42 protein-coding genes and 1 pseudogene (2 of these 43 cut by a window edge) are annotated in these 57,671 nt (G+C 51.8%); 7 read left to right on the top strand and 36 right to left on the bottom strand.

The window, feature by feature from the left end:
- From DWZ56_RS10445 to ftsH, 15 genes and pseudogenes are all read right to left on the bottom strand, one after another.
- Positions 1-865: the 5' portion of an ATP-binding protein gene (locus DWZ56_RS10445; RefSeq protein WP_118556582.1), read on the bottom strand. 353 nt of this gene lie to the left of the window's left edge; the window shows 865 of its 1,218 coding nt (coding positions 1-865); its start codon is at positions 863-865; its stop codon lies off the left edge, out of view.
- Positions 866-1,869: 1,004 nt separating this feature from the next.
- Positions 1,870-2,457, bottom strand: a pseudogene (locus DWZ56_RS23615) (rhomboid family intramembrane serine protease); the annotation flags it as partial.
- Positions 2,454-4,244 carry an aspartate--tRNA ligase gene (aspS, locus tag DWZ56_RS10435; RefSeq protein ID WP_118556580.1) on the bottom strand — a complete coding sequence of 597 codons (1,791 nt, stop codon included), beginning with the start codon at positions 4,242-4,244 and terminating at the stop codon, positions 2,454-2,456. The gene aspS and the pseudogene DWZ56_RS23615, both read right to left, overlap by 4 nt.
- Positions 4,245-4,293: 49 nt before the next feature.
- Positions 4,294-5,547 carry a histidine--tRNA ligase gene (gene hisS, locus DWZ56_RS10430; RefSeq protein WP_118556579.1) on the bottom strand — a complete coding sequence of 418 codons (1,254 nt, stop codon included), beginning with the start codon at positions 5,545-5,547 and terminating at the stop codon, positions 4,294-4,296.
- Between the two features lie 119 nt (positions 5,548-5,666).
- Positions 5,667-7,115: a coproporphyrinogen dehydrogenase HemZ gene (gene hemZ, locus DWZ56_RS10425; protein ID WP_118556578.1), complete on the bottom strand. Its 1,449-nt coding sequence runs from the start codon at positions 7,113-7,115 to the stop codon at positions 5,667-5,669.
- Positions 7,116-7,275: 160 nt separating this feature from the next.
- Positions 7,276-7,917 carry an MBL fold metallo-hydrolase gene (locus DWZ56_RS10420; protein WP_330424857.1) on the bottom strand — a complete coding sequence of 214 codons (642 nt, stop codon included), beginning with the start codon at positions 7,915-7,917 and terminating at the stop codon, positions 7,276-7,278.
- Positions 7,918-7,953: 36 nt separating this feature from the next.
- Positions 7,954-10,245, bottom strand: coding sequence for a RelA/SpoT family protein (locus DWZ56_RS10415; RefSeq protein WP_118556577.1), 2,292 nt, complete (start codon positions 10,243-10,245; stop codon positions 7,954-7,956).
- Positions 10,246-10,437: 192 nt separating this feature from the next.
- Positions 10,438-11,412, bottom strand: a complete 975-nt coding sequence (pfkA, locus tag DWZ56_RS10410; protein WP_118556576.1) for a 6-phosphofructokinase — start codon at positions 11,410-11,412, stop codon at positions 10,438-10,440.
- 53 nt (positions 11,413-11,465) lie between these two features.
- Positions 11,466-14,933, bottom strand: coding sequence for a DNA polymerase III subunit alpha (locus DWZ56_RS10405; RefSeq protein WP_118556575.1), 3,468 nt, complete (start codon positions 14,931-14,933; stop codon positions 11,466-11,468).
- Between the two features lie 137 nt (positions 14,934-15,070).
- Positions 15,071-15,328 carry an HPr family phosphocarrier protein gene (locus tag DWZ56_RS10400; RefSeq protein WP_118556574.1) on the bottom strand — a complete coding sequence of 86 codons (258 nt, stop codon included), beginning with the start codon at positions 15,326-15,328 and terminating at the stop codon, positions 15,071-15,073.
- Positions 15,328-16,287 (bottom strand): DNA-binding protein WhiA, encoded by a 960-nt coding sequence (gene whiA / locus DWZ56_RS10395; RefSeq protein WP_118556573.1) that lies wholly within the window; start codon positions 16,285-16,287, stop codon positions 15,328-15,330. Before whiA ends, DWZ56_RS10400 begins: the two co-directional genes overlap by 1 nt.
- Before the next feature lie 13 nt (positions 16,288-16,300).
- On the bottom strand, positions 16,301-17,212 hold the full coding sequence (murB, locus tag DWZ56_RS10390; RefSeq protein ID WP_118556572.1) for a UDP-N-acetylmuramate dehydrogenase: 912 nt from the start codon (positions 17,210-17,212) through the stop codon (positions 16,301-16,303).
- Entirely contained in the window at positions 17,212-18,150 is a 939-nt protein-coding gene (hprK, locus tag DWZ56_RS10385) for an HPr(Ser) kinase/phosphatase (protein ID WP_118556571.1), read from the bottom strand. The genes murB and hprK overlap by 1 nt, the downstream gene beginning before the upstream one ends.
- A 146-nt stretch (positions 18,151-18,296) precedes the next feature.
- A complete protein-coding gene (gene uvrC, locus DWZ56_RS10380) occupies positions 18,297-20,162 on the bottom strand; it encodes an excinuclease ABC subunit UvrC (protein ID WP_118556671.1) in 1,866 nt (621 codons plus the stop codon).
- A gap of 64 nt (positions 20,163-20,226) precedes the next feature.
- Positions 20,227-22,203 carry an ATP-dependent zinc metalloprotease FtsH gene (gene ftsH / locus DWZ56_RS10375; protein ID WP_118556570.1) on the bottom strand — a complete coding sequence of 659 codons (1,977 nt, stop codon included), beginning with the start codon at positions 22,201-22,203 and terminating at the stop codon, positions 20,227-20,229.
- Positions 22,204-22,595: 392 nt separating this feature from the next.
- On the opposite strand from ftsH, the gene DWZ56_RS10370 reads away from it, so the two are divergent.
- Positions 22,596-24,218, top strand: a complete 1,623-nt coding sequence (locus tag DWZ56_RS10370) for a CTP synthase (protein ID WP_118556569.1) — start codon at positions 22,596-22,598, stop codon at positions 24,216-24,218.
- Here DWZ56_RS10370 and DWZ56_RS10365 read toward each other — a convergent pair.
- Positions 24,210-25,208 (bottom strand): WYL domain-containing protein, encoded by a 999-nt coding sequence (locus DWZ56_RS10365; RefSeq protein ID WP_118556568.1) that lies wholly within the window; start codon positions 25,206-25,208, stop codon positions 24,210-24,212. The two genes, DWZ56_RS10370 and DWZ56_RS10365, sit on opposite strands and share 9 nt — an antisense overlap.
- A gap of 2 nt (positions 25,209-25,210) precedes the next feature.
- A complete protein-coding gene (locus DWZ56_RS10360; RefSeq protein ID WP_118556567.1) occupies positions 25,211-26,464 on the bottom strand; it encodes a WYL domain-containing protein in 1,254 nt (417 codons plus the stop codon).
- A gap of 466 nt (positions 26,465-26,930) precedes the next feature.
- On the opposite strand from DWZ56_RS10360, the gene DWZ56_RS10355 reads away from it, so the two are divergent.
- From DWZ56_RS10355 to DWZ56_RS10340, 4 genes are all read left to right on the top strand, one after another.
- Positions 26,931-28,163, top strand: a complete 1,233-nt coding sequence (locus tag DWZ56_RS10355; protein ID WP_118556566.1) for an RtcB family protein — start codon at positions 26,931-26,933, stop codon at positions 28,161-28,163.
- A 675-nt stretch (positions 28,164-28,838) separates the two neighbouring features.
- A complete protein-coding gene (locus DWZ56_RS10345; protein WP_118556670.1) occupies positions 28,839-29,936 on the top strand; it encodes a slipin family protein in 1,098 nt (365 codons plus the stop codon).
- Positions 29,937-30,113: 177 nt separating this feature from the next.
- Positions 30,114-30,287 carry a hypothetical protein gene (locus DWZ56_RS22910; RefSeq protein WP_176927771.1) on the top strand — a complete coding sequence of 58 codons (174 nt, stop codon included), beginning with the start codon at positions 30,114-30,116 and terminating at the stop codon, positions 30,285-30,287.
- 72 nt (positions 30,288-30,359) lie between these two features.
- Positions 30,360-30,614, top strand: a complete 255-nt coding sequence (locus DWZ56_RS10340) for a spore coat protein (RefSeq protein ID WP_118556564.1) — start codon at positions 30,360-30,362, stop codon at positions 30,612-30,614.
- Positions 30,615-30,707: 93 nt separating this feature from the next.
- On the opposite strand, the gene DWZ56_RS10335 is transcribed toward DWZ56_RS10340, so the two are convergent.
- The 18 genes from DWZ56_RS10335 to DWZ56_RS10245 all read right to left on the bottom strand — a co-directional run bounded on the left by DWZ56_RS10335 (position 30,708) and on the right by DWZ56_RS10245 (position 55,196).
- The gene (locus tag DWZ56_RS10335; RefSeq protein ID WP_118556563.1) at positions 30,708-32,549 is read right to left on the bottom strand and encodes an ABC transporter ATP-binding protein; all 1,842 of its coding nucleotides are present in this window, start codon (positions 32,547-32,549) and stop codon (positions 30,708-30,710) included.
- 22 nt (positions 32,550-32,571) lie between these two features.
- Positions 32,572-34,335: an ABC transporter ATP-binding protein gene (locus DWZ56_RS10330; protein ID WP_158584531.1), complete on the bottom strand. Its 1,764-nt coding sequence runs from the start codon at positions 34,333-34,335 to the stop codon at positions 32,572-32,574.
- A gap of 395 nt (positions 34,336-34,730) precedes the next feature.
- A complete protein-coding gene (locus DWZ56_RS10325; protein ID WP_118556561.1) occupies positions 34,731-35,780 on the bottom strand; it encodes a uroporphyrinogen decarboxylase family protein in 1,050 nt (349 codons plus the stop codon).
- A gap of 99 nt (positions 35,781-35,879) precedes the next feature.
- Positions 35,880-37,106, bottom strand: coding sequence for an MFS transporter (locus DWZ56_RS10320; protein WP_118556560.1), 1,227 nt, complete (start codon positions 37,104-37,106; stop codon positions 35,880-35,882).
- The gene (locus tag DWZ56_RS10315) at positions 37,103-38,548 is read right to left on the bottom strand and encodes an amidohydrolase (protein ID WP_118556559.1); all 1,446 of its coding nucleotides are present in this window, start codon (positions 38,546-38,548) and stop codon (positions 37,103-37,105) included. Before DWZ56_RS10315 ends, DWZ56_RS10320 begins: the two co-directional genes overlap by 4 nt.
- On the bottom strand, positions 38,529-39,536 hold the full coding sequence (locus DWZ56_RS10310) for a carbohydrate kinase family protein (protein ID WP_118556558.1): 1,008 nt from the start codon (positions 39,534-39,536) through the stop codon (positions 38,529-38,531). Before DWZ56_RS10310 ends, DWZ56_RS10315 begins: the two co-directional genes overlap by 20 nt.
- A 20-nt stretch (positions 39,537-39,556) precedes the next feature.
- Positions 39,557-40,396, bottom strand: coding sequence for a class II fructose-bisphosphate aldolase (locus tag DWZ56_RS10305; protein ID WP_118556557.1), 840 nt, complete (start codon positions 40,394-40,396; stop codon positions 39,557-39,559).
- A 70-nt stretch (positions 40,397-40,466) separates the two neighbouring features.
- Positions 40,467-41,837, bottom strand: coding sequence for an L-fucose/L-arabinose isomerase family protein (locus DWZ56_RS10300; RefSeq protein ID WP_118556556.1), 1,371 nt, complete (start codon positions 41,835-41,837; stop codon positions 40,467-40,469).
- A gap of 17 nt (positions 41,838-41,854) precedes the next feature.
- On the bottom strand, positions 41,855-42,835 hold the full coding sequence (locus tag DWZ56_RS10295; protein WP_158584530.1) for an aldo/keto reductase: 981 nt from the start codon (positions 42,833-42,835) through the stop codon (positions 41,855-41,857).
- Between the two features lie 115 nt (positions 42,836-42,950).
- Positions 42,951-45,257 (bottom strand): glycoside hydrolase family 2 TIM barrel-domain containing protein, encoded by a 2,307-nt coding sequence (locus DWZ56_RS10290; protein WP_158584529.1) that lies wholly within the window; start codon positions 45,255-45,257, stop codon positions 42,951-42,953.
- Between the two features lies 1 nt (position 45,258).
- The gene (locus tag DWZ56_RS10285; protein ID WP_158584528.1) at positions 45,259-46,266 is read right to left on the bottom strand and encodes an aldose epimerase family protein; all 1,008 of its coding nucleotides are present in this window, start codon (positions 46,264-46,266) and stop codon (positions 45,259-45,261) included.
- A gap of 70 nt (positions 46,267-46,336) precedes the next feature.
- Positions 46,337-47,941 carry an extracellular solute-binding protein gene (locus DWZ56_RS10280; RefSeq protein WP_118556552.1) on the bottom strand — a complete coding sequence of 535 codons (1,605 nt, stop codon included), beginning with the start codon at positions 47,939-47,941 and terminating at the stop codon, positions 46,337-46,339.
- Between the two features lie 311 nt (positions 47,942-48,252).
- Positions 48,253-49,134 (bottom strand): carbohydrate ABC transporter permease, encoded by an 882-nt coding sequence (locus tag DWZ56_RS10275; protein ID WP_199679574.1) that lies wholly within the window; start codon positions 49,132-49,134, stop codon positions 48,253-48,255.
- 12 nt (positions 49,135-49,146) lie between these two features.
- Complete coding sequence (locus tag DWZ56_RS10270) at positions 49,147-50,136, bottom strand: ABC transporter permease (RefSeq protein WP_199679573.1); 990 nt, start codon at positions 50,134-50,136, stop codon at positions 49,147-49,149.
- A 297-nt stretch (positions 50,137-50,433) separates the two neighbouring features.
- Positions 50,434-52,722, bottom strand: coding sequence for an AraC family transcriptional regulator (locus DWZ56_RS10260; protein ID WP_158584527.1), 2,289 nt, complete (start codon positions 52,720-52,722; stop codon positions 50,434-50,436).
- A gap of 112 nt (positions 52,723-52,834) precedes the next feature.
- A complete protein-coding gene (locus tag DWZ56_RS10255) occupies positions 52,835-53,656 on the bottom strand; it encodes a carbohydrate ABC transporter permease (RefSeq protein WP_118556549.1) in 822 nt (273 codons plus the stop codon).
- The gene (locus DWZ56_RS10250) at positions 53,653-54,525 is read right to left on the bottom strand and encodes a carbohydrate ABC transporter permease (protein ID WP_118556667.1); all 873 of its coding nucleotides are present in this window, start codon (positions 54,523-54,525) and stop codon (positions 53,653-53,655) included. Before DWZ56_RS10250 ends, DWZ56_RS10255 begins: the two co-directional genes overlap by 4 nt.
- 74 nt (positions 54,526-54,599) lie before the next feature.
- Positions 54,600-55,196: an extracellular solute-binding protein gene (locus DWZ56_RS10245; RefSeq protein ID WP_118556548.1), complete on the bottom strand. Its 597-nt coding sequence runs from the start codon at positions 55,194-55,196 to the stop codon at positions 54,600-54,602.
- 44 nt (positions 55,197-55,240) lie between these two features.
- Here DWZ56_RS10245 and DWZ56_RS10240 point away from each other — a divergent pair, with 44 nt between their 5' ends.
- Both DWZ56_RS10240 and DWZ56_RS10235 read left to right on the top strand, forming a co-directional pair.
- Complete coding sequence (locus DWZ56_RS10240) at positions 55,241-56,095, top strand: AraC family transcriptional regulator (protein WP_330424860.1); 855 nt, start codon at positions 55,241-55,243, stop codon at positions 56,093-56,095.
- Between the two features lie 98 nt (positions 56,096-56,193).
- Positions 56,194-57,171: a uroporphyrinogen decarboxylase family protein gene (locus tag DWZ56_RS10235; protein ID WP_118556546.1), complete on the top strand. Its 978-nt coding sequence runs from the start codon at positions 56,194-56,196 to the stop codon at positions 57,169-57,171.
- A 120-nt stretch (positions 57,172-57,291) separates the two neighbouring features.
- Here the strand turns inward: DWZ56_RS10235 and DWZ56_RS10230 are convergent, their stop codons facing one another.
- Positions 57,292-57,671: the 3' portion of an ABC transporter permease subunit gene (locus DWZ56_RS10230; protein ID WP_118556545.1), read on the bottom strand. 418 nt of this gene lie beyond the right edge of the window; only the last 380 of its 798 coding nucleotides appear in the window; the start codon falls outside the window, past its right edge; its stop codon occupies positions 57,292-57,294.

Raw genomic sequence — 57,671 nt, 5'->3', positions numbered from 1 at the left:
ATTTACGGTTTGTCCGGAGAAGTTCTTTGCCGACGATGTCGAACCGTTCTGCCTCATAAAAAACAAATGCTTCCGTCAATGCATCAATATAGTCATCAACGGTATTAGGAGAAACTTTTCTGCCGCTTGAAATCAGATAATCCGTAACACTTTTGATCGACACAGGACTTCCAATCACACTTGCCAGGTATTTTGCAATGGATTTCAGGAGTGCGATATCATTGATTTTGCGTTTCCCGGCATCCGAATCTTTTCTGCTCTGCCGTTCTTCGATATCACGGACAATAACGGTATTATAGATTCCTTCCAAATAGGTATCTGCCTTTTCTATCCGTCTGTCCATCGCTGCCACATAAGGCAGACCGCCTACTTTTATATATTCAGCAAAAGCGGAGTCAGAGGACATGCCTGTAAATTCACAGAATTCCCGGAATGATAAAGGCAGCATCTTAATCTCAACATATCTGCCGGTCAGCAGAGTTGCCAAGTCTCCCGAAAGCATATAAGAGTTTGAACCAGTGAGGTAAATGTCTGCATAATCTTTTATATAAAGACTGTCCACAACCTTTTCATAGGACAAAACCCGCTGGATTTCATCCAGAAAAATATAATTTTTCTTCTCCGGGTCAATCCGTTCTTTCAAATAGGCGTATAGCTTTTTATAATCCAGCAGTTCTTCATATTCCAATTCTTCAAAGTTCACAGCGATAATCTGACTTTCCTCTACACCGTCCGCCTTCAGGTAATCCTGAAATTGCAGCATGAGCGTAGATTTTCCACACCTCCGGATACCAGTAATAACTTTTATAACCTGCTCATCTCTCCAGGCAGCAAGCTGGCTTAGATATTCTTTTCTCTGAATCATGGCAACACCTCCTGTACAATTATTCCCATTATAGCATATATTAATTCAATACGCATTAGTTATTCCAATATGGGAATATTTCTATTAACTAAAACGGCGTAACCTCATTTTAAGGTTACGCCATATTCTTTCAAAAATAATATCCCTGCCCTCTATAACTTCCTCTGCGCCAGCTGTGCAAAGCGCGTCCGGTTTCCGCTGGAAGCAACATAGGAGAAACACTGTCTGGCTCCCGCCAGATCGCCCTCCTGCTTTCTGGTGCATCCCAGCCAGTACTGATAGGCCACCTGATCCCTGGGACATTTGACCGCCAGCTGTATCTTCGCCAGCTGCACTTTCTGAAGCTTCAGATCGCCCTCCATATATGCCCGGTAATAGAGGGCATACGCCTTCTGTACCTCATAGGCCGCCTTTGTCTTGCCTGTGAGCACCACCCTGTCCGGAAGCTCCATAAAGGTCTTTAAATGGAAATCATAGGCGTTCGTACCGCCCTTTTCAAAGTCGATCTGGAGCACGCGGTACCAATAGGAGATCTTAAGCGCCGGAGAAAGAGAGTCTTCTCTGATCTTTTCCAGTATGGTCTCCGCTTCCCGAAAATCTCCCAGTTCAATATCGGCTGCGCAGATGTTAAGCAGATTCGCCTGCATCTCCTGCGGTGTGCGAAACCCGCTGCGGCCGGCAAATACCATCAGCTCGCGGAAGGCAGCCGGGTCGCACTCATCTGTCAGCAGTTTCACGATACGCTCGCCCCGGTATTTCTCAATATTTTTCCGCATCAGCATGTAAATGGCGGCCGACATGACCAGAAAAACCAGCCAGCCGGTCAGAAAGGAAGCGGCCATCAGCACCAGGGCTGCTCCCTGGAAAATCCGCATTCTGGATACGGTCCGCTGCTCCTCTGCGAGGATTTCCCTGGCCCGGGGGCTTAGATAACCGGCGCCCTCCTGTGCAACCCGCTCCTTCAGCGCCCGCTCTTCCTCCCTGCGCCGCAGATTTTCCCGCATATGGCTGCGGGGATACAGGATAAATCCCAGAATCAGTCCCAGAACAAGTCCGCTGACATGGGCCACATTGCTGACGCCGATACTCGTAAAACCGTGGTATAAGGAAAGCGCTGCCAGGAAAATCAGCTGCCGGCTGGTCAGATCCTCCAGCCTGCCGCGGTTCATCGCCACAATGCAGATCAAGCCTCCCACAACGCCAAATATGGCGCCGGAAGCGCCGGCAGAAACCACATTGCGCCCCACTTCAGCATAATAAAACACAGAAACCAGGCTGGAACCGATCCCTGCCAGCAAATAAAACAGCAGATAGTTGATATGTCCCAGCGCGCGTTCCAGATTGTCTCCCAAAAATACCAGCACCAGCATGTTATTAAACAGATGGGATATGCCAAAATGCATAAACACGCTGGTCAGAAGCCGGTAATATTCATGTCCTTCCAGGATGGCGGGCGGATAGACCGCCCCCATCTGCACCATATAGTCCGCATTCAGGCTGGAACCGCCCAATTCCAGCACGATAAAGTAAGCCACGTTTAAAACTACGATCGCCCAGTTCACCCATGCAATGGGTCTTGTTCTATTTCTCATACGCCCTGTTCCGCTACAGAGATTTCCAGTTCCTCCAGCTGCTTTTCATCCACCCGGCCGGGCGCCTCCGTCATCAGGCAGGAGGCATCCTTTACCTTCGGGAAGGCGATCACTTCACGGATGCTCTCTGCGCCGGTCATCAGCATTACCAGGCGGTCCAGGCCGTAGGCCAGCCCTGCATGGGGCGGCACTCCATACTGGAAGGCATCCAGCAGAAATCCAAACTGTTCGTGTGCCCTCTCCTTCGTAAATCCAAGCACCTCAAACATCTTTTCCTGTATCTCTTCCTGGTGGATTCTGACGGACCCTCCGCCGATTTCACAGCCGTTCAGCACAATATCGTATGCCTTGGCGCGCACCGCTCCGGGATCGGTGTCGATCATAGGCAGGTCCTCTTCCATGGGCATTGTAAAAGGATGGTGCATGGCCATATATCTGCCCTCTTCCTCCGAGTACTCCAGCAGAGGGAATTCCGTGATCCATACAAATTCAAAACGTTCTTTATCCAGCAGCCCCATATTTTTAGCCAGTTCCAGGCGCAGGCTGCCCAGCACGTCAAATACCACTTTATTTCTGTCCGCCGCAAACAGCAGCAGATCTCCCGGCTCGCCTTCCATAGCGGCCACAATTGCGTCCAGCTCTTCCGGCTTCATGAATTTCGCAAAGGAGGATTTATAGGTGCCATCCTCGTTGACCGCTAGGTAGGCCAGTCCCTTTGCACCATATCCCTTAGCAAATTCCACCAGCGCATCGATCTTCTTGCGCGGCATCGCGCCCTGTCCCTTGGCATTGATGCCTCTGACGGAGCCGCCGTTGTCCACCGCATTTTTAAAGACCGCGAATTCGCAGCCGCGCACCGCATCCGTCACATTCTTCAGCTCCATGCCAAAACGAAGGTCCGGCTTATCCGAACCGAAACGGTCCATGGCCTCCGCATAAGGCATACGGCGGATCGGCAGCTTGACATCCACATCGCAGATCTCCTTAAACAGCGCCTTAAGCAGCCTTTCATTCACATCGATCACATCGTCTATATCCACAAAGGACAGCTCCATATCCATCTGAGTGAATTCGGGCTGTCTGTCCGCGCGCAGATCCTCATCGCGGAAACATCTTGCGATCTGGAAGTAGCGGTCATAGCCGGAACACATCAACAGCTGCTTAAACAGCTGCGGGGATTGGGGCAGCGCATAAAAAGAGCCGGGATGCACGCGGCTGGGCACCAGATAGTCCCTGGCACCCTCCGGAGTGCTCTTCGTCAGCATCGGCGTCTCGATTTCCAGAAATCCCTCATTGGCCATGAAATTCCTGGCCATCACGGCCACACGGCTCTTCACCATGAGCTTCCTCTGTATATCGGGCCTGCGAAGGTCCAGATAACGGTATTTCAGCCGCAGCTCTTCCTTCGTCTGGCTGTTCTCCTCAATCGGGAACGGAGGTGTCTGTGATTCGGACAGAATCCGCACACTCTTTACGCGGATCTCAATATCTCCGGTGGCCAGATTCTCATTCACCGCTCCGGAGCGGGCCTCCACACGGCCGACCGCTGCGATCACGTACTCGCTGCGCAGCTGCTCCGCCTTTGCGAAGCCTTCGCTTCCCACATCATTCTCATCAAAAATCAGCTGCAAAAGACCGGAGCGGTCTCTCAAATCGATAAAAATCAAGCTCCCCAGATTTCTTCTTTTCTGCACCCAGCCCATGACGGTAACCGTCTCTCCGATATTTCTGCTGGATACCTCCGTACATCTATGTGTTCTGTGAAGCCCCTTCATGGACTCTGCCATAATCTGTTCCTCCTGGTAATTTTTTGTTCCGTCTATCCCATCTGCCGCTTTAATCCCGGTTAAAAAATTCCTTAAACTCGGTGCAGCCCTCCTGGGTCAGCTTATCTTTCTGAAACTTCTTATTTTTATTCATCCACGCGATCAGCACCTGGCTGCCGTTTTCGCGCTCCGCGCGGGCCTCCTTCAATATCTCACAGAGCTTTTCATCGGAGGTTCCCTTCTCGATCAAATATGCTTTCTTCTGCGCGCTTTTCGGAACCTCAAATCCCCGGTCCAGGAGAATCGTGATGATGCGCTCAAAACCGATGGAAAAACCGCAGGCCGGCGTATTCAGGCCGGTGAATTTCCCGATCATCTCATCATAACGGCCGCCGCCGCCCACACTGCTGTTAAATTCCGCCATCTCTATCTCAAAGATCGTGCCGGTATAGTAAGACATTCCCCTGACAAGGGTCGGGTCAAAGCAGATCTCAAATTCCGCCGCCTTTGTGGCCTCCACACTCCGGATAATGTTTTTCAGGCTGTCGGAAACCTCCTTCGGCAGACAGTCCGCCAGCTTTTCGCCTAAGAAGCCGATGCCGTCTTCCTGCTTTTCCAGTTTTCTGAACAGATCCAGGTATTTATCCACACTTTCCCTGGCAAATCCGGATTCCACCAGTTCATTTTCCACACCGTCCAGGCCGATCTTGTCCATCTTATCCAGGATAATAAATACCTGATCAAAGTTCTCCTCCGCAAAACCGCTGTAGGCCGCCATCGCCTTTAAGATGCGGCGCTCGTTGATCCTGATCTTAAAATTTTTAAAATCCAGCCTGCCAAGCAGCGTGGTCGTAGCCTGGATCAGCTCGATTTCCGCCAGATAAGTCGGATCCCCCAATATATCGATATCGCACTGCACGAACTGGCGGAACCTCCCCTTCTGTGGCCTGTCCGCGCGCCACACACTGCCGATCTGCAGTGCCTTAAAAGGGGACGGCAGCTCATTGGCATGGTTTGCATAAAAGCGGGACAGCGGCACGGTCAAATCATATCTCAATCCGCTGTCCACCAGATCGGCCTCCGCCTGCGCCGCATCCAGATTCAGCTTCTCGCCGCGCTTTAATATCTTAAAGATCAGCTTTTCATTATCTCCGCCCTGCTTGCTGCACAGATTGCCAATATGCTCCACACAGGGGGTCTCAATCGGTGAAAAACCGAAGCCCTTATAAGTTTCCTTAATCAGTCCGGTGACATAATCCCTGATCTGCATTTCCGCAGGCAGGATATCCTTCATGCCGGTAACCGGCTTTTTCGTTAATGCCATTCTTATTTCCTCCAGAGTTTAATGCGATCAGCCACCCAGCCGGTGACATTCTATATACATTTTAATAGACCGCACAGATTTTGCAAGTGCATTTTTTATTTTATACTCTTTTGCCGGTGTCAGAGCGCCCTTTCTCCATCAAACAGCCGTCTCTTCCTCTCAATCATCTCGTCAATCCTCTGCAGATACTGATTCACATCCTTCACATTGTCCGCGCGCTCGATACGGCCGCCCGGATAAACCGCCTTTGTGATGGAGCCCGCGCCCAAAGCGACTATGGACTGTTTCTCCTCCATGATCAGGATATTGTATATGCCCGCCTTTCCCGGCAGCGCGTAGCCCACATTTTCAAGATTGCCGGCCATATTTTTCTGCCGGTACAGGTAGTACGGGGACATGCCCAGCTCTCTGGCCGCATTCTCGGTAATCTTCATTTGTTCCTGATTATTGACCATATCCATATGTTCATACTGTTCCCAGAGCAGATTCAGCCGCGATGCCCTCTTGATGGCCAGAGAATGAACCGTGATGTTGTCCGGCTTCAGCTTCTTCAGCTCCTCCATGGTGCGCCGGACATCCTCCGTCCCCTCGCCGGGCAGCCCCAGGATCAGATCCATGTTGATATTGTCAAAGCCCATGGCTCTGGCCATATGGAATACATCGACGATATCCTCTACGGTATGGTGCCGGCCGATGATCTTAAGCGTCTCCTGCTTCATGGTCTGCGGATTGATGGATATCCTGCTGACTCTGTGCCGGCGGACCGCCTCCAGCTTTTCTGCGGTTATGCTGTCGGGTCTCCCCGCTTCCACCGTAAACTCCAGCAGATGTTCCAGGGAAAAGCTCTCTTCAATTCTGCCCAGCAGCCTGTCCAGCTGTCCGGCGGTCAGCGTGGTCGGCGTGCCCCCGCCGATATAGACCGTATTCAGTTTCTTATCGCGGAAAGCCTCTTTCACATAGTCGATTTCCTGAAATACCGCCTCCAGATATTCCTCCATCCGCGGCATCCAGGCGCCCGCCGGGTTGGAGGTGAAAGAACAGTACAGGCAGGTGGTAGGGCAGAACGGAATTCCCACATACAGGCTGTAGCCGTTTTCATAATCCAGCTGTTTCAGCAGCCCCATTTCCCGCTTTGCGATCTCAATGCTTAACGCTGTTTTCTCCGGCCCGGTCAGATAGGTTTCCTGCATATACCGTGCGGTCTCCTCTTCTCTCGCGCCCTGTTCCAGAAGACCCATGGGGATCTTGGTGGGCCTTATGCCGGTCAGAGTGCCCCAGGGAAGCTGCCGGCCGGTATCCTTGGACAGCGCCTCATATAGCAGCCTCTTCAGCTGATTTTTCTGCTGCTGGCGCTCTGCCGGCACGCCGGAGGCATACTGCTCCGTCTTATCCCGGCTGTTGTCGGAATAAGAGACAGTGATGCGCTGGCCGCTTTCTGTCAGATCCGCCTCCACAATCCGATCCGCCGGCTCTTCTTTAACCGTGATCTCCTCTCCGGGATAAAATGCCATCAAAAGCCCCCGGATATCATATTCAAAACTGGTGTCATTTAATATTAACCGTATCATGCTCTAAACCTGTCTGCGCCTGCGTTAATGCGCCATCTTAACGGCCGGATACGCAGTATTCATCCGGAACGTTTTTTATTTCATAGGCTGTGATTTCCTATTATATAATTTTCTATGATATAAATAAGGGTGCTTCAAGCACCCTCATACATATACCTCATCAAAAACGGGCCGCCGCCGGATTATAACGTTTTTCCACAGCGATCGTGGTATCCCCCATATGACCGGGATATACCTTCACCTCATCCGGCAGGATCAGAAGCTTGTCCTGGATGGAACGGATCAGCTCAGATATGCTTCCTGTAGGGAAATCGGTTCTTCCATAGGAACCTTCAAACAGCGTATCGCCGGAAAACAGCACCTGCTCTTCCTCTTCGTAATAACAGCAGCTCCCCACCGTATGGCCGGGCGTATGAATCACCCGGAAGCAAAAGCCCGCGAGTTCAATCTGATCCCCGTCCTTCAGCAGATGATCAGCTTTCAGACGTATGGGCGACGAGGCCATGATCGCAGACAGATTCATACTGGCATCCCCCAGCACATTCTGTTCCTCTTCCATCATGTAGACCGGAAGCTTCAGCGCCTGACGCAGCTCGGGTACGGCCAGCACATGGTCAAAATGCCCATGGGTCAGCAGGATCGCTGATGGCTTAATCCCCAGCTCCCCGCATCTGGTCATGATCAGCATGGCATTGTCCCCGGGATCCACAATCAGAGCTTCTTTCGTGTCCCTGTTGACGGCCAGGTAGCAATTCGTTCCAATCTCTCCAACGGTACAACCCGTTATCTCCATCTTCATCATCCGGAATCCCTCCTGCAGCGTTCACACTCCCGGCCGTCAGCCCCTGGTCCTTTCAATGTCCAGCACGCTCTCCACCTGGCGCAGCTTTTCAACCAGACGCCCCAGCTCCTCTTTATCTCTGATATCAAAGGTCATGGTGATGGTGGCTAACCCCTGTTTGCTGGTCCTGACATTCATGGAAGTGATATCGATCTGCCGCTCGGTAAATATCTTGGAAATATCCACGAAGATACCGATGCGGTTATTGGCATATATCTTAATTTCAGTGGAGTATTTTTCATCCGCCACTTTATTTTCCGGCACCTGCCACTCGGCGTCAATCAGCCTGGCCCGCTCTATCTCAGGCAGGTTCATCACATTCACGCAGTCCGTACGGTGAATGGAAATGCCTCTTCCCCGGGTGACAAATCCCACGATCTCATCGCCGGGCACAGGGCTGCAGCATTTGGAAAATCGCACGGCCAGATCGTGTATGCCTTTGACCACAATGCCGCCGTTGGATTTCTGTACGGTCACCTTTTCTTTGCCGTCGGAAGCAGCTTCCAGCACTGCCTCATCGGTGATCTCCTTCTTGTGCTTCTTTTCATACTCCTCAAGGAGCTTGTTGATGACCTGGCCTTCCTTCATGCCGCCGTGGCCGATGGCCGCCAGCACCGCATCCCAGTCCCTGAAGCCGTATTTGCGCAGTACCTTATCCATAAACTCCGGTTTGGAGAGATCGCTGAATACGATCCCCTTTGTTTTGCAGTACTTATCGATCAGCTCTTTGCCCTTTAAGATATTGTCCTCTTTGGACTGGCTCTTAAACCACTGATTGATTTTATTTCTCGCCTGGGAGCTCTTCACCGTCATCAGCCAGTCGCGGCTGGGGCCCTTGGAATTCTGGGAGGTGATGATCTCCACCCGGTCACCGTTTTGTATCACGTAATCGATGGGAACCAGTTTGCCGTTCACACGGGCGCCCACCATCTTGTTGCCCACCGCGCTGTGAATGCTGTAGGCGAAGTCCACCGGTGTTGAACCTCTCGGCAGGTTCTTCACATCACCTGTAGGAGTGAAGCAGTAAACGCTGTCCGAAAACAGGTCCAGGTCGTTCTTCAGGGAATTCATGAATTCCTTGTTATCCATATCCCGCTGCCATTCCAAGATCTGGCGCAGCCAGCTCATCTTTTCCGCTTCGCTTTCCGGGACCTTCTGTCCGTTGGCGCCCTCTTTGTATTTCCAGTGGGCTGCGATGCCGTATTCCGCCGTGCGGTGCATGTCATAGGTACGGATCTGCACCTCGAAAGGCTGGCCGTTGCTGCCGATCAGCGTTGTATGCAGGGACTGATACATATTGGGTTTGGGCATCGCGATATAGTCTTTAAACCGCCCCGGAATCGGCTTATACATCTCATGGATCACCCCCAGGGCCGCGTAGCAGTCCTTCACCGTGTCCACAATGATGCGGATCGCAAACAGATCATAAATTTGATCCAGGGTCTTATCCTGGTTGACCATCTTCTTATAGATGCTGAAGAAGTGCTTCACCCTTCCGCTCACTTCCGCCTTGATACCAGCTTCGCTGATATGGGAGGACACCTCGTCCACAATCTGCTGGACAAAAGCTTCCCTGGCAGTTTTTCGCAGCGCGATATTCTGCTTGAGGTCGTAGTATACGTCCGGCTTTAAATATTTCAGGGAAAGGTCATCCAGCTCGATCTTGATCTTGGAAATGCCCAGGCGCTGGGCGATGGGGGCGTAAATCTCCATCGTTTCCTTGGCGATTTCCTTCTGCTTCTCGGGCCTCATATACTGCAGGGTGCGCATATTGTGAAGCCGGTCCGCCAGTTTGATGATGATCACACGGATATCCTTGGCCATGGCCAGAAACATCTTCCGAAGATTTTCCGCCTGGATCTCCACCTTATCCGCCGACCAGGACAGCCTCGTCAGCTTGGTAACGCCGTCCACGAGGTTGGCCACCTCTTCGCCGAACTCCGCGGTGATTTCCTCATTGGTCATCACGGTGTCCTCCACCACATCATGGAGGATAGCGGCGATGATGCTCTCCTTATCCAGCTCCAGATCCGCCAGTATGATCGCCACGCACAGCGGATGGATGATATAGGGCTCGCCTGACTTTCGCAGTTGGCCTGCATGCGCGTTTCTGGCCACCTCGTAGGCTTTGCTGATCATCGTGGTGTCGTCGGACGGATGATACTTCCTGATTTTTTCTATCAGTAAATCAAACAGATCGTCCGGGTCAGAAAAATCCGCCGGTTTATCCGGTGATGTCTCGCCGATATTTAATTCTTCTTTACTAAAATCATATTTGCTGTCCGGCATGCTTTTCCCACCTGTTCTCTGATTACGGTTCTCTTCACAATGTATGTAATTAACATTATAGTGAGTTATTACAAAAAAATCAATATATAATCCGACGCGGGGACAGTCCTCCGCGGGCGGACAAAACGTACTGCCGTTTTATGCCCCATGGAGTCTGTCCCCACATATAAAGTATTCGCTCTGATTCGCTGTTTATCTCACAAGGTGTCTGCAAATTTCGTACTGGTCTTCCGGTATGTCCTTCACCATAGCCAGCGCTTCATCGATATCAAAATCCACATATTCCCCGTGTTTATAACCGACCACGCGTTTGCTCTTGCCTGCCAGCAAAAGCTCCACCGCCTTGGCGCCCATGATGGATGCGTATACGCGGTCTTTGCAGGTAGGTGTACCGCCTCTCTGCATGTGGCCCAAAATTGTTGCTCTGGTTTCAATTCCTGTGGCGGCTTCAATCCTTCTGGCCATACTGGCCGAATGGCCTATGCCCTCGGCATTGATGATGATATGGTGCTTCTTGCCGCGCTTGCGGTTTTCTATGATCTTATTGATCAGCGCCTGCTCATCATTGTCATACCGCTCGGGAAGCAGCACATCTTCCGCACCGTTGGCAATGCCGCACCAGAGCGCGATGTAGCCGGCGTTTCTGCCCATCACCTCAATAATGCTGCATCTCTCATGGGAAGTGGAGGTATCGCGCACCTTATCGATGGCCTCCATGGCCGTGTTCACAGCCGTATCAAAACCGATCGTATAGTCCGTACATGCGATATCCAGATCGATGGTGCCGGGAAGTCCGATGGTATTGATACCCAGTGCGGCCAGCTTCTGCGCCCCTCTGAAAGAGCCATCACCGCCGATCACCACCAGCCCGTCTATATTATGCTTTTTACAGATTTCCGCGCCCAGCTTCTGCCCTTCTGCCGTGGTAAATTCCTGGCATCTGGCCGTGTACAGGATGGTACCGCCGCGGTTGATGATATCTGATACGCTGGTGGAACACATATCAATAATTTCTTCATTGAGCAAACCGGCATAGCCGCGCATAATTCCCTTTACCTTCAGACCGTTAAAAAGTGCTGTTCTCACAACCGCACGGATCGCCGCATTCATGCCCGGCGCATCTCCGCCGCTTGTCAGCACACCGATGGTTTTTACCTCTTTTGCCATATTCGTCACTCCTCCAACTGATTCAAGCCACATTCCCTATTCTAATCGATATCCTAAAAGTTTTCAATACTCTTTGCTACAACTTTGACATTTTTTTCACCAAAGTTTTTATTCAACATTTCAAGCAGCTGCGGCTGTATCAGTACGCTGTAAGAAGGCGGCATCCGTTTGACCGCATGTTCTCTGCTAAGGTAGATCACAACGGGATCCCGTCCGTCGGAATCCTGTATCAGCCGGCTTAATCTGTTCTGGTTTCTGTCAAAGGCTTCTTTGTCGTCGAACTGAATCCACAGCTCCTTCGGGGCATCGGCAAACGGTATGATTTTTTCACAGATCAGCTTGCCCGCCTCTTCGTTGCTGAAATCCGCTCTGCCGGAAATGAACACCTTGCTGTCCTCTATAAGCAAAGGCCTGTATGTCTCATACTCTCTCGGAAAGAGCATGACCTCCATATTGCCCACCAGATCCTCCAGCGTGAGAAATGCCATCATTCGGTTCTGTTTGGTAGTCTTGACACTGATCGCATTGATCATGCCGCCCACCACATATTTTCTGCCGTCCGTCAGGCCGGAAGCAATGCCCTCCTCCTCGTTTACATAGAAATCAGAGGTTTTGGCCGTAATATTTTTCTTCCACAGCGCCGCGTCATCCTCCAGCGGATGTCCGCTGATGTAGATGCCCAGCACCTCTTTTTCAAAGGCCAGCAGCACCTCCCTGGGAAACTCGCCCACATCCGGGAATTTGATATCGTACTCTTTGGACTCTTCGCCCATGAGGTCGAACAGGCTCATTTGGCCCTCCACAGAGGATTTCTTTTCCTGGGTCTTCTGCTCCAGAAGATCCGCATATATGAGCAGCTTCTGCTGTCTGGTGCCCGGCAGACTGTCCAGCGCGCCTGATTTGATGAAGCTTTCCACCGTCCTCTTGTTCACCTCTCTGGCTGTCAGGCGGTATATGAAATCCCGCAGGCTGGTAAAAGGCCCTCCCTGATTCCGCTCTTCCACCACAGTATCTATGATGTTGCGGCGCACGCTTTTAATCGCCGACAGCCCATAGCGGATTTTACCGCCGGAAACGGAGAAATCCCATTCTCCATCGTTGATGTCCGGAGGCAGGATATCGATGCCCATCTGCTTGCAGGTCAGTATATACTCCGAAACCTTGGCGCTGTTGTCGATGACCGAGGTCATCAGCGCAGCCATAAATTCCACCGGATAATAGTATTTCAGATAAGCGGTCTGGTAGGATACCACGGCGTAAGCTGCCGCGTGGGATTTGTTAAAGGCGTATTTCGCAAAATCAATCATCTCGTCATAGATGATGCTGGCGATCTCCTCCGGTATTCCGTTATTGATACAGCCCTTCACATTCTCTTCGGGATTGCCGTAGATGAAGTTCTTGCGTTCCCGCTCCATCACATCGCCTTTTTTCTTGCTCATAGCGCGCCGCACCAGGTCGCTTCGTCCCAGTGTATAGCCGCCCAGATCCCGCACAATCTGCATTACCTGCTCCTGATAGACGATACAGCCATAGGTCGGGCTAAGGATCGGCTCCAGCTGCGGGCAGTGATAGGTGATGGATTCCGGATTATTCTTGCCTTTCAGATATTTCGGTATGAAATCCATGGGGCCCGGACGGTAAAGGGAGATGCCGGCGATGATGTCTTCCAGGCTCTCCGGCTTGAGCTCTTTCATAAAGCTCTTCATCCCGGAGCTTTCCAGCTGAAACACACCGTCGTTCCTGCCGGTGCTGATGCTGGCCAGCACCGCTTTATCGCTGTAGTCCACATCCTCCAGTTTAAAACCGATCCCCTGTCGGTTCACAAGTTTCACGGCATTTTGGATTACAGTCAGGGTGCGCAGTCCCAGAAAATCCATCTTGAGCAGACCCAGCTCTTCCAGCGTGGTCATCGTGAACTGGGTGGTGATCGTGCCGTCCTGTGCTCTGGATAAAGGCACATACTCCTCCACCGGCTTCTGGCTGATCACAACACCCGCCGCGTGCATGGAGGTATGCCTGGGAAGGCCCTCCAGGCGCAGTGAAGTATCGATCAGCGTTTTTACCGTCTCATCCGTCTCGTACAGGCTCTTTAATTCCCGGTTGGTCTTCAGCGCCTTTTCGATCGTGATATTGAGCTCTGCGGGAATCATCTTGGCGATGGAATCGCAGAGGGAATAAGGCAGGTCCATGACCCGTCCCACATCCCGGATCACGCCCTTGGCGGCCATCGTACCGAAGGTGACGATCTGAACCACCCGGTCCTTGCCGTATTTCTCCACCACGTAATCAATGACCTCCTGCCGCCGTTCGAAGCAGAAATCTATATCGATATCCGGCATGGACACGCGTTCCGGGTTTAAAAACCGCTCAAACAGCAGGCTGTATTTCACCGGATCGATATCGGTGATTTCCAAGCAGTAGGACACGATGCTGCCGGCGGCCGAACCGCGGCCAGGGCCGACCATGATATCTTTTGATTTGGCATATTTGATAAAGTCCGAAACGATCAGGAAATAATCCACATAGCCCATGGTATGGATGACGTCCAGCTCGTAATTCATGCGTTCACGCAGTGTCCCGTCATCCTGCGGATATCTTTTTTCAAAACCTTCCTCACACATCCTGTTGAGATATTCCCAGGAGGTAAAGCCTTCGGGCACGTCAAATTTCGGCAGTTTCGTAACGCCGAACTCGATTTCCACATGGCAGCGCTCTGCGATCTTATGGGTATTCTCGATGGCCTCGGGCGCATAGGGAAATACCTCCCGCATCTCTTCCTCCGACTTGCAGTAGTACTGCCCGCCCTCGTAGCGCATGCGGTTCTCGTCCGAAAGCTTCTTGCCGGTCTGCAGGCATAGGAGGATATCGTGGGGTTCGGCGTCCTGCGCATAGATATAGTGGATATCGTTGGTGGCTACCAGATCAATGCCCAGCTCTTTGGACAGCCGGAGCTGCGCAGCGTTGACCGTCTTCTGATCCGGTATGCCGTGATCCTGGATTTCCAGGAAAAAGTTGTCCCTGCCGAATATCTCCTGATAGCGCAGGGCGGCCTTTTTGCCCTCTTCATAGAAGCCCCTGGCAAGGTAGCGCTGAACCTCGCCGGCCAGGCAGGCGCTTAAGGCGATGATTCCCTCATGATACTCCCGGAGCACCTCGTAATCCACTCTGGGTTTATAATAAAAGCCTTCCACGAAACCCTTGGAGACGATCTTCACCAGGTTCGCGTATCCGGTATTGTTTTCAGCCAGAAGCACCAGATGGTAGTATCTGTCCTCCCCCTGTCCCGCCTCTTTGTTAAAACGGGAACCGTTGGCCACATATACCTCGCATCCGATGATCGGATTAATGCCTTCCTTTCTGGCGGCACGGTAGAAGTCGATCACGCCGTACATGACGCCGTGGTCGGTGATGGCCATACTGTCCATCCCCAGCTCTTTGGCCCTGTGCACCAGCTCCTCTATCTTGCTGGAACCGTCCAGCAGACTGTATTCCGTATGAACATGTAAATGGGTAAATGCCATGTCTTTCCTCACTTTTGTATCACGGCCCATATAGGGGAAATGGGGACAGTCATAATATACCCTGTCCCCATTTCCGGATGCATCCCCGTCAGTAATCTATAAGTTCACCGTCTAATCCCCATATCCTAAGACTTCGGCTATTTGTCGCTGCTTAAGTACTTTTCAATCTGATTTAACGCCTCTTCCTCGTCCGAACCGGATGCGGAAACCGTAACCTGCTCGCCGGATGTCAGCCCAAGGGTCATCATACCCATGATGCTCTTGGCATTCACCCTCTTGTCCTCCGTCTCCACATAGATCGAGCTCTCGAACTGACTTGCCACCTGAACCAATACCGCTACCGGCCTTGCCTCAAGCCCTGTCGGAATTCCAATGGTGATTGTTTTCGTTGCCATTACATATCCTCCCTATCTTTTCTGATACTGTCTGCTAAGTCTTTCAGTTTCCTTAGCCTGTGATTGACTCCGGATTTTCCCACCGGCGGATTCAGCGAATCCCCCAGCTCCAAAAGCGTCGCCTCCGGCGCAGCAAGCCTGGCCAGCGCAACCTCTTCAAGCTGCTCCGGCAATCCGGAAAGTCCAATGGTATCGCGTATAAGATTTATATCATTGATCTGCTCCACAGCAGCTGATATCGTTTTTCCGATGTTCGCGGTTTCACAGTTCACCTTGCGGTTCACCGATCCGCTGATTTCCTTTAGTATGCGCACATTTTCCAATTCCATGAGCGCTACATGAGCCTCCATCACATTTAAAAGCTCTACAATCTTCACGCCTTCTTTTATATATAACACATGGTACTTCTTTCGCACAACGATTTTTGCATCGATGTCAAAAGAAGCGATCAGGGTCCGCAATTGCTCCGCCTTCGTCCTGGAACTCAATACAATTTCCAGATGATATGCCTTGTTGGGGTCGCTCATGGAGCCAGATGCCAGAAAAGCCCCGCGTATAAACGCGCGCTTACAGCAGGAGCTCATCACCAGAAGGCTGCTGACCAGAGTGTCCTGCTCCGCCAGGCTCCCCCGCATGGCATCCATCTTCACAGCCTGCAGGATCCGCCTCACATCCTCCTGCCGGTTCACCGCCAGCACATAGGTGCGGCTCTTTTTCAGGTAGGCATTGCGTCTGACGCATATTTCAGTATTTATACTAAATGTTTTTTTCAGTAATGTAAAGTACTTTCTTGCAACTGCTGCGTTTTCCGTATGAAGTATCAGGCATAAGCCGCCGTTTGCGGTGGCATTGATGTGCCCGCACATGGAAAGCAGTGCCGCAATTTCCGCTATCTGACAATGCCTGGCAGTTCCTGTCTGCCGGGAAAGTTCCTCTTTTACATTACCTGAAAATGACATGTTAACCTCCGTGTTACGAAAAATCCCCCAGGAGCCTCACTTCCATTTCCATGGGGACCTGAAAACGGTCATAAACTCTTTTCTGTATTTCCCTGCACAGCAGATAGATATCCCGAGCGCTGGCCTGATCCTTATTGATCACAAACCCGCAGTGCTTTTCAGAAACGGCGGCTCCTCCGATCTGAAAACCCGCAAGGCCGCAGTCCTGGATCAATTTGCCCGCAAAATATCCTGCCGGCCTCTTAAAGGTGCTGCCGGCGCTGGGGTATTCCAAAGGCTGTTTTTCCTTCCGTCTCCGGTTTAACTCATCCATCCTGTCCTGAATCTGCCGCTTATCGCCCGGCACAAGTCTCACCCGGGCTTTCAGGACCGTATAGCCCCGCTTCATAATCAGGCTGCTGCGGTATCCAAGCTCCATCTGTTCCGCAGGGATCACCATCCGCTCGCCGCTCTCTGTCAGCACCAGCGCGTCCACTAGGACATGGGCCATCTCGCCGCCATAGGCTCCCGCGTTCATCACCGCTGCGCCGCCAAGGCTTCCCGGGATGCCGGAGGCGAATTCCAGGCCGGACAGCCCCTGATCGCAGGCAAAACGCGCCAGCTTTGACAGGAGTATCCCGGCTTCGGCTTCCAGCACGTCTCCATCCCGTCTGCAGTGGGCAAAGCGGCTCCCCAGCTGTATGATCACTCCGTCGTATCCGCTGTCGGAAACCAGCAGATTGCTGCCGTTTCCGACCACAGTATACGAAACCCCCGCACTTTGACAGGTTTTTTCCAGCCGTACCAGAGCGTCTTCATCCTCTGGCGTGACAAACAGTCTTGCCGCTCCGCCGGCCCGAAAAGTTGTATGGTTTTTCATAGGTTCATTTTCGCGTACATTTTCTCTTCCGGCGATCTCTGACAAAATCTGTTCTAATCTTTCCATTATATGATATCCACCGCACCTCTTGCCAAATTGTCCTGAACTCTCTTATACAGCTCCTGGGCCGCATTATAGCCCATCTTTTTCTGACGGTAATTGACGGCCGCCGACTCCACTATGATCGCCAGATTTCTGCCCGGACGGATCGGTATGGAATGACAGATCACCTTATTGCCCAAAAATTCCGTATACTGGTCATCCAGACCCAGACGGTCGTATTCCTTATCGCGGTCCCACTCTTCCAGCTTGATCACCATGTCGATGCTCTGAGTATTTTTTACGCTCTCTACGCCAAAAAGCGTTTTGACATCAATGATTCCGATGCCGCGCAGCTCTATGAAATGCCGGGTGATGCCGGGAGCGCTGCCGATCAAGGTATCATCGCTGACCTTACGGATTTCCACCACGTCATCGCTGACCAGACGGTGGCCGCGCTTGATCAGTTCCAGCGCAGCCTCGCTCTTGCCGATGCCGCTCTCGCCCATAATCAGTACGCCCTCGCCGAATACATCCACGAGCACGCCGTGTATGCTGATGGTAGGAGCTAACTGCACCTTCAGCCAGCGGATCACCTCCGCCATCAGATCTGAGGTGGTCTTATCGGATACCAGCAGCGGCACACCGTATTTGAGCGCCGTGCTGTGCATATCCTCTCCCGGCTGATAGCTGCGGCTGCAGATCAGGCAGGGGATATTGTTGGAAAAGAGTTTCTCATAACAGTCCTTTCTCTGCTCTCTGGTCAGCTGCTTTAAATACTCCTGTTCCACAAAACCGATAATCTGTACGCGGTCGCTGTCAAAGTGATCGTAAAAGCCTGTTAACTGCAGAGCCGGACGGTTGATATCCGGATGAGTTAATATGATCTCTGTGGTGTCGATCGATTCGGTCAGATGGCGCAGCCCGAATTTTTCGATCAATGTTGATACCCTAACACCTGCCATTTCGCTCCTCCATTTCCTCACCGCAGCCGGCACAAAGCCCTCTGTGCATCAGCTCCGGCGGATTTCTTCACATATTCTTCCGGATCCGCAGGCCGCGTTTCCGGATTATTAAATATACTAACACAGGAAAAGCCCGGTGACAAGACTTATTGCTGGGCATGAAAAAATCTGTAAATATTTTCCGCCACGTTTTCATTCATTTCCGGCAGACTTTTTAAATCTTCCACACTGGCCGATTTTATCTCATCAATTGTCTGAAAATGACGCATCAGCGCCTTTCTGCGTACGGGGCCCACCCCCTCTATATCGTCCAGGATGGAATGCACCTGACCTTTGCTTCTCAAGCTTCTGTGATACTCGATGGCGAAACGGTGCGCTTCATCCTGTATCCTGGTGATCAGCCGGAACATCTCGGAATGAGTATCAATCTCCAGCTCCACGTTCTGGTAATACAAGCCTCTCGTTCTATGGTTGTCATCCTTCACCATACCGCAGACCGGAATTGTAAGCGACAGCCGGTCCATGACCTTAAGGGCGATATTGACCTGGCCCCTGCCGCCGTCCATCATAATCAGATCCGGGAACCTGGTGAATCCGCCCATTTTTTCATCCTGACCGTCTTCTCTCATGCGGCGCATCTCCTCGAGGCCGTGCAGGAACCGGCGGCTTAAAACTTCCTCCATGGACGCATAGTCGTTGGCGCCTATCACCGATTTTATGCGAAATTTACGGTAGTCGTTGCGCTTCGGCTTCCCATCTTCAAACACCACCATGGAGCCCACCGATTCAAATCCGCTGATATTGGAAATATCAAATGCCTCCACGCGGCGGACCTGTTTAAGCCCCAGTATCTCTGCGAGGCTGTTCATGGCGCCGACGGTCTTTACATGCTCTTTCTTCAGCTTTTCCCGGTCCTGTGACAGGATCAGGCCGGCGTTTTTCTCGGCCAGCTCCACCAGGCGCGCCTTTTCGCCCTTTTGCGGCACGCGGATTGTCACCTTCTGGCCCCGTTTGGCCTCCAGCCATTTCACGATCAGCTCTTCATCCTCAATGGGCGTCTGCAGAAACAGCTCCTTGGGGATAAAGGGCGTGCCCGAGTAAAACTGCTTGACAAAGCCGGTCAGTATCTGGGACGGGGTATCCCCGTCACCCACCGAGATCTGGAAATGGTCCCTTCCGATCATCTTCCCTTCCCGGACGAAAAATACCTGCACCACCGCATCGCTTCCGTCCACAGCCAGTCCGATCACATCCCGGTCCTCATTGCCGCTGTCGGTAATCTTCTGTTTCTGAGCCACCTTCTGCACGCTGAATAAAAGCTCCCTGTAGCCGGCGGCCGATTCAAAATCCAGCTCCTCTGCAGCCTCATTCATCTGTGCCTCCAGCCGCTTTAAAATAGCGTTGTAATTACCGCTTAAGAAGTCCAGGACCTGGTCCACGTTCTTTCGGTACTCCTCTTTGGAGATATAGCCCTGGCAGGGAGCGTCGCACTGCTTGATGTGATAGTTCAGGCAGGGGCGCTCCTTGCCTATGTTCTCCGGCAGCGCGCGGTGGCAGGTACGGATCTTATAGAGCCTGTGGATCAGGTTGATCGTGTCCTTCACCGCGCCCGCGCTGGTATACGGCCCGAAATACCGGGATTTATCCTTTTTCATATCCCGTGAAAACAGGACCCGCGGAAAGTCTTCCTGCACCGTCACCTTGATATAAGGATAGGTTTTGTCGTCCTTGAGCATGGTGTTATACCGGGGCTGATGTTCTTTGATCAGATTGCATTCCAGCACCAGCGCCTCCAGCTCCGAGTCAGTAATAATATATTCAAACCACGCGATATGGGATACCATTTTCTCTATCTTGGAGGACTTTCCACGGCTGCTCTGAAAATACTGCCGCACACGGTTTTTCAGGCTGATTGCTTTGCCCACATAAATGATCTCATCCTGATCGTTATGCATCAGATAGACACCCGGCTTGCCGGGCAGCTTTTTTAATTCTTCTTCCAGCTGAAACATATTCTCCTCCCATTCACAGAACAGACCCCGCATTTCGGAAAGAGCGGGGTCTGTCTTCATTTATTTACATTGGAAGGGGGCCTTCCTCCCAGTCATCCGGCACAGGGCCCGGATCAGACGTATCCAGAAAGCTCTCGGCACGCCTTGTATCCTCCTGGATTTCATGGAGGATCTTCATGAACTCCTTGCCGGTAATGGTTTCCTTTTCAATCAGAAATGCCGCGATCCGATCCAGCGCAATACGGTTTGCCCGAAGCAGCGCCTTTGCCTTCTCGTAGGACTCTTTCAGCATCTCCATAACCACCCGGTCCACACCGGCGGCAGTCTGATCGGCGCAGTTTAACACGCTGCGGCCTTCCAGATACTGGCTTTCCACAGTTTCAAGCCCCATGAGACCGAATTCCTTGGACATGCCGTACTGAGTCACCATGGCTCTGGCGATGGAAGTCGCCTTCTCTATATCATTGGAAGCGCCGGTGGTGACAGTGTCAAACACGATCTCTTCCGCCGCCCGGCCGGCCAAAAACTGAATCAGCATCGCCCGAAGCTCCGCTTCCGTATTCAGATATTTTTCTTCCTCCGGCACATTCATCACATAACCCAGCGCGCCCATGGTTCTGGGCACAATCGTAATCTTCTGCACAGGCTCCGAGTCCTTCTGCAGCGCGCTGACGAGCGCATGGCCCACCTCATGATAGGAGACGATTTTGCGCTCTTCCTTGCTCATGATGCGGTCCTTCTTTTCCTTGCCAACCAGCACCACCTCCACGGCTTCAAACAGATCCGCCTGGGATACCACCTGGCGGCCGTGCTTTACGGCATTGATCGCAGCCTCATTGATCATGTTGGCCAGATCGGAGCCCACGGCGCCGGAAGTGGCCAGCGCAATCGCTTCCAGATCCACGGATTCATCCAGCAGCACATCCTTGGAATGGACCTTCAGGATATCAATACGCCCTTTTAAATCCGGACGGTCCACGATGATCCGGCGGTCAAAACGGCCCGGACGCAGCAGTGCCTTATCCAGAATCTCCGGCCGGTTGGTGGCGGCCAGAATAAATACGCCCTTGGAAGTGTCAAAACCGTCCATCTCCGAAAGCAGCTGGTTTAAGGTCTGCTCCCGCTCGTCATTGCCCCCGCCGTAACGGCTGTCACGGCTCTTGCCGATGGCGTCGATCTCATCGATGAATATGATGCAGGGCGCCTGCTGCTGCGCCTGTTTGAACAGGTCGCGCACACGGGATGCGCCGACGCCGACAAACATTTCCACAAAATCGGAACCGGACAGTGAAAAGAACGGCACCTTCGCCTCGCCGGCAACCGCCTTGGCAAGCAATGTCTTACCAGTGCCGGGCGGCCCCACAAGGAGCGCTCCCTTTGGCAGCTTGGCGCCGATTCTTCCGTAGCGTCCGGGATTATGCAGAAAATCCACGATTTCAGTCAGAGACTCCTTCGCCTCATCCTGTCCGGCCACATCGCGGAACGTAACGCCGGTTTCCTTCTGCACATAGACCTTGGCATTGGATTTGCCCACGCCCATCATGCCGCCGCCACCGCCTGCTTTTCTTAGGAAAAAACCCATCACCAGCCAGACAAGCAGCACGGGAACCGCATAGATCAGGATAAAATCGATGATGGAGGAGCCGGTTTCGGGTATTTTTCCATCCACAATGATCCCCTCATCCATCAGGCGGGGAACCAGGCTTTCATCCTCCACAATGCCGGTATAATAGGTCATCTTGGGAGCCAGCGGATTCTTGGATTCCTCATCCTTATCCTCCGCCGGTTCAATTACAAATTTATAGGATTGGCGGTCAATCTGCACCGCCGCCACTTTATGCTCATCCAGCATCTTCATAAAATCGCTGTATGTGATCTGTTCCGTCGTCGAGCTGCGAAACCAGCTGCTTAGCATCGACACACTGAACAAAGTCATGAGCGCGGTGATTACCAGTATAATTACGGTCTGGCTGTTCTTCGGGAACTTGCCTCCGCCTCCGTTATTCTGGCCTCCGCCGTTGTTTTGATTCTGTTCATTCATTCGCTTTCTCCCTTATCACAACACGGGCCTGACAAAACGCAGCGCCCGCCATAGTGTTCTTTTTCATTATAGAGATAGTTCGTCAAGAAATCAAGCAGGTTCTCTGTGAAATCTTCATCACAAATATTAATGTTTTATAAATTCATGCGGACAAATTTCTGCAGATTGCCTCTAGTCAGCTAACTATTAATCGTGTATAATATATTAGTTATTTTTTGCAAGCAGATTTATTTATATCTATTTAAATCCCATGAATCTGCCCATACTATTGAAAAGATGCGCACGGATGTGCGCGCAGGCCGTCACCCCGTTGTGCTGTCAGACTAAACGTAAACATGTCAGCCCGCCAGCACACGAAAGGTTGGGGCAAGAAAAAACAGGAGGTAAATACCATGGCTGTGAAATACGTGTTTGTAACCGGCGGCGTTGTATCCGGACTCGGCAAGGGCATCACTGCCGCTTCACTCGGGCGGCTTTTGAAAGCGCGGGGCTATGCCGTCACCATGCAGAAGTTTGACCCGTACATCAATATCGACCCAGGCACCATGAACCCCATCCAGCACGGTGAAGTTTTTGTCACCGACGACGGCGCCGAAACAGATCTGGATCTCGGACATTATGAACGGTTCATCGATGAAAGTCTCAATAAAAATTCTAACGTCACCACCGGTAAAATCTACTGGTCCGTGCTTCAAAAAGAACGCCGCGGCGACTTCGGCGGCGGCACAGTACAGGTAATCCCCCATATTACAAATGAAATTAAAAACCGCTTTTACCGCAATTATTCCGCGGATCAGGCAGATAAAACAGAAATCGCCATCATCGAGGTGGGCGGCACGGTGGGCGATATTGAAAGCCAGCCGTTCCTTGAGGCCATCCGCCAGTTTCAGCACGAGGTGGGCAGGGAAAACGCCATCATGATCCATGTGACTCTGATCCCCTATCTGAAAGCCTCCGGAGAAATGAAAACCAAACCGACCCAGGCCAGCGTTAAACAGCTGCAGGGCATGGGAATCCAGCCCGATATCATCGTATGCCGCTCGGAGTATCCTCTGGATGCCCATATTAAGGATAAGATCGCCCTTTTCTGCAATGTGCCCAGCAGCCACGTGCTTCAGAATCTGGATGTGGACATCCTGTATGAAGCGCCTCTGGCCATGGAAAAGGAGCATCTGGCGGAGGTCGCCTGTGAATGCCTGAATCTGTCCTGCCCCAAACCGGATCTGTCCGAATGGACCGCCATGATCGAAAGATGGAAACAGCCTGAACACGATGTGCACATCGCCCTGGTAGGCAAATACATCCAGCTCCACGATGCCTATATCAGCGTCGTGGAGGCGCTGCGGGCGGCCGGCTGTGCCAACCGCGCTAAGGTTCATATCCACTGGGTGGATTCAGAATCTGTGAATGCCGATAACGCGGGAGAGATTCTGGGCAGCATGCAGGGCATCCTCGTGCCCGGCGGCTTTGGAGACAGGGGGATTGAAGGCAAGATCCAGGCGATCCGCTATGCCAGAGAGCATCGGATCCCGTTTCTCGGCCTGTGCCTGGGCATGCAGCTGTCCATCGTCGAATACGCCAGGGATGTGGTCGGATATGCGGACGCTCACAGCAGTGAGCTGGCGCCCGGCACCTCCCATCCGGTGATTCACCTGATGCCGGACCAGAACGGCATAGAGGATATCGGCGGAACTCTGCGGCTTGGCGCATATCCCTGCGTGCTGGAGAAGGGATCCAGAGCCTATGAGGTCTATGGACAGGAAACCGTCTGCGAGCGTCACAGGCACCGCTATGAGGTGAACAATGATTACCGGAAGGCCCTGACCGATCACGGGATGAGGCTGTCCGGACTGTCCCCAGACGGCAGGATCGTGGAAATGTGTGAGATTCCGGACCATCCGTGGTTTATCGGAACGCAGGGACATCCGGAATTCAAATCACGGCCCAACAGACCCCATCCGCTCTTTGCGGGATTCGTCCAGGCGGCGCTCAAACACTGCGCCCCTTCAGTCTGATGACGGGATGATATCGTGCAGCAGGTGATACTGCCTCTTCACCCGCTCTTTTACCTGGCGCAGGAATGGAGCTGGGCCCAGGACGCGTATGACCGGACCGAAGGACAAAAGCTGGATCAGGAGTTCTGTCTCATCCTGCCTGTCATAATAGATCTCACAGCGGTATACTCCCCGTTCTTCGATATACTCCGTCCGCTTTTCATAGCTGGCGAAATGCAGCATGCAGCGTTCCATGGAATTGCGCTCGCCGGATATCTCGATGAGCACCGGTTCTTCCGCTCTCATCGAGGCGATCAGGGCCTCCGTATCCGGAAGGGTATAAGCCGGCCCCGCGTCCCGGCAGGAGACGATTCTGGCCATGTTCAGGGTTATGGCCTGTGAATAGCCTCCGCCGTTTTCCTTCAGGCGCATCCCCTCCACTCTGAACTTATCGTCTTTGGCGGAATATTGGATGCGGAACGGGAAAAGGCGGATGCTGCGCCGGCGGCCGTCCGCCGGCCGGTAATCCGTTTCGATCAAATGGCGGCTGCGGACTGCTTCGGTCATGGTGCGGAAATTTCTTCTGTATGTGTCTTCACCGTACGGATCGCCGTCCTGACAGCGGTCGAAATAATAGAAATCGCCGGATTTAAAGAGCAGCGGTTCCTCCTTAAGATCCTCTTGCAGCCGGCACACTTCCTCCTCTGAAAAAAACAGGTATATCCTCGGATCCTGCAGGACGGATTTCAGCCAGCTTTTCTGCAGGGCTGTGAGAGGCAGCTTTACGTCGCTGCCGCAGCGGGACAGATAAGAGCCTTTGGGCTCCTCCCGAAGAAGCGCCCACTGGCCGGACATGAGCTTGGGCACTATGTAAAGCGCACTTTCAGAAAAGCCCCAGCGGCCCGCCAGTTCCTCCATCTCTTTTCTGCTGACGGGGCGTTTTCGGGACGCTTCCAGGATACGGCCCACCACCTGATAATAACAGCTGTATGTCTTAGAAAATAAATCCATCTCTATCCTTCCTTAGCAGTGTCTGTGTACATCTGATACATTCTGTCCAGATCGTTCGTCAGCTTATCCGCAACTGCCGGATTGCTCACCTGTATATCCAATATCCTTCCGGTAAAGGTTTTGATCCAGGGCAGCATCTCATTGCAGTCGAAAAAGGTTCCGCTGTACAGGACGGTATGCTCATCTATGCGCAGCACTTCCCCTCCCCTGCCTTCCCGCCGCAGGCGGTCCGTCACATATTCCTCCCTCTTTTCGTCGATGCGCAGCTTCAGACAGATTTCCTCCATGCGCAGGCTGCGTGAACTCCCGGAAAAGGATACTCCCCAGCAGGCTTTTCGGTTCCGGCGCAGCTCCTCCTGCCGTTTTTCATAATCCGGATATTCCTCCAGCCTGACCACCCTGCAGATCGCATCCAGCCGCATGTTGACAAATCGCCGCTTTGCTTCCAAATATATGCAGAGGTAACGGCGGCCGGTCTGCGTGCTGACAAATACGGACAGCGGAACGCCCTCCTGCTGTGTGACCCTGCCGGAACGGGCGCTCCGGTTCTCAAACCGCACTCTGCAGCGCCTGCGCATGGTTTCCAGCAGTTCATTGAGCACGCCGTCCTCCAGCGTGTGGACCAGATAGTGGTGTTTAAAACTGAACAGATCGTTGCCGGTTCTCTCCCGGTCCAAAACGGTGCTGCCGATAAAACCGAAGGCCGATATCTCCTGAAACAGCTTAACCGCGTCCATCAGGTGTTCATAGAGCGGGGAGGATTCAAATGCCTCCGGCTCAGCCAAGCGGTAATACAGGGCTTTTCCCTGTTTCCTGCTCTGCAGGATCTCCTCCTCTTCGTATTCTTTCAGTTTCAAACGCACGGTCTGTTCCTCAAATTCCACCCCGTACTCCTCCAGGATCCGGTCGGTCAGGCCGGTTACCGTTCTTTCTTTGCCGTCCCACAGGATGTCCGTGATAAAAAAATGAAGCATGATGTCGTTATCGGTAAAGCTCTTCGCCTTCCAGGCCGCATAGAGCGGATTTTGGGCGATGTTCTTGCTGTCCACGCTGATGTAGATCTGTTTCCCCTTGGATGTATATTCGGAACGGATGTAATCTCCCAGGAAACATTCGATTCTCCGGCGCTCATTATCATAGGTGCGCAGGCTCTTGCCGGTGAAGTCCTGGCGCACTTTGCAGCCGTAGACAAAGAATTCTCTCATATAGTCTCTGATCTTCTCAAAATTTTTAATCAGTTCCTGAAACTCCGCCATGGATTTCCTCCTTAAAGCTTGTATCAATGTATCCATCTTAACGCACATTACAGAATGGCGCAACTGCGAATGGTCCAGGCTGTTACTGTTCACAGTTACCGAAAACTTCCCGCGTATGAGAGGACAGGGTATGGTCCTCATTGGGACCCGCTCTCGCTCCGTGAAGCGCGCAGCGGTACTAATGCTGTAAAATACACAGCAATAAGTACCGGCGGGCTTCAAGGGATCCCTATGAGAACCATACCCTGTCCTCTCATACGCTGCTTTATCGGCAGCGTGTGAACAGTAATCTGTTCATAGATGCCGTAAAGCTACAGCCGGCTTCTAATGTTCGCAACTTTTTTTAAATGATTCATCCATTATCTTCCTGTATGATATAGCCATAGCAAACAACAAACAAATTAATCCCGGATGGGAAATGAGCTGCCGGATCGCGGCTAATATATTAGGAAAGGAAGTGATTTGTATGTTTGTTATCTCTGATGAATCTACGAAATACCCGATACGGGTCTGGCTGAACGGAAAAGAGGATCTGGAAGAGACCTGTCTGACACAGGCATACCACCTTTCCCGGCTTCCTTTCCTCCATAAGTGGGTCTGCCTGATGCCGGATACCCATGCCGGCATGGGCATGCCCATCGGGGGCGTCATCGCTGCCTGCGATGTCATTATACCTAACGCTGTGGGCGTGGATATCGGCTGTGGCATGGCCTACACCCAGACCAACATCCGTCTGGAGGAAATTGAGGGGATCACCACCGGAAACGGTACCCTGCTGCAGGGCATCATCGGCGATATACTGCGCAATGTCCCTGTGGGGTTTGCCCATCATAAGACGGCGATGCCCTGCTACACGCTGGATAAAGCCTTTGAGGAGTTCGATCTGTATGAAAAGGACGGGGAGCTTTTAGGCCAGCTGGATGCCGGTTATTTCCAGATTGGGACGCTGGGCGGAGGCAATCATTTCATCGAGGTACAGGTGGATGACGAAGGATACCTGGGTATTATGATCCATTCCGGCAGCCGGCACTTCGGCAAGAGCGTATGCGATTATTTCCATACGAAAGCCCGAGAGCTAAACCGCAGATGGTACAGCGATGTGCCTGATGAATACCGTCTGGCTTTTTTACCTACAGACAGCAAAGAGGGCCGGGCTTACTTAAACTGGATGAATCTCTGCCTGGAATTTGCCAGGGAAAACCGTGAAAAGATGATGCTGTCCGTAAAATCCGTCTTTGAAAAGTGGATCGGCAAATATACCGATCTGACTCTGGAATTCTCCGGCGAGATCAACTGCCACCACAATTATGCCGCGCTGGAGCATCACTATGACAGGGATGTCTGGGTACACAGAAAAGGAGCCACCCGGGCGAACAACGGTGAAATCACCGTCATACCGGGCGCCATGGGCTCTTACAGCTATATCGTCATGGGAACGGGCAATAAAGAGAGCTTCTGCTCCTCCTCGCACGGCGCCGGCAGGCGCTTTTCCAGAAAAGGCGCCATGGCCGCCTTCTCCTGCGAGCAGGTGATGCTGGATTTAAACAGCCGGGGCGTGGTGCTCGGGAAGAAAAATAAGCAGGATGTGGCGGAGGAAAGCCGCTTCGCTTACAAAGACATTGATGCGGTGATGGCCTGTCAGAGCGACTTGGTCATACCGGTGAAACGTCTGCGCACAGCGGGCGTTGTGAAAGGATAAAGAACTGCCGGCCGGAATATCTGACGGCCGAATACAGTTTTTTATATATGCGCGGCTGTTCTTCGGGCGTGCTCTCCCTCTGCTAAAACAGAGGGAACACTGCCTGTGCGCCGGGGATTATGCATGGATCAGGTTCGTATGAAACCTTTTCCACGCTTCCTCCGCGGTACCGGCGGCTCTGCCGATGCGGTATTCCAGGCAGCCGGGCGCTCATGATGTGTCGGAGGTTCGAATCCTCCTCTGTCAGAAAAGACAGATAGCTAAGTGGTATAGCAATCATTCTATGATCCATCTCCCCAAAGGAATGGAACCAGCAAAACGCAGAAAGCTTCCTTCTGAAAAGGCAGCCGGTGCACACTCTGCACCGCCTCCCGGTTCCCGCCGCAAGGCGCGGTACCGGGGACGCCTCTGACAGAAGCACGGGAAAATGCCAGCATGATGCTGCGGACGGCCCTTCTAAGCCGCCCAGACCGCCCGGGAACGCGCTTGAAACAAAAAAGCGCGATGCAGCCCTGTCCCGTCCGGTTCCGGCGGCCGTGAACGGCTGATATCCCCGGTATCATCCGCATTTCCTGTGCGAAGCGGACTGCAACATCAATTTTTAAGCCTCCAGTGTGCTGTTTGACTGCATATATATGTGTCGGTACACCGGGAAGAGGCAGTATGGAGGAACATATGAAATACATAATTAAAGAAAATGAATGCGGCTATCTGTGCCGCAACGGAGTATATCAGAAACTGCTGACCGCGGGAAAGTACCGCTATCCCGCAGCTCTTGGCTATGATGTGAAGACCGTTCCCATGACCGGATATGTCAAAACCTGCGACATCCCTGTGGAGCTGCTGATGAAGCATGAAGATTTCGCTTCCAGGGTTATGCGCGTACAGATTCCGGACAACTGCATCGCCCTGCATTTTGTAAACGATACCTATAAGGCGGTTCTGACCGACAGGGAAGCCCTGTGCTGGAATGTATTCGAAAAGAACGAATTCCGCCTGATCGATATCACCGCGCCCTATATGGACGATACGCTGCCCAAGATCTACCGTGATCTGATGCCTTCCAGGCTGTACAAAAAAATCGAGATCGGCGAGGGCGAAACCGGCCTTCTGTATTTCGACAACCGGTTTGAAAAGCAGCTGGCAACCGGCACCTATTATTTCTGGAACTATGCTGCAAAGGTATCCTGTAAAATCTTTAACATGAAGATGCAGCGCCTGGAAATAAACGGGCAGGAGATCCTGACAGCCGATAAGGTGGGGATCCGTTTAAATGTCATCCTCTCCTACCGGATCACCGATCCTCTAAAGCTTGTCCAGAAGATAGACGGCCTAAAAGACCAGCTCTACACCTGCGCCCAGCTGGTGATGCGCGAGTATATCGGCCGTTTCCGCCTGGATGATCTGCTGGCACAGAAAGAAGAGATCGGACAGTACGTCTTTGACCGCTTAAAAGAGGTCCAGGAGGATTACTGCGTGGAAATCCTGCAGGCAGGCATCAAGGATATCATCCTGCCCGGTGAGATCCGCGATATCATGAACACAGTGCTGGTGGCGGAAAAGAAGGCCCAGGCCAACGTGATCACACGCAGGGAGGAAGTGGCATCCACCAGAAGCCTGTTAAACACTGCACGGCTGATGGAGGAGAACAAGACGCTTTATCAGCTCAAGGAGCTGGAGTATCTGGAGCGCATCTGCGATAAGGTCGGCACCATCTCCATCACAGGAGGCCACGGCGTGCTGGAGCAGCTGAAGGAACTCATGTCCAGCTAAATATGCACAATTTTGTAATCGGTAACTTTGAGTAAAAGTCCAGATGGCGCATCTTCTGGACTTTTTCAAAATTTTAACATTCTTACCTTATACTCATCAGTATGCCATCTGCACTCTCCGGTTATTCTATTACAGAAGGATTTCACAGACCTTCAATACGCCCGGAGGTGATAAGCGATGACCAGCAAAGAACTTCTCTATATTGAAGATGCATTAGGACATGAACAGTACTTTCAGACCAAATGTAAAGAAACAGCAAGCCAGCTTCAGGATCAGAACCTGAAGAACTGCGTGGAACAGATGGCGCAGGAACATCAGAAAATGTTCGGCCAGTTTTATAATTTACTGTAAGGAAGAAAATACACGGATGCGTGAAAGTATCACCGGTCAGACGGCAGGTGATCTAAAGTGAGGAGGCTGTCCATGGATGACAAAAATTTAATGCAGGATATTTTATTACTGGAAAAAGGTGTCTGTGATTTATTTATGCACGGCACCATTGAATCTTCCACCCAGAATGTTCATCAGGCATTTGAATGTGCTTTAAACGATTCGCTTAAAATGCAGGATCAACTGTATAAGGAAATGTCGGCCAAAGGATGGTATCCTATGGAACAGGCACCACAGCAACAGGTAGAACAGATGAAACAAAAGTTCTCCATGCAGGCCAAAGCATAAGCTAAGGGCAGGCCAGCCCGCTTTACCGAAGCTATACCGGTAAAGCGGGCTGGCCTTTTGAATGATTTTATCGTCTGTCAGTCCTTCGGATCTTCACCCTATTTCGTTATACAATCCCGCCTGCGAATCCCAAAGTTCTTTATATTTTCCGGCATATCCTACCAGTTCCTCATGTGTCCCCTGCTGGATTAGTTTCCCGTTATGGAGTACCAGGATAAAGTCGCATAACCTGCAGCTGTACAGTCTATGTGAAATAAAAACACAGGACTTATCTTTGCAGATCTCATGGAAATCCCGGTAAATAGACGCCTCGGAAATAGGATCAAGCGCCGCGGTGGGTTCATCCAGGATCATAATAGGCGCATCCTTGTATACGGCGCGGGCAATCGCTATTTTTTGGCTTTCGCCCCCCGATATTTCTATGCCGTTATCAGAAAAATCATTGTAGACGCATCGGTCAAATGTAAGTTCCTGCTTTGACAGCCATTTATCCATACCGACCTTTTGCAGAATAGCACGCTCTTTTTGCTCATCAAAATCGTTCATGCAGGAGATTACATTCCCAATTCCAAGGGCAGGCAGCGAAAAATCCTGAAAAACAGCTCCGATTAAATTCCAATACTGCCTTTTATCATATTCGCGCACATCAACGCCGTCGATCTTGATGCTGCCCCGATTCGGTTCGTAAAACCGGCAGATCAACTTGATCAGCGTACTCTTTCCCGCACCGTTTTCTCCTACCAGAGCCATCCTTTGCTCCCTTTTTAAAGTAAAGCTGACATTTTCAAGCACCCACTGATCCTGCTCCGGGTATTTGAAATAAACATGTTCAAAAGACAGTTCCCGGAAATTTGGCGGAACCGTTCTCCCTTTTTCCACCGGCAATTCTTCTTCCATATCTAAAAGCTCAAGAAATGGCTTCATCAGCATGCCATGGCCAACGATTTCTCCACCCGACCCGATCAGCTCAACAATGGACTGGATGAATGACTGGATGCTATTGATATATACTACGACATTACCAACAGAGATCTCTTTGGCACAGGCTTTTCCTATGGCCAGCATATATATGAAAATGTTTAAGATTCCGTTGCAGACAACGGTGATACAAGGTATCTTTGCTTTTTCTTTTCCAAGCTTCTGCCAAAGCGTATATCCGATCGAGGACGTCCAAAGGCCATCAAAAAAACCGCACAGATAATCCTTCAGGCCGTTCACACGGATGTCTTTCCCAAAATGATAATTGGAAATAAACTGCATATACGCAAAAGCACTTCCATTTGTCCGGTTTACCTCATCATTCAACTCAGACACACGGATGTTTTGCGCCGACTGCAGCCGGAAGGTGACCAATGTACTGATGATAACGATACATACTAAAATGAACACCGGGTACGGAGATGTCCAGAAGGATACTTCTCCCGCATTTGTCTGCATAAGGAATATACGTGAAAAGACAGCAGCCGCCGTTATCAACGACACCGCATTCCTTACGAGTATTTCAAAATCAAAAATAACATTCTCCACCCCGCCGCTTCTCATCTTGGCCTGCTCAATATTTCTTTTCAGTTCCTTGACTCTTGCAGATTCAACATCCACAAGCGATAAATTCGATTCGTGAATACTAAGTTCCTTCTGAAATTTCAGCTCTAACCGGACTACCAAAATCTCGCGCCGTCTTTTCAATTCTCCCAGGACCAGTCTGAGGAACACATTGATTCCTATCGTGACAAGCACAATGGTCATTAATGATTTAACCGGTTCTTTACCCATAAGACCGTCAATCATCAATTGCATAGCAATCACATTTACATAGGGCAGTACTGCCTCAAACACAGCTATAAACAGTACTGCGACGAACGCCTGCGGAACTAAACAAAACAAGCGGGAAAACATCCTTGTCAGATGATTCATATAAAGCTTTACTTCCTTCATAATCTACCTGCCTCTCATCCTCTTACCGGTAATAACTGCTCTGAAGTTCATACATCGTTCTGTACCGCGTATCCCCATCCATGAGTTCCCCGTGCGTTCCACGCTCTACGATCTGACCTTTTTCCATAACGACAATAACGTCACAGAAGCTTGTTGACTTCAATCGATGAGAGATCAATATACAACTCCTATCTTGCGACAGACTCAGATATTTTTCATAAAACGCTTTTTCGGATATTGCATCCATCGCCGCCGTCGGTTCGTCCAAAATCAGGACCTGTGCATTTTTATATAAAAGCTTGAACGCTACCCTTGCCAGGATCAGCTTCTGTTCCTGTCCGCCGGATGGCACCAATCCGTCTGCATCCAATATTCTTGTAAGGGGCTTTTTGACATCCAAAAATTCATTGCCTAAGCCGGCCGCTTCCAAACATCTTCGAATCTCTTCCACATAAGAATCCGCTTCTCCAAAAGCGATATTCTCACCAATTGTCATCGGCATTATATGTATATCCTGGAAAGCCGTTGCCAAAAGCTTGTGATACTCTGACAATCTTATTTCTTCAAGATTGACCCCATTGACCAGCACCTTCCCTTCCGTGGGTTTATACAGCCCGCAGATGATCTTGACCAATGTACTCTTTCCTGCCCCGTTCTCCCCGACGAAAGCGATCTTCTCCTTCTCATGCAGCGTCAAATCTATATGCCTTAATATGTAAGGCCCCTCATTACTAAACCGAAAGGATACATCCCTAAGTTCAATTGTGACCGGTTTCCTCTCATCCGGTCCGATTCCTTCATCCTTGCAGTCCTGATCCATAAATTCCCGGAACGTATGGACCTCCAGATTCCTCTGTCCAAAAGAAGATAATGTATTGGTCAACCCTGTAAAAAAAGAAGATATACAGGTTATAATCCCAAAATAAAAAACAAATTCCCAAACCTCTATCTTCCCGGTATAGACGGCCCAAAATGTTACAAAATATGCAAAAGCATCTCTTAGCGCCAACATGACACAGTCCGAAACAGATAGGAACAAGTTAAATCCTGCACTTTTTTTGGCTAACCCGAGACGTCTTTTCGTCACATTATCAAGGACCGTTGTGATCCATTTGTGCATATCAAAGATCTTTATTTCCCTGGCGCTTATATTTCCGCACATATATTCATAGAGATAGCCCAGCTTTCGTGATGAATCTGCAAGAGGCTCTCTCAGGGTATCCTGTTTTTTGCGAACCGCAGCCGCTATCAAAAGATGGATGAACGCCGTAGCAGTAAGCACAACGACGATCCACACATTAAATTCAACAATAATGATCATATTTACGATCAACCCTAAAATGTTACTTGTAAGCGGAGCGATCAAAGAAAGCATCCCCGGGATTCCCTGATGATCGTTTAATATTGACATAAGTGCATTTTGAAACTTATTCTGACCTTCCGGACTTTCTGCATATGCATAATTTATTTCCATCTCTTTTCTGAATAAAGAGGATAGGAACCCCATCTTACTGTTAAGTAAATATGTTCCATGCATACTTAAAAGATATGTTATCGCGGTATTGCTGACCAATAATAATACGAGTACCGCAGCAATCTTTACTGCTGACATATGATCCATGCCATTTCCGATACCATCAACCACCCATGCCGGAAGCGCCGCAGCGGCAAGAGGCAGGATCACGCCGATCACGGTCTGTAAAACAATAACGATCAACAGCCTTTTCTCATATTTCCATGCTTTGAATAGTACATACCACATATTGTTTATTACACCTTTATTCATATTCTCCTTCTCCTGCTGTTGATCTTCCGGAAGTCTGATTTTATTATCACAATTGATATTGAAATCAGACTTTACTGCGGTTCGTTCCATAGATTAGTTGCTTAGTACCAATATAGATTTCCTTACAGGTAATCGCTTTTGAATATTTATATTCCGCTCAATCTATACATATATAACAAAAATTTAGTATTTATCCATATTATAATAACACTTTTTAACAATCAAATATATGGCTAAAAATGATATTTGGTGGCGTTTATTGACATTCTTATCGTATAGGGGGTGATTACTCCCGTTACCTCTTTTGTTACAGCTCCGGCCAGAACAGGCCCGCCCGCTTTACCGAAGCTATGCCGGTAAAGCGGGCGGGCCTGTTGAATGATTTTGTCAATCGTTTAGAAATCTCCCCTGTACTCTCTTACAATCTCAATCATATTCAGATAATTGTCCGTAGGCACATAGGAGGGGATGGAGTTGCCGGTTCCAATGGCAAACCCTCCGTGATTCCGGCTTTTTGCAATAACATCCAGTATATATTCCTTTAATTCCGGCTTTGTGTAATTGCAGACCACATCCACATCTATACCTCCGAAATTACCGATTCTGTCTCCGTATTTCTCCACCCATACCGAAAACGGAGCGATCTGGTCCTCGTTGGAGTGCTTCGCGTCTATTCCCACCCAGCTGATCAGATCTTCCATCACACTGAATATCCTGCCGCAGGAATGCAGCAGAAACGGTTTCCCATAGCTGTGCACCAGATCCACAATCGGCTTGTATTCCGGCAAAATGAGTTGTCTGATATCATCCGTGGACAGGAGAGTGTTGCTCTTATAGCCCAGATCATCCCCGAACCTTAACACACAGTAAATGTCGCCATACTCCTTCATAAAGCGCTTCCAGATCTTTTGGTTTGTCTCTCCAACCTTCCGGAAAAGGCCCTGATACATCTCCTCCTCATCCACAGACATGTAGCAGAGGTTCTGATAGCCGGTCAGTTCCTGCACACATTCAAAAATCCCGTTTCCCACGCCTCCGACCGCTTTCATGCCTTCCGGCATTTCATCCCGCAGAGCCCGGAAATATTTGCCGAACTTCTCAAAATAATATTCCGGCACTTCTTCCCACGGATAGTTTCGGAAATCTTCCTCACTCTGAATCACCGGTGTCACCCTGCAGTCTCCCAGGGCTCCCGATCCCGGCATAGCCTCTCCGATGCATATCTCAAAGGTCACCGCATCATATCCGTACTCCTTAAAAAAGCGGCTATATACCCGAAAGAACTCATGGATGTCCTTTTCATCCCCCTGATACAAAGACATCATATCGGCATTCATGATCTCACCGATCTTTTCAAACGAAACATTGTGTTCGTACAGCGGCAGTCTCGCCGCTTCCTTATTTCTGGCACAGTCCACTAAATTGCGGTAATCCGGCTGAAACATCTCACATCTCCTCCTGCTTCTCATAATTCCATAACACGTTCTTCTCCCGATTATAGCAGGGATGCGTTTGCAGAGGAAGTCTATAATTTGTGGACCGGCCTAACTGCCGGATATCCGCTTTCTAATCAGCATACAGCAACCGCACAGTACAGGCAGCGCTCCGATAAATAACATTGCCGGAGTATAGGTAAATCTCTGTGCCACCATGCCCGCTGTGGCGGACACGGCAGCTCCGCCCAAAGAGCTTACTACGCCTAAAATCGATGTGATTCTGGCGGCCTGGTCCGGATGTGCGGCACATCCGCTGCTAATTAGCAGAGGATACGTGGCTCCGGTCATGGTTCCTGCTAAAAACAGCAGTCCTCCGCAGGCTATGGGTGTCTGCAGGTAAACCGCTGCCGCGAAGCAGAGCCCACCCGCGATATTGCCGGCAGTCAGGCAGTATTTCTGCATGGTTTCTCCGGTGAAACGCACGCTGCAGAGCAGGCGCCCCGCAATCATACCTAAAAAATAAGCGGATTGAAGCATGCTGACCGCCCCCTGTCCCATCCCTCTTAAATCCCGGAAGTAAGAAGGAATCCAGGATATCGCTCCGATCTGATGGCCGATGTAGAGAAAACCGGCCAGGCAGAGTAAAAGAAAGGATGGATGGACCAGCTTTCCTGCGGGTACGGATTTGTTCTTCCCAGGTTTGTTCTTTCCAGTTTTCTTCTCCCCAATTGTCCCCTTTTCATGTTCCAGCCGGGAGCAAATCCGGCCGCCGGTCTCTGCACCTTCATTTTCCCTGCCGACAGCTGCATATAACACAACAGCGATGAGGACACAGGAGATCCCGTATATCCTGTACACGCCGGCCCACAGCAGTCCGCGCCCAAACAAAAACGCCGGCAGGTACGGTCCCAAAAAAGAGCCCGCTCCAAATGACGCATACAGGAGATTCATATGGCGGGAAATAGTGTTCGGATAAGCCTGTGTAATAGTAAGGCTCCCGCTTAAGATATAGATGCCGGAACAGATTCCGGTCAGGAAAAATGCGGCCATTAACACGGGAAAGGGCGGCCTGATACCGATCAGCAGCAACAATAGCGCCAGCAGCGCGGCAGACAGGCACAGCCCTTTTTTTCCGTCCATCCGTTTCCCCAGCAGTCCGCCTAATGCCATGCCGGCAAGCTCCCCCAGACTCTGCAGTGACACAACCGTTCCCGACAGCGACAGGGAGACCTGATAGGTCTCCCTGAAATACGGCAGAAAGATGCCGGACACCGTATAGAACAGCGCAAATGAAAACGCGTAAGCAAACACCGCCGTGTTTTTTGCATGTTTCATCTTCCGCCGCCCCTTTCCGATGCATCGGTGCCGCGGCTTTCTTCCGCAGTACCGGCAGAACAGCGCCTGTCCGGCGCCTGGCTGCCACAGCTCCTATCCGGCAGCTTCTGACTGCCTCTATTGCTTGCGGGAACAGATACGCCGTACCTTTTGGCATATTCTTCGGCCGGTTCCTGCCCGAAGGGGTAATCAAAGGATTCCTTCACCCGTTTCAGTTTCTCCGCCCGGTCTGCCAACAGATCCACCACGGCGCCGGCCAGCAGCTTTACAGGAAGAATATAGGCTGCTTCTTCATCCTTCATCACAAAATCCCTGCAGTGATGCATTCCATAAAACCCTCCGCCGATACTTGCCTGCACCGCCGGCAGACAATGACTTAGATCGCCGGTGTCCGTCATAATCGCCGGCGTTCCCCCCGTTACGCTGACATGCTCTTTTCCGATCAGCGCTTCCGCGTTCTCCCGCATCACATCCACCAGATACCCCGCATCATGCAGAGGCAGATAGCCCGGATAATCCCTGATCTTTACATCGGCCCCCAGCGCATAGGCGCAGCCCTCTGCAATACGGTCGATCCTGCTGCCGGCCCGCTCAACCGCGTCCGTGCTGCCGGCCCGTATGTTCACTTCCAGCACCGCACGGCCGGGGATGATTCCTGCAGAGGTTCCCCCCTCCGTGAGTATTACATTGACATTGAGCAGATCCTCTGTCCGGAAGGTTTCCCGTATGGCATTGATGCCGCTTATGATCAGGTTCGCACATTGCAGCGCATTGACTCCCAGATGGCTCTCACCGCCGGAATGGGCGGCTTTCCCTTCTATGGTAATCTTCTTTCCTCCGAATGTCCTGCCGCCTGTCGGTAGATCGATCACGGTTTCCGGCACCGGAGCTGTGTGCATCATGACCACAGCGTCCAAATCATTCACATAGCCGCGGCGTATAAACTCCTGTTTTCCGCCAAAGAGCCTAAGTCCCCGCTCTTTTTCCAGGTAATCCCTGTAATCCAGACTGACGCCCTCCTCACACGGAACGGCGATAAACTCCACATCCCCGCCCAGATACTGCATGTAATCCCGCAGCGCCAGGGCACAGCCCAGAACAGAGGTCAGCTGTACATAGTGGCCGCAGGCATGCGCGGCATTGGTGGACGGATCCGCATACGGATGGCCCTCGCATACCAGCGCGTCCAGCTCTCCCATAACACCCACGGTTCCGGCATGCTCTGCGCCGGCGTAACGGCCGCTGACGCCGGTAAGCACCAGCCCCTCCCGTATATCCGAAAGCCCCAGAGCGGCAAACTGCCGCTTCATATAGCCGGCCGTCTTCACCTCCCGAAAGCCCAGCTCCGGCATCCGCAGCAGGTCATTGGCCCAGCCTGTGATTGTATCCCGATTTTCATCTATTTTCTGAAATACTGCTTTTTTAATTTCTTCCGGTCTCATAGCTCCCTCCGCACATCGATTCCCCTGCCGGCCCCTTACGGTAAAATTCGATCCATTCCCGGCACCGGTCTTTACTCACGCTGCCGTCCTTTAAAAAACGCTCGGTCTCTTCAAGATCCGGTATGCCGGCCCGGCCTCCCAGCACCGTACATTTCAGCGCGGATACCGCCGACGCGAACCTGGCCGCCTCCACGGCATTCCTGCCCTTAAGCAGCGCATACAGATATCCTCCGTGGAATACATCTCCCGCCCCGGTGGTATCTTTCACCTGAATATTATGGAAGGCCTCCACACGGTGGTAGCCCTCCTCACTGTATACCGCGCAGCCGCGGCTGCCCAGTGTGATCACCGCAATCTCCGGCCCGCTGTCATACAGCAGCTTCAGATTCGCCTCCAGTCCTTCCTCATCCGCTTCCTGCACACGGAACATGCCGCGGTAAAAAAATTCCGATCCGATAAAATAATCGATCTGCGCCAGATTGTCCCGGATGCTGTCCGAATAGCGGTCCGCATCGATGGAGATCTTCACGCCTTTCGCCCTGGCCCCGGAAACTGCGGTGAGTATCACAGGATTGATCTGCCATATATGCAGGATGGACGCCTGTTCAATATAATGTAAATCCAGATCCTCCTCTGTCAGTTCCCTGACGCTTCCCAGGCGGCCGATGAAGCTTCTGCCGCCGGTCTCCTGTTCCGCCAGGCACACGCAGAAATTTGTGGCGGCCTGTTCCTGTACTATAAGCCGGGAGGTATCGATCCCGTTTTTCTCGAAATCTTTCCGGCAGAAGCTGCCGTAACTGTCATCGCCGGTAATCGCTATGATCCCCGCCTCCGCTCCCAGCCTGGTCAGGGCGGCCAGGGCGGTAGGCACCTTCCCTCCGCCCTGCCAGCTCATATCCAGCATAGGGACAAAGCTGTCCGTAGCAGGAATACGGCCGACTTCCATCACCATATCCAGGCATAACTCTCCGATTCCAATCACATCCATGCCGCTTTTCCTCCATACCGTCAGGGGCGTGCCAGCTTCATCGCGTGCCGTATATATTCCTTAATCTCTTCCTTCGTTCCCAGCAGCAGATCCGTGGCGCGTGGCCTGCCCTTTCCCTCCACGATATACTTCTTCATGACATCATACATTTTCAGGTTATAGCCTGTGGCCATATTCAGCTTGTTGATGCCCAGCGAAATGGCTTCACGGATCTGCTCCTCCGGCACACCGGTGCCGCCGTGCAGCACCAGCGGGACATCGGTGACAGCGTTAATCTCTTTTAACCGCTCCATATCCAGATTGGGCGCCGAAACGTAATTTCCGTGGGCTGTCCCGATAGAGATCGCCAGCGCATCCACCTGCGTCCGCTCCAGATAATCCAGCGCTTTATCCACCTCCGTAAAATTCTTTGCATCCGTATAATCCGCTTCATTGGCCGCTATGCCCACATGGCCCAGCTCCCCTTCCACATCGATGCCCAGCGCATGACAGGTCTTTACTACTTCCCGCGTCAGCCTGACATTGTCCTCATATTCCAGATGGGAATAATCGATCATAATGCTGGTAAATCCCGCCGCTACAGCCGCCATCGCATCCTCAAAATCAGGGCCGTGATCCAGCATCAGACCCACCGGCACGGACGCCTTTTCGGCCAGATCCTTCGTCACTGCCGCAAAGGTGCTGTAGGGCATATTGGCCTTCATCGCCGGATAGATCATGAGGATGACCGGCGTGTTAAGCTCCTCTGCCGTCTCAATGATATACATGATGCTCTCCAGATTAAACGCGTCGAATCCGATCGCCGCATAACCTCCCTGATCCGCCATTTTCATAATATCGCATGCTTTTATCAAAGCCATTTTATTCAGCTCTCCTTTCGCTTTCTCTTTTTCATATATCTGCTGTCATTTCGTAACAGTTCAGACGGGTTTAACACTCCGCCCGGTCCGCCTCAATTCCCAGATATCCGCAGGCATCCCTTAGCACCGAAGCGTAACGGCCGTGTATGCCGGATATGTGGTGGATATAAGGGCCCGTTACCAGTTTTCTCTCCCAGGCCGGCCAGTCTTTTGTTTCGATCCACACATAGTTGCCGTTGGTGGGCGGCCCGTCGGTGGTGACCGCCTCATCCGCAAACAGCCGGTACCGCCCATGGTCATCCCCAAACCGGCACAGAGTCAGCGCCCCGCTCTCCAGTTCGAACTGTCCCAGGCAGGAATTGAGCACGGGCCTCACCCCTTTCTTTGCCAGGGAGGAAGGAAACGGTCCGCAGTGCCACAACAGCTCCGCGTTGTCGTTCTTAGGATGGCGGATTGTAATATCGGCCAGGAAATGCGGCTTTCTGCCCATAGCGGCCGCCGATAGCAGCACGGAAGAAATCACTCCGTGGATATCCCCCTCACAGGCGACGGGCAGCCCCTCCTGAATCAGATCGCCGAATCCGGCGCAGGGCATGATGCCGAAGGGCACGCTGAAGGTCCTCCAGCATTCGCTGGCCACACAGCTGCAGCCGTATTTGTCTGCCAGATGCCGGATGCCAAGCTCCATGGCCGCCATATTGTGCAGGGTCTCCTCCTGCATGGAGGATGCGTCATACCGGCTGCGGATTCCGCCCGCCCTTTCTTTCACCGCATCCGCTTCCTCCTCCAGCACCCGGCGGATTTCCGATGTAATCTCCGTATAATCAACGGTCACGATATCGATGCCGAACTTCTCCAGCAGCTGGTTCTCATTCACTTTCACCGACAAAAAAGTCCTGGGGCGCAGGCTGATCTGCGCGATCCTTAAGCCTAAAAATGCTTTCACCACATTGGCCACCCGGATGAAATGATCCAGCCCCTCATAAAAGACGGGAGAATCCAGCCGGCAGTTCTCCAGATATGTATATCTGACGTTATAGCGGTTTAACATCATGCCGCTGGCAAACAAGCCGCACTGGGTGTCGGTCTGGCGCGGTCCGGATGCGGGAGGCGCCTCATCCCTGGGGCCCCACAAAAGAAACGGCTTTCCCATCAGCCTCCCTAAGCGCGCCACCGGCTCCTCCGCTCCAAAATTACAGTGGGGCGCGATCACGGCGTCCACCCCCTGCTCCAGGAAATGCCGGTATACCCGGTCCGCATCCTCCGGATCGATCATCAGTCCTTCCTCATTCAGGAAATCGATATCCACGACCCGGATATCCCCCTGCTCCCGTGCAAACTTTCGTATAGCTTCCAGCACTGCAGCCTTGCGCTCATGTGCATAACAAAGCTCAAAATCCTTCGTATCCCTCCTGGTAGGGGCCACTCCCAAAACAAACATGCCGTCTCCTCCTGTCTTTAAGTTTCATTTCCCTCTTTTACGGTTTCTGCAGACTCGTCCTGTAACCTTAACCAGGCCCTTTCGATCTTCTTAAGCTCCTCTTCTTTAAGCTCACAGTCCCCGGCCCCGGCATTGGCCGAAGCCTGCAGGGGAGTTTTCGCTCCCACCAGCGCGCAGGTAACACCCTCCTGCTGATTCACCCAGGCGATGGCGGCGGCCGAAACAGGCCATCCGTGGGATCCTGCGATCTCTTCCAGCACGTCCACCAGCCTGCGGCAGCGGCTAAACGCCGGTTCCTTAAAATACGGATAAAAACGCTCTCTTGTATCCTGCGGCTGAAAAACCGGAGGCTCCTGAAACTTACCGCTAAGCATACCGCCCGCGATGGAGCCGTAAGTTAAAACCCCGATTTCCTGCTCCCTACAGTAGTGCAGGATCTCACGCCCTGACTGTTCCAGCAGAGAAAACTGCACCTGCACGCTGTCCGGTTTCCAAACCGAAACCGCTTCCCGGATCTGCTCCAGGCTGAAATTGGACAGCCCGATATACCGGATTTTTCCTTCTTCCCTAAGCCGCTTCAGTTCCCCCAGACTTTCGGCAATGGGGGTGGACGGGTCCGGATAGTGGAATTGGTAAAGGTCTATGTAATCCGTCTGCAGATTCTTCAGAGAATTTTCCAGTTCTCCTCTTATGCTTTCGGGCTTCAGGTCATATTCCAGGGCCGTACGCTCTTTATTGGGATGGATGCCGCATTTCGTGCACAGGAAAGCCTGCTGCCTCCTGCCCTTTAATCCCATCCCCACCACCTTTTCCGAATAGCCGCCTCCATAGCTGGCCGCCGTATCCACCAGATTGATGCCTTCTTCCAGCGCCCGGCAGATCGCCCGTATGCTCTCCGCATCGTCCACCTTCCCATAGGAATTCCCCGCCATGGCCCAGGTTCCCAGGCCCACCGCCGACACCTTCGGCCCGTCTGTTCCTAAACTGCGATATTTCATTCCTTTTCCTCGCTTCCTTGTTTCTGTTATGCAGGCAGAATACGCCCATATGTGCGCAAAGCGCACCTTTGTTCTGTCCATGTTCCGCAGCATCCCACAGGCTGCCGGTCACACCTTAATTCTGTTCCGTCATGCGGGCAAAATAGGTCAGCGCATCCGTCTCGATCTCCACAGGCACATGGGGCTCTCTTTCGCAGGGCAGTATCGGAAGCGTATATTCCGCCGGCTCCAGGCCTTTGCAGGACGCCGTCACCTTCACCGCTCCCGCCGTGCTGCCCGCCCTTAAAATCAGCTGACAGCTTCCGTTATGCAGTTTCCGTCTGGGCACTCTGGCTCCCAGATGTTCGTATGGATCGCTGTTACCTGCAGCCAGGAGCACGGCCGGCCCTTCCACCTCAAATTCCACACAGGCATTCTCCCACAGAACCGGACGGCCTTTTCCGTCTTCCAGCGAAGCGTCAAAAGTGACAACGCTCCTCCGGTCGGCATGCAGCGCATCCCTGTCGGGAGTCAGACGCACCCTTGCCGGAGCTTCTGTTGTCATGACCGAATCCTCGCTGACCGCCCTCCCGGACCGGTAGGAAACCGCCGTTAAGACGCCCTCCCGATAGGGCACCTGCCAGGTGGTTCTGCGGGTCGGATTGACCGTGAGGCGCCCCAGGGATACTCCGTTTAAGAACAGTTCCGTCTCCTCACCGGCCGTATAGACGCGGACAGGAATAGTTTCCCCTTCTTTCCCCTGCCAGTTCCAATGGATCGGGTAGATCTTCGTGAATTCCTGCTCCCCCCACATCTGTTTATAAAACCAGGTATTTTCCTTAGGTCTGGCGTTCATCTCTATGATACCGCTCCTGGAATAGATGCGCGGCCATCCTCTGGATTCACCGCGGTAGCCGAAGGCCACCCATTTAAACATCCCCATCATAAACGGCCGGGTATTGACCGCCTCCCAGTCCTCGCCGCTGGCATCTCCCATCACTCCGTACTCCAGAATCTTTCCGCCGATCTCAGAGGCCACCATGGGCTGGTTGGGAAACATGCTGTGTATGCTGTCATATAATCCTTCATTGTAGTTGATGCCGATGACATCCGCCGAAGTAGTGGTGGCATCGGAGAGCAGCCCGTTATCCATGGCCATCATGATCGGCCTTGTATCGTCAAGCTTTCTCGCGAACACACGCATGGAATTTAAGATTCTGCGCCCCTTGGCCGTGGTCTGCAGCGCTTCCTCATTGGCCATGGACCACATGATGATGCAGGGATGGTTCCTGTCCCGCCGGATCATGCTCTCAAGCTCTCCCAGGACCTCCGCCGAGCTGCCGAACCACCGGTTCTCATCCATGACCAGGATTCCCAGCCGGTCACAGAGCGAAAGCGTCTCCGGCGCAGGAGGGTTATGGGAACAGCGCAGAGCGTTGCAGCCCATGGATTTGATCATGGCAAGCCTCTGCCTGCGGATATCATCCGGCAGCGCTGTGCCCAGGTTCCCCTGGTCCTCATGGCTGCAGACTCCTTTCAGCTTCACCGGCTTTCCGTTTAAGAAGAAACCTTCCTCCGCAGAAAAACGGATCTCCCTGAACCCGAACTCTGTCTCTGTCCGATCCAGCAGTCTGCCGTTTTCCTCCACCGAAGATACGGCCTGATACAGGTACGGATCCTCCAAGGACCAGAGGCGCGGATTCCCCGCACAGAAGGTCTGGCGCACGGTCACCGTTTCCTTTGCAGGGAGCGTCACCTCGGATGATGCCATGCCCGGACCGTCCAAAGCGGTGGTCAGCTTCACCGTCCGTTCCCGCAGGCTGTCATTGCGCAGCCGGGTTTCCGTTTCCACCTCCCAGCTGCCGTCTTCCTTTCGGACGGGCTTTACAAAAGTGCCCCATTCCCCTACGGAAACATCCGCCGTTTTGATCATCCATACATGCCGGTAGATACCGGCGCCCTCATACCACCAGCCTTCAAATTCCGATGTATCCACATAAACCGCCACCAGATTTAACAGCTCCCCATAATTGGCGGCGTCGGTGATATCCACTGTAAAAGAAGTATAACCGCAGAAATTACGCATCAGCAGCTGTCCGTTGACCCATACCGTACAGTGGGTGGCCACGCCGTCAAACTGCAGACAGATCCTCTTCCCCTCATCCTCCGGCGACAGGGAAAAGAGCCTGCGGTACCAGGCGTTCTGCCTTCGCATAAATCCCAGAGCGTTGGTATAGGACGGGTCAGGCGCGGATTCCACCGCGTAGTCATGGGGCAGATCCACCTCCTGCCAATCCAGATCATAAAAGCAGGGATTGGCCGGCCCCTTGCCGGATTCCGCCTTTGTCCGGTTGTAATAATGGCTGAAATTCACCGGTTCCGGATATTTAAGATCATCCGGATGGAATTTCCATCCATAATCCATTAATAGTTTTTCTCTCATCTCATCCCTCATTTCCAATATCGAACGCGTATCTGACCGTGTAGTGCCACGTATCCCCCGCCTTGAGCACGGGCTTGGGCGACAAATCCGTATTCATGGCATTTGGCGGGAACAGCGGTTCCACACAGAAGCCGTCCCTGCCGCGATAGGAGCGGCCGCCCTTGCCCATGATGCCGGTTCCTTCAAAATCTGCCACATAAAACTGAATGGCAGGCAGATCCGTATATACCCGCATCCGGATGTCCGAACGGTCCCCCCATGCTTCCAGCACAGGTTCTGCAGCACTTACTTCCCGAAGATAGGTATGATCGAAGCCTCCGGCAAACTTAAGCTGTTCATCTTCCTTTGCCATCTGTTCACCGATCCGGCAGGGCCTTGTAAAGTCAAAGGGCGTCCCCGCAGTCTGCCGGATGCCGCCGTCGGAAACGCCCTGCCCGTCGATATGCAGCACCCTGCCGGACGGGATCCGGACCGTATGCCCCAGCACGTCCCCGTTTCCCTGCCCATTCAGGTTGAAATAGAGATGGTTGCTGATGCTGACAACGGTATCCCTGTCGGATTTCGCCATGTACCCGATACACAAGGCCCGATGTTCCAGCGAAAATCGGATCTTCACCTGAAGATTTCCCGGATAACCGCCTTCCCCGTCCGGACTCATGCGGCACATGGTTATGGATGCCGCGCTCTCCTGTTTTACTTCATAGATCTGTTTGTCAAATCCTTTGAAACCGCCATGGCAGTGATAGGTCTGCCGGTTCGGATCCAGCCGGATCTCTTTTCCCTGACAGCGGTAAGCGGGCGGCATCGTCTTGCCGGCCGTCCGCCCCAGTGTGGCGCCGAACATCGGGCCAGGGAGCAGTCTGCTCCCCGGATCCGGCGTGCCCAGCAGCACATCACAGGGGGGACGTCCGTCCTCCTTTAGTTCCAGTGACAGAACCGTCGCGCCCGCATTGCTCACCGACACTCCAAGCGTTTCATTTTCCAGTGTATAGATCTTAACCTGTTCCATTTTCGTTTCCTTCTTTCGGGGCGGGTAAGCGGTATGCCGTTCAACCGCCCCGCCCCAGGCTTTCAATTGCTCACTCGGTTGTAAATGCCTTATACTGCTCCGTCCAGACCTTTGAACGTACGGTTCCATCCGTATCCCAGGCCGTCTTCACCGCGTTTTCCCATTCGCTCTGTCCGAATTCCCCGGAGACTACCTTGGCCGCGGCCTCTTCAATAATCGTATCCGCGTCGTTGTTGAGCATCTCCGCCTCCGTACCTGTAAAGTCATAGGGGATATAATAGTCAAAGGTCTCCGCCACTTCCATCCGGTTAATCGCCTGCTGCATCTTCTCTATAGCGTTGTTCCGGTAATTATCCTGGTCGATTTCTTCTTTCGGGAAGATATCGGTATCAAACCATTCCACGAACTGATAAAATCCTATGTTATAGTTTTCCGTATCCAGCCGGCGGAATGTTTTATGCGAATCGTCGGTCCATTCCCAGTGCTTTCCCTCGATTCCGTAGGTGCAGAGCATGTAGTTCTCTGTGGAAGCAAACATCCAGTCCACCAGTTTGACCGCGGTCTCCGGATTCTGATTGGTGGCCGACATCACAACGGCCGCCACATTGATGGGATTGGTGGTCCAGGCCGGCATGCCGCCTTCTGGGAAATCCGTCAGGTTCGGCAGAGAAATCCAGTCCATCTTTGAATCAGGGTTGGATTTTCTGACCGTGTCCGTAGGCGCCATGGGCGCGTTGTACCAGCCGGCGCCGCAGCCGATGCGGTCCGCCATCACCAGATCCTGGATCTGTTCGGTTGTAATCGTCAGATACTCCTTATAGAGCCAGCCTTTTTCGTACCATCTGTGGAAAGTTTCCAGCATCTGGTACGCGTTTTCATCCATGTACCAGGGCATAACAGTTCCGTCATCCGCCAGGTACCGTTCTCCGTGAAATCCCAGAAAATATGGACGGAAGGTGGACAGCAGGCTGGATGCATAAGGTATATAGGGAATCTCGTCATTCTCACCGTTTCCGTTTAAGTCCGTATTTTTCACCGCTTCAAAATAGGCCTCCAGCTCCGTAATCGTGGCCGGCGTCTCCATCCCCAGCGCCTCCAGCCAGTCCGCACGGATAAAGGGCACTCCGCCTTTCGTCCAGCTTTCCTGCCTTGGAAGCGCGTAGATATTGCCGGAAGCATCCTTGCAGGATTTCCACACCGGGCTGTCAAAATCGCCCATAACCTTCAGAATGTTCTGTCCGTACTGTTCGATCAGGTCATTCATCGGCACCAGGGCGTTTCTTTTGGAATACTTGGACCAGTCGCCGTTGTCATTAATGATATTGAGCATATCAAACTCTTCCGATGCCGCGATCTTAATATTCACCAGGTCATCCCAGTTTTCGCTTGGCACAATCACATATTCAAAATTTATGCCGGATGCCTCGATGATGGCCTGCCTGATTTCCTCATTATCCGCCTTGTTTTCCACATTGTTGTAGCCGCGGGTCACGAATATCACGGGATCTTCGTCTGCCGTTTTTACCTCTCCCTCTGTGGACTGCTGCGTCTTAACTGTCCCCGCATTGCCGTCTGTCCCGGCCGTTGTTTCAGCGCCGCTGCCCTTTTCACCGCATGCGGCGAGTGCACATGTCACGGTTAACGCCAGCAGTAATGCCAATAGTTTCTTTTTCATTCTCTTTCTCCTTCCTTTCTTTTGTCACCAGCCAAAGGCTGATGGCAGGCGCGCTATTATGCGCATTTCTTTTTTGCAGCTCTCGCTTCACTCCTTGTTACACCTACTATTATTCAAAGCTGCCGATAAAGCAGCGCAAGAGAGGACAGGGTATGGCCCTCATAGGGATCCTTGAAGCCCGCCGGTTCTTTCGCTGCGTAATGTGCAGCGTTAGAACCGCTGCGCGCTTCACGGAGCGAGAGCGTGTCCCAATGAGGGCCATACCCTGCCCTCTCTTGTGCGGGAACTTTTCGGTAACTGTGAATAATACCCTACTCCTTTATCGAACCCACAAGAACACCTTTGACAAAGTATTTCTGCAGGAAAGGATACACACACAGGATCGGGATTGTGGAGACCACGATCGTAGCCATCTTCACCGTCTCCGCCGGCGGTATGTTCTCCAGCACGGTGCTGGCCGTGGCCATGTTGGTCACGCTGGCGCTGGAGATGATCTGCTTTAGGACATACTGCAGCGACCAAAGGGATTTATCGCCCACATAAAGCATGGAATCATACCAGGAATTCCAGTGCGTTACGGCGTAGAACAGGGCGATCGTCGCGATGGACGCCTTGGACAGCGGCAATACGATCCTTGTAAATACCACAAAATCGTTGGCGCCGTCCAGCTTTGCCGATTCCTCCAGGGAAGGCGGCAGCTGCATAAAGAAATTGCGCAAGATAATCAGGTTGAATGGATTTACCAGTCCCGGAAGAATATAGACCCAGAAGTTATTTGTCAGCTTCAGCGTCTTAATCAGCAGAAAGGTCGGTATCATGCCGCCGCTGAACCACATCGTAAATACAACGATCTTCGTCAGCGCCTTTCTGCCGGGATAGTATTTCCTGGACAGCGGGTAGGCTAACAGCGCTGTGACCGCCACATTAAACAGCGTTCCCGCGGCTGTCCGCAGTATGGTTATCTTATAGGCCGTCCCGATGCTCGTCCCGGAAAACAGGACAAACCGGTAACCGGATAAGTCCAATGCCCTCGGCACCAGCCGCAGAGGATTGGATGCACGTTCCACGTCCGACATCAGCGAGTGTCCCAGCACATAAAACATCGGATACAGCATGATCAGACAGACAACGAGAAGCAGTACGCTGTTTGCCGCCTTAAACACCTGGTCCCCGTTTAAACCTTTTTTCTTCAATTCATCCACCCCCTAAAACAGTCCGTCGGAACCGAGCTTTTTGGTCACCCGATCCGTGCCCCAGATCAAAAGCAGCGCGATAAATGACTTAAACAGCCCCACCGCCGCCGTATAGGAAAAGTTTCCGTCCACGATGCCGGACCGGTATATGTAGGTTTCAAACACATCCGATACTTCATATACGGCCGGGCTGTACATGTTCAGGATCTGTTCGAAGTTATCGTCCAATATCCTTCCCACGGAAAGGATCAGCATGACCGCCACGATGCCGCTGATGGCCGGCAGCGTGATATAACGGATCTGCTGCAGCCTGTTCGCGCCGTCCACGCGCGCTGCTTCAAACTGCTCCTGGTCGATGGTGGATATAGCGGCCAGGTACACGATGGAGCTGTATCCGATATTTTTCCAGATTTCACTGATTACCAGCATACTGCGGAAATACCGGGAATCCCCCATGAAATATATGGGTTCCAATCCGATCTTTTCCAAAATCGCGTTGATCGGGCCGCTGGTCGGTGAGAGCAGGATGTTCATCAGTCCCGCCACCACCACCCATGACAGGAAATACGGCATATAAGTGATGGTCTGCACCGTTTTTTTTGCATGCCTGTTTCCGATCTCGTTGATCATGAGCGCCAGAAGCACCGGAGCCGGAAACATGAAAATAATGCGGTAAAAGCTGATCAGCAGCGTATTGCGCAGCACTCTTGTAAAATATACGGACTTAAAAAACGTAATGAAATTGTCAAGCCCCACCCAATCCGCCTGAAAGATCCCCTGCAGCCCTCCGGCCGCACCTCTGTAATTCTTAAACGCAATGATCAGCCCATACATCGGCGTATACTTAAATACCAGAAAATAAATCAGCCCGGGCAGCACCATAAGGTGCAGAAACGCGTATTTGCGGAAGTATCCGCCGCCCGGCTTTTTTCTTTTTGCTGTAAGCCCCTGTGGTTTCATCCTCTGCCTTACCCTCTCCTTCTTTTTATGCTGCGGTTTCATGCCGCCTGCTGTGATATGCCGGTATGCGGATCTGTTGCATCCGCTGCGCCGGTGCTGTACTGGCTCTATTGTAGTGCAGAAAATATATGCCGTAAATTCTAATTATCAGAAATCAATAGAAAATCCCAGTAATTGTATATGGCACAAATCAAAAATATGTACTGTTTTCCACCACAGTCATGATGAAAAAAATCCGGCAAGCGGGATTCTCCGCCTGCGGCCGCATAGCGGCAGCAAAAAGCGGCCGGACATCATCTCTCTTATGAGATGCTGTCCGACCGCTGCAAAGCGCGCCGGCTATTTTTGATAGTTGCCGGGCGTCACTCCCATGATCTTTTTAAATACGCTGATAAAATATTTGGAACTGCTGAAGCCTACCATTTCCGCGATCTCCTGGATCTTATATTCCCCGCTTTCCAGGCACTCTACCGCCGCGTTAATCCTCATCTCGTTGACCAGCTGGTTAAAGGGCCGGTTCTCCCTCCCGTTTAAAATCTGATTGATATAGGTGGGGCTGATCCCGACAGAATCGCTTAAGCGGTCCATGTTAAACGCGCTGTCCCGGTAGTTTTCACGGATGCACTCCATGATTCTCTCATAATAGCGGGAGGTCTTGTCGCTGCGCGTCTGTTCATAGACCCGAATCATCTTTTTAAGCAGCGCGGAAAAGAAAAACTTCGCGTCCTCCTTGCCGCGGATAAAGAAGATATTTTTAATGACATTGTCATTGCTGTAAATCTGATCCATGGGGATGTTCAGTTTATTGGCCGTATTGATCAGAAAGCTGTTAAACTGCAGCAGCAGAAACTTGATATTGCCGGAATGTCTGGCATATGCGCGCCCCGCCACATCCTCCATGAATTCATCCAGAAGCCGCATCGCCTCCCCTGTATCTCCCAGACAGACTGCCTGTTCAAAATATTTCTCTAACTCAAAGGGATAATAAAACTGTGTCTGGTCTCCGCCTCTGATATCGCTGTAATACACCACATCGCCCTGACAGAAATATCTGCTTCGGACCGCTTCCTTGGCATTTTTATAGGCCTGGCGGATATGATAGACATCTGTTTTTTCATCACAGATCCCGGCAAACGCGCGGATTCCGAGATTCTGATGCAGGAGGCGGATGATCTCCAGAAGCCCCGCATTGATTTCGGATACCTTATAACGGCTTCCGTCTATAAAAAGCACGATTTCGGAGATATCCGTATATACAGTCTGGGAATTCTCAAATCGGTTTTTCTGTAGTATGTTGGTGACGCTTAGGGATGCGAGATCCGGCTTTATATCCTGCTTTTTCAGAGTCTCATCAAACTCCTCCAGCACTATGATCGCCACCAGCAGATCTGTTTTTGCCATAGCGATCTCATAATGCTCCAGGTCCGCATCTGTTTCTTCCCGGCTCTTCGTGCCGTGGATCAGGCTGACCAGCACCCTCTCTTTGAGCAGACCTCTGGTCTCATTCAGGCTCTTGGTCAGATCCGCATTTTCGGATATGGTCCTGCGCACCTGCTGGTAGATCCGGCCCCTGTCAACCGGCCGGCCGCTTCCGGATATCTGCTCATTCATCCTGGTCAGCAGCTGATCGATATCCTTCGTATTCTCATTAAAGAACAGGCATGCCATTACAAAGCAGATCAGTATAGCGGCCAGATCGAAAAGGATCAGAAAGCGTCCCATACGGACCGTCGATGTATGCACGGATTCCAGGGGATAAAAGGACAGAATCTGCCATCCGTATTCAGGCAGGCTGTCCGTGATAGCCATATACTCCCCACCCTCTATGGTGACGAGAAAATGGCGGGATGTCTCTTCAGTCCTTTCTTTATAGAAATCCAACTCTTCTATATTGCGGTAAAGCTGGCCGCTGTCCTTGGCCATAATGATCTGGCCGCTGTCATCCAGTATGTAGAAGGGCGCCCGTTCATCCATGGCCAGTTTGTCCAGGATCTTCTCATAGATCTGTTTCTGGTCGATGTTCACCACCATCGCCCCCTGTGCGCTCTCATAGCCGCTGATCGGCAGCAGCGTGAATACCGAAATGGCATCCAGCGATTCTTTTGTATAACGGGACAGGCGCATCGGATGGGTGTTCATAATCTGTATGGTCGGAGTTTTCGCCTCATACCATGCAAGGAATGCCTGATCCGGCAGTTCTTCTGCGTCCGCCAGGCCATAGGCGGTGGAGAACACCCTGCCGCTGCGCTGCGCATACAGGTATACGGAATGCACATAATTGCAGGAGAGCCTAAGCTGCTGCAGCTTCTCCTTCACCGGCTGCATAATATCATAGCTGCCGAGTTTTGAGGCGTCGGCATCCATAAAGCGCTTCACCGACCGGTCGTTATAGACCTGTATGCTGCTGCGCATGATGTTGTCAAAAACCAGCTCCACTGAATTTTTCACTTCGAGCAGCAGCTGTTCACCGGATTCACCGAAGCTCTTCATGATGCTCTTTTTGTACTCATAATGAAATAGGACGGACATGACCGCCATGATCAGGATATTTGCCGAAACCATGAATACAAGAAACTTCACAAACAGCTTTCTGTCCTTCATCCAGTTCAACCGAAATTTTCGCCGCATAGCATTCTCCCCCCATTTTCCTTTTATCATACCGCAAACCGGTTTTCGGTGTAAATTCCGAAAATCGAAAATGCGGTATAAAATCCGGAATCGGGGGATTTTCCTGACGCTCTTATCCTTTAACCGCCCCGCATAGCATGCCGTCTATAAAATTTTTCTGGAAAAGCAGGAAGAATACCAGCACGGGCAGAAGCGCCAGCATGGCCCCGGCCATCACGGAGCCATAGTTTGTCACATATCCCGGCTGTACCATCAGAGAAAGGACCAGAGGCATTGTGTATTTTTCCTTCGTATTCAGCGTGATCAGCGGCCACATGAAATTCCCCCACTGATTTACAAACGAGAGGATTCCGAGAGAGGCCAGAGCCGGCTTCATGGTCGGAATCACAATTCTGGCAAAAATCCGGAAGTCCCCCGCCCCGTCAATCCTGGCCGACTCCATCAGTTCCCCCGGGAATGCCATGAAATTCTGCCGCATCAGAAACACGCCGAATATGGAGGCAAATCCGGGCAGGATCACCGACCAGTAGGTATCAATCATGTGAAACGCCGTCATCTCAATAAACAGAGGGATCAATGTGACCTGGGTCGGTATGAACATAGCCATCAGGCAGAGCGCAAACAGAAATCCCTTCCCTTTAAACTCATACTTTGCAAAGGCAAAGCCCGCCATAGAATCGATGAGCAGTATTCCCAGGGTATAGACAAGAGCGATAAAAAGGCTGCTGAACATATTCCTGCCAAGAGGGAAGGAGGCCGTCAGGTCTTTCAGATTGGACAGCAGCCTGGTGCCGGGGCGCAGTGCCCACTGAATCTGATAAATCTGTGTGTTGGTATGAGTGGCCGCAAACGCCGACCACAAAAACGGGAACAGCGCGACGGCGCAGCTCACTAACAGGATGCCATAAGCGAAACCGTTTCTTTTTGTTTTCATCTGCCTTTATCCTCCTTTGTCACTTTTATCTGCAGGAAGGTCAGAGCGGCAATGATCAGGACCAGTATGTAAGAGCCTGCGGAAGCGACGCCGAAATCAAAGGATTTAAAGCCTTTCTTATACAGGTATTGCACGATGGTCAGCGTCTCATTAACCGGCCCCCCTCCGGTAAGCAGATACGGCTCCGTAAAAAGCTGCAGCATGCCGTTCACAGACAGGATCACCGCAAAAATCAGCACCTGCTTTAACCCGGGCACCGTGATGGCAAAGAACTGCCGGATGCGCCCCGCCCCATCAATCGAAGCCGCTTCATACAGGTCTTCCGGTATATTCTGCAGCCCGCTTAACATGATCACCGTATTATATCCCGTCCACCGCCATGTGATGGCGATGATCAGCACAGTTTTCGCCAGCCATCCCAAATTCAGCCACTGCAGCCCGTCCCCTCCCAGCAGGCGTATCACATTGTTCACGATACCGTTTTCATAATTAAAGAACATCCCGAAAACAATGGAATAGCTCACCGCATCCAGCAAAACCGGCATAAAAACCACCATTCTCATGATCCCTTTGCCCTTGAGCTTTTTCACATTGAGAAGGCTCGCCAGGATAAGCGCAAGGGCGGTCTGCACCGGCACCTGTATCACCATCATGAGAAAGGTATTGAAAAGCGCTTTAAAAAAGAGAGGATCGGAAAGAACAAAGGAAAAATTGCCAATTCCGGTAAATGTAAAAGAAGCGCTCTTATATTTGCCGAAACAGAGCATCAGCGAAAACACAATGGGATAAGCCATAAATACAAAAAAGAATGCGATAAACGGCAATAGAAACAGATACGGTACCGACCTATGATAAATTGACCTTCTCATAAAAACCTCCGTCAGGCTCTGCCTGTCATCTAAAAAGGGACCGCCGCAAACCGGCTGCGGCGGCCCCATCCACATCAATAACTGTCAATCGCCCTCTGTGCCGCTTCATTGGCCGCACTTAGGGCCTGGGCAGGATCGGTTCCGTTAATGAATATCTCTCCGATCGCCGTCGCCAGCGCATCCGCCACATCGGTGAAATAGTATCCGAAATCAATCTTAGGCGAATCCACCCACCTGGCAAAGGTCTCACCGATTGCCACACCGAAATATGCATCCACTTCTTTATAGCATTCCGCATCATAGTAGGGCTTATAAGCTTCAAACTGGCTCTGCCCGTAGAGGATGTCCGCCTGATTTGCATTCATCAGAGAGAATTCCACAAATGCTTTCGCGGTCTTCGGATATTTTGTCGAGGCGGAAATTGCCGCCACGGAACCGCCCAGGCTCACATTGCCGGACGTGCCCTCAAATGCGGGCATGGGCGCATAGGCCCACAGGCCGCTCTGATCCGCCACAGAATCTTTCATCACAATGTTATACCATGCCGGATATGGCAGCGTGCAGATCTGACCGTTGTTTAATGCGGTGATACGGTCGTTCCATTCATCCGGAAAATCCATCATGATTCCGGCATCGATCATGGCCTTCAGGGTCTGTGCTGCCCTGATCATTTCATCGGATGCAAGATTGACCGTACCGCGCTGATTTTCCCGTCATCGCATTTACGGATGAATGGAACATACCGGATGATGAAATCACGTTCCTGCATTGCCATAACTGTTTGGAGATCGGCCTTTGCAACCGGGGGGAAGGCATCGCTCTCGTGGAGGGGAAGACCTGCGGATTTACTGCAGGCGATCTCTATATCGTCTGCCCCAACACCATGCACATAACCAAGAGCTGCGATGGGACGGACAGCCAGTGGGAATATCTCTATATTGACACGCAGCGCCTGTTTAAGGAATATCTGCACGGAGAACTGCCAAACGCCTCCCTCCTGATGTTCGATTCGCCGGATTTTCCCAACATCATCTCCGTCCAAAGCTATCCGCATATGAGGCTATTGCTGCAGCAGATACTGCATGAAATGGAAGGAAAACGTGAAAATTACCGCATCAGCGCCGCCTGTCTGTGCATCTCCTTTTTGATCGAGCTGCTGCGCTTTCTGCCGAGGGAATCCGAATCCCATTTTTCAAATTTAAGATCCAAGCTGGTGATCTATCCCGCGATCCAGTACATCGACAGCCATTACATGGAGCCGGTCCGCATCGAAGAGCTTTCCGCACGCTGCTGTCTAAGTCTCACGCATTTCAGGAGGTTGTTTAAATCCATCATGGGGGAAGGCCCCTTAAATTACCTCAACCGCATACGCATCAATAAATCCTGTGAGCTCTTATATAGCACCGAGGATACCGTGCTGGATATCGCCTTGCAGGTAGGGTTTTCCGGCAATACCAGCTACAACAGGAACTTCACGCAGATCATGGGCACCACGCCCCTGCAGTGGCGCAAAAAGAGCCGTTCCGTAACTAAAAATGACATGGCGTTTTCCATATTCCCCTGCGGCTGAATGGTCGATTTTTAACTTTTTTTGTATGTTTTCAGTTTGAAACAGGAGGACAGCAGATGCTATAATGGCTCCATCATTTTATAAACGGAGGTATACCCATGGATAAGCGCACGCGCCTGTTAAACGCTATGGACTGTAAGCCGGTGGACCGGGTGCCGGTCACCTTTTATACTCACTGTATGACAAAAGAAGATCTGGAAGACAATGCCGTTTCGGCACAGCTGAAATGGTATCATGACTGCAATATGGATTTCCTATGTATCGAGCCTGACGGATATATGGAATACCGGAAAGGTGTGCCGGTGCAGAATCTGGCGGACTGGAAGGACCTGAAGGGCTATAGCAGGAACGACCGATATTTCACGGGACAGCTGGACCGGGCGGCCCGCATCACGGAGGGGATAAAGGACGGCGGATGTACCTACTATATGGTCTTCACCCCATTCACCACCATCAAACATACCATAGGCGGTGAAACGCGCATCATGGAGCTGTACCGGGAAAACAGGGATATACTGACCGAAGCCATGAAGGTGATTGAGGAAAATACCTTTCTGCTCTGTGACCTGTTAATGCGGGAAACGGGCATCACCGGCATCTTTGTGGCCCTGCAGAACGGCGAAGACTGGCGTTTTTCGAAAGAAGAGTATGAGGAATATCTAAGCCCCTGGGACCGCCGCCTTCTCGCGCACGCTAATTCCCTGTCCGATTACAATATCACCCACCTGTGTTCCTGGACCGGGGTGCCCAATAATCTCGAGCTCTGGAAGAACTACGATTACAAAACCGTGAACTGGTCGGCAGGGATTGAAAAAGATATGGATTTACGGCAGGCACGTTCATTTTTCAAGCCGAATACCGCTCTGATGGGCGGGTTTGACAACACTCCCAACGGTATATTATACCTCGGGGACGAAAAACAGATCAAAGAACATACCGCCGCACAGCTAACACTGGCTGGACAGACTGGCACCATCCTCTGCGGCGACTGTTCGGTTCAGACTGACCAGGACCCGAAAAAGGTGCGGTATGTGATCGAAGCATGTGAGGAGTATGCTGTAAATCACCGGCGCTGAAACGGATGAACAGCGCCAGGCGCAGATAACAGGCCCGGATACAGTCTGTGTAATGACTGTATCCGGGCCTGTTATCTGCATTCTTTGTACTGCGGCCATCTGCCGGCTTTTCCGCATGAATCAGAGCGGAAGATCCCTCCTGTCAAACCGTACAATCCCAATCACCGTACACGCAATTCCGGCCGCATACAGGGCAGCGCATCCCAGCCATGCCTTCGCGTCCCCCGCACATAACCCGTCCACATCAAACAGCGTCAGGGGAGTCGCATATCTCAGAAACTCAAACTTATCCCCCACTCTGGAAAGCATCTGCATCAGCAGTGAGTATACAACAACCCCTGTACCGACCGCGGAGGCCGTCTTCGACTCATTACAGAAACAGGAGGCGCAGAAGCATGCTCCGCCGAAAAAGATGAGCAGGCCCAGAAGCCCCGCATTGAGGCGCAGAAAGGCCGGTATATCAAGCTCACCCGGAAATAGCATCTCACCGAAGGCCAGTA

Source organism: Lachnotalea sp. AF33-28, assembly GCF_003477885.1.
GTDB lineage: Bacteria > Bacillota > Clostridia > Lachnospirales > Lachnospiraceae > AF33-28.
The sequence above is the reverse complement of the archived record's forward strand: the minus strand, read 5'-3'. Positions and strand labels throughout refer to the sequence as shown.

Bases quoted from the DNA above. Each gene is read 5' to 3' on its own strand.
- aspS (WP_118556580.1), bottom strand. From the start codon at position 4,244: ATGGCAGAGTCCATGAAGGGGCTTCACAGAACACATAGATGTACGGAG.
- hisS (WP_118556579.1), bottom strand. From the start codon at position 5,547: ATGGCATTAACGAAAAAGCCGGTTACCGGCATGAAGGATATCCTGCCT.
- hemZ (WP_118556578.1), bottom strand. From the start codon at position 7,115: ATGATACGGTTAATATTAAATGACACCAGTTTTGAATATGATATCCGG.
- DWZ56_RS10420 (WP_330424857.1), bottom strand. From the start codon at position 7,917: ATGATGAAGATGGAGATAACGGGTTGTACCGTTGGAGAGATTGGAACG.
- DWZ56_RS10415 (WP_118556577.1), bottom strand. From the start codon at position 10,245: ATGCCGGACAGCAAATATGATTTTAGTAAAGAAGAATTAAATATCGGC.
- pfkA (WP_118556576.1), bottom strand. From the start codon at position 11,412: ATGGCAAAAGAGGTAAAAACCATCGGTGTGCTGACAAGCGGCGGAGAT.
- DWZ56_RS10405 (WP_118556575.1), bottom strand. From the start codon at position 14,933: ATGGCATTTACCCATTTACATGTTCATACGGAATACAGTCTGCTGGAC.
- DWZ56_RS10400 (WP_118556574.1), bottom strand. From the start codon at position 15,328: ATGGCAACGAAAACAATCACCATTGGAATTCCGACAGGGCTTGAGGCA.
- whiA (WP_118556573.1), bottom strand. From the start codon at position 16,287: ATGTCATTTTCAGGTAATGTAAAAGAGGAACTTTCCCGGCAGACAGGA.
- murB (WP_118556572.1), bottom strand. From the start codon at position 17,212: ATGGAAAGATTAGAACAGATTTTGTCAGAGATCGCCGGAAGAGAAAAT.
- hprK (WP_118556571.1), bottom strand. From the start codon at position 18,150: ATGGCAGGTGTTAGGGTATCAACATTGATCGAAAAATTCGGGCTGCGC.
- uvrC (WP_118556671.1), bottom strand. From the start codon at position 20,162: ATGTTTCAGCTGGAAGAAGAATTAAAAAAGCTGCCCGGCAAGCCGGGT.
- ftsH (WP_118556570.1), bottom strand. From the start codon at position 22,203: ATGAATGAACAGAATCAAAACAACGGCGGAGGCCAGAATAACGGAGGC.
- DWZ56_RS10370 (WP_118556569.1), top strand. From the start codon at position 22,596: ATGGCTGTGAAATACGTGTTTGTAACCGGCGGCGTTGTATCCGGACTC.
- DWZ56_RS10365 (WP_118556568.1), bottom strand. From the start codon at position 25,208: ATGGATTTATTTTCTAAGACATACAGCTGTTATTATCAGGTGGTGGGC.
- DWZ56_RS10360 (WP_118556567.1), bottom strand. From the start codon at position 26,464: ATGGCGGAGTTTCAGGAACTGATTAAAAATTTTGAGAAGATCAGAGAC.
- DWZ56_RS10355 (WP_118556566.1), top strand. From the start codon at position 26,931: ATGTTTGTTATCTCTGATGAATCTACGAAATACCCGATACGGGTCTGG.
- DWZ56_RS10345 (WP_118556670.1), top strand. From the start codon at position 28,839: ATGAAATACATAATTAAAGAAAATGAATGCGGCTATCTGTGCCGCAAC.
- DWZ56_RS22910 (WP_176927771.1), top strand. From the start codon at position 30,114: ATGACCAGCAAAGAACTTCTCTATATTGAAGATGCATTAGGACATGAA.
- DWZ56_RS10340 (WP_118556564.1), top strand. From the start codon at position 30,360: ATGGATGACAAAAATTTAATGCAGGATATTTTATTACTGGAAAAAGGT.
- DWZ56_RS10335 (WP_118556563.1), bottom strand. From the start codon at position 32,549: ATGAAGGAAGTAAAGCTTTATATGAATCATCTGACAAGGATGTTTTCC.
- DWZ56_RS10330 (WP_158584531.1), bottom strand. From the start codon at position 34,335: ATGAATAAAGGTGTAATAAACAATATGTGGTATGTACTATTCAAAGCA.
- DWZ56_RS10325 (WP_118556561.1), bottom strand. From the start codon at position 35,780: ATGTTTCAGCCGGATTACCGCAATTTAGTGGACTGTGCCAGAAATAAG.
- DWZ56_RS10320 (WP_118556560.1), bottom strand. From the start codon at position 37,106: ATGAAACATGCAAAAAACACGGCGGTGTTTGCTTACGCGTTTTCATTT.
- DWZ56_RS10315 (WP_118556559.1), bottom strand. From the start codon at position 38,548: ATGAGACCGGAAGAAATTAAAAAAGCAGTATTTCAGAAAATAGATGAA.
- DWZ56_RS10310 (WP_118556558.1), bottom strand. From the start codon at position 39,536: ATGGATGTGATTGGAATCGGAGAGTTATGCCTGGATATGGTGATGGAA.
- DWZ56_RS10305 (WP_118556557.1), bottom strand. From the start codon at position 40,396: ATGGCTTTGATAAAAGCATGCGATATTATGAAAATGGCGGATCAGGGA.
- DWZ56_RS10300 (WP_118556556.1), bottom strand. From the start codon at position 41,837: ATGTTTGTTTTGGGAGTGGCCCCTACCAGGAGGGATACGAAGGATTTT.
- DWZ56_RS10295 (WP_158584530.1), bottom strand. From the start codon at position 42,835: ATGAAATATCGCAGTTTAGGAACAGACGGGCCGAAGGTGTCGGCGGTG.
- DWZ56_RS10290 (WP_158584529.1), bottom strand. From the start codon at position 45,257: ATGAGAGAAAAACTATTAATGGATTATGGATGGAAATTCCATCCGGAT.
- DWZ56_RS10285 (WP_158584528.1), bottom strand. From the start codon at position 46,266: ATGGAACAGGTTAAGATCTATACACTGGAAAATGAAACGCTTGGAGTG.
- DWZ56_RS10280 (WP_118556552.1), bottom strand. From the start codon at position 47,941: ATGAAAAAGAAACTATTGGCATTACTGCTGGCGTTAACCGTGACATGT.
- DWZ56_RS10270 (WP_199679573.1), bottom strand. From the start codon at position 50,136: ATGAAACCGCAGCATAAAAAGAAGGAGAGGGTAAGGCAGAGGATGAAA.
- DWZ56_RS10260 (WP_158584527.1), bottom strand. From the start codon at position 52,722: ATGCGGCGAAAATTTCGGTTGAACTGGATGAAGGACAGAAAGCTGTTT.
- DWZ56_RS10255 (WP_118556549.1), bottom strand. From the start codon at position 53,656: ATGAAAACAAAAAGAAACGGTTTCGCTTATGGCATCCTGTTAGTGAGC.
- DWZ56_RS10250 (WP_118556667.1), bottom strand. From the start codon at position 54,525: ATGAGAAGGTCAATTTATCATAGGTCGGTACCGTATCTGTTTCTATTG.
- DWZ56_RS10245 (WP_118556548.1), bottom strand. From the start codon at position 55,196: ATGATCAGGGCAGCACAGACCCTGAAGGCCATGATCGATGCCGGAATC.
- DWZ56_RS10235 (WP_118556546.1), top strand. From the start codon at position 56,194: ATGGATAAGCGCACGCGCCTGTTAAACGCTATGGACTGTAAGCCGGTG.